51 protein-coding genes and 1 tRNA gene (1 of these 52 only partly in view) are annotated in these 55,040 nt (G+C 73.5%); 29 read left to right on the top strand and 23 right to left on the bottom strand.

Annotation, left to right across the window (positions count from 1 at the left end; genetic code table 11):
- Positions 1-147: 147 nt before the first annotated feature.
- Positions 148-426: a hypothetical protein gene (locus tag ET526_RS02630; RefSeq protein ID WP_135466112.1), complete on the top strand. Its 279-nt coding sequence runs from the start codon at positions 148-150 to the stop codon at positions 424-426.
- A gap of 6 nt (positions 427-432) precedes the next feature.
- Here the strand turns inward: ET526_RS02630 and ET526_RS02625 are convergent, their stop codons facing one another.
- From ET526_RS02625 to ET526_RS02610, 4 genes are all read right to left on the bottom strand, one after another.
- Positions 433-1,014, bottom strand: coding sequence for a YqaA family protein (locus ET526_RS02625; RefSeq protein ID WP_135466111.1), 582 nt, complete (start codon positions 1,012-1,014; stop codon positions 433-435).
- A 61-nt stretch (positions 1,015-1,075) separates the two neighbouring features.
- Positions 1,076-2,479 carry an NAD(P)(+) transhydrogenase (Re/Si-specific) subunit beta gene (locus ET526_RS02620; RefSeq protein WP_135466110.1) on the bottom strand — a complete coding sequence of 468 codons (1,404 nt, stop codon included), beginning with the start codon at positions 2,477-2,479 and terminating at the stop codon, positions 1,076-1,078.
- 4 nt (positions 2,480-2,483) lie between these two features.
- The gene (locus tag ET526_RS02615) at positions 2,484-2,891 is read right to left on the bottom strand and encodes an NAD(P) transhydrogenase subunit alpha (RefSeq protein ID WP_135466109.1); all 408 of its coding nucleotides are present in this window, start codon (positions 2,889-2,891) and stop codon (positions 2,484-2,486) included.
- Between the two features lie 13 nt (positions 2,892-2,904).
- On the bottom strand, positions 2,905-4,062 hold the full coding sequence (locus ET526_RS02610) for a Re/Si-specific NAD(P)(+) transhydrogenase subunit alpha (RefSeq protein ID WP_135466108.1): 1,158 nt from the start codon (positions 4,060-4,062) through the stop codon (positions 2,905-2,907).
- Positions 4,063-4,198: 136 nt separating this feature from the next.
- Here ET526_RS02610 and ET526_RS02605 point away from each other — a divergent pair, with 136 nt between their 5' ends.
- Positions 4,199-6,586 (top strand): bifunctional diguanylate cyclase/phosphodiesterase, encoded by a 2,388-nt coding sequence (locus ET526_RS02605; RefSeq protein ID WP_135466107.1) that lies wholly within the window; start codon positions 4,199-4,201, stop codon positions 6,584-6,586.
- Positions 6,587-6,673: 87 nt separating this feature from the next.
- On the opposite strand, the gene ET526_RS02600 is transcribed toward ET526_RS02605, so the two are convergent.
- Together ET526_RS02600 and ET526_RS02595 are read right to left on the bottom strand one after the other, a co-directional pair.
- The gene (locus ET526_RS02600) at positions 6,674-8,038 is read right to left on the bottom strand and encodes an ABC1 kinase family protein (protein WP_135466106.1); all 1,365 of its coding nucleotides are present in this window, start codon (positions 8,036-8,038) and stop codon (positions 6,674-6,676) included.
- Positions 8,035-9,951, bottom strand: coding sequence for a M3 family oligoendopeptidase (locus ET526_RS02595; protein WP_135466105.1), 1,917 nt, complete (start codon positions 9,949-9,951; stop codon positions 8,035-8,037). The genes ET526_RS02600 and ET526_RS02595 overlap by 4 nt, the downstream gene beginning before the upstream one ends.
- Before the next feature lie 100 nt (positions 9,952-10,051).
- On the opposite strand from ET526_RS02595, the gene ET526_RS02590 reads away from it, so the two are divergent.
- Complete coding sequence (locus tag ET526_RS02590) at positions 10,052-11,785, top strand: AMP-dependent synthetase/ligase (RefSeq protein ID WP_240048224.1); 1,734 nt, start codon at positions 10,052-10,054, stop codon at positions 11,783-11,785.
- 21 nt (positions 11,786-11,806) lie between these two features.
- Here the strand turns inward: ET526_RS02590 and ET526_RS02585 are convergent, their stop codons facing one another.
- The 3 genes from ET526_RS02585 to ET526_RS02575 all read right to left on the bottom strand — a co-directional run bounded on the left by ET526_RS02585 (position 11,807) and on the right by ET526_RS02575 (position 14,359).
- Positions 11,807-12,325 (bottom strand): GNAT family N-acetyltransferase, encoded by a 519-nt coding sequence (locus tag ET526_RS02585; protein ID WP_135466103.1) that lies wholly within the window; start codon positions 12,323-12,325, stop codon positions 11,807-11,809.
- 59 nt (positions 12,326-12,384) lie between these two features.
- A complete protein-coding gene (locus tag ET526_RS02580; RefSeq protein WP_135466102.1) occupies positions 12,385-13,590 on the bottom strand; it encodes an amidase in 1,206 nt (401 codons plus the stop codon).
- A 91-nt stretch (positions 13,591-13,681) separates the two neighbouring features.
- Positions 13,682-14,359, bottom strand: a complete 678-nt coding sequence (locus tag ET526_RS02575; protein WP_135466101.1) for a GNAT family N-acetyltransferase — start codon at positions 14,357-14,359, stop codon at positions 13,682-13,684.
- A 116-nt stretch (positions 14,360-14,475) separates the two neighbouring features.
- On the opposite strand from ET526_RS02575, the gene ET526_RS02570 reads away from it, so the two are divergent.
- The 5 genes from ET526_RS02570 to ET526_RS02550 all read left to right on the top strand — a co-directional run bounded on the left by ET526_RS02570 (position 14,476) and on the right by ET526_RS02550 (position 19,343).
- A complete protein-coding gene (locus tag ET526_RS02570) occupies positions 14,476-15,285 on the top strand; it encodes a ferredoxin--NADP reductase (protein WP_135466100.1) in 810 nt (269 codons plus the stop codon).
- A gap of 125 nt (positions 15,286-15,410) precedes the next feature.
- Positions 15,411-16,532 carry a TRAP transporter substrate-binding protein gene (locus ET526_RS02565; protein ID WP_135466099.1) on the top strand — a complete coding sequence of 374 codons (1,122 nt, stop codon included), beginning with the start codon at positions 15,411-15,413 and terminating at the stop codon, positions 16,530-16,532.
- Between the two features lie 88 nt (positions 16,533-16,620).
- Positions 16,621-17,217, top strand: coding sequence for a TRAP transporter small permease subunit (locus ET526_RS02560; RefSeq protein WP_240048223.1), 597 nt, complete (start codon positions 16,621-16,623; stop codon positions 17,215-17,217).
- The gene (locus ET526_RS02555) at positions 17,214-18,623 is read left to right on the top strand and encodes a TRAP transporter large permease (RefSeq protein WP_192898645.1); all 1,410 of its coding nucleotides are present in this window, start codon (positions 17,214-17,216) and stop codon (positions 18,621-18,623) included. The genes ET526_RS02560 and ET526_RS02555 overlap by 4 nt, the downstream gene beginning before the upstream one ends.
- A 12-nt stretch (positions 18,624-18,635) precedes the next feature.
- Entirely contained in the window at positions 18,636-19,343 is a 708-nt protein-coding gene (locus ET526_RS02550; RefSeq protein WP_135466098.1) for a hypothetical protein, read from the top strand.
- Between the two features lie 18 nt (positions 19,344-19,361).
- Here the strand turns inward: ET526_RS02550 and ET526_RS02545 are convergent, their stop codons facing one another.
- Positions 19,362-21,647 (bottom strand): NADP-dependent malic enzyme, encoded by a 2,286-nt coding sequence (locus tag ET526_RS02545; protein ID WP_135466097.1) that lies wholly within the window; start codon positions 21,645-21,647, stop codon positions 19,362-19,364.
- A gap of 119 nt (positions 21,648-21,766) precedes the next feature.
- Between ET526_RS02545 and ET526_RS02540 the strand changes: the two genes are divergently transcribed.
- Positions 21,767-22,192, top strand: coding sequence for a nuclear transport factor 2 family protein (locus tag ET526_RS02540; protein ID WP_135466096.1), 426 nt, complete (start codon positions 21,767-21,769; stop codon positions 22,190-22,192).
- Between the two features lie 22 nt (positions 22,193-22,214).
- On the opposite strand, the gene ET526_RS02535 is transcribed toward ET526_RS02540, so the two are convergent.
- A tRNA-Leu gene (locus ET526_RS02535) sits at positions 22,215-22,300 on the bottom strand.
- Positions 22,301-22,347: 47 nt separating this feature from the next.
- Here ET526_RS02535 and lipB point away from each other — a divergent pair.
- Positions 22,348-23,010, top strand: a complete 663-nt coding sequence (gene lipB, locus ET526_RS02530; protein WP_135466095.1) for a lipoyl(octanoyl) transferase LipB — start codon at positions 22,348-22,350, stop codon at positions 23,008-23,010.
- 572 nt (positions 23,011-23,582) lie between these two features.
- Complete coding sequence (locus ET526_RS02525) at positions 23,583-24,485, top strand: EboA domain-containing protein (RefSeq protein WP_135466094.1); 903 nt, start codon at positions 23,583-23,585, stop codon at positions 24,483-24,485.
- Positions 24,486-24,585: 100 nt separating this feature from the next.
- Here the strand turns inward: ET526_RS02525 and ET526_RS02520 are convergent, their stop codons facing one another.
- Positions 24,586-25,488, bottom strand: a complete 903-nt coding sequence (locus tag ET526_RS02520) for a branched-chain amino acid aminotransferase (RefSeq protein ID WP_135466093.1) — start codon at positions 25,486-25,488, stop codon at positions 24,586-24,588.
- Between the two features lie 122 nt (positions 25,489-25,610).
- Between ET526_RS02520 and ET526_RS02515 the strand changes: the two genes are divergently transcribed.
- From ET526_RS02515 to eboC, 6 genes are all read left to right on the top strand, one after another.
- Positions 25,611-26,195, top strand: coding sequence for a MarR family winged helix-turn-helix transcriptional regulator (locus ET526_RS02515; RefSeq protein ID WP_135466092.1), 585 nt, complete (start codon positions 25,611-25,613; stop codon positions 26,193-26,195).
- 14 nt (positions 26,196-26,209) lie between these two features.
- Positions 26,210-26,938 carry a response regulator gene (locus tag ET526_RS02510; RefSeq protein ID WP_135466091.1) on the top strand — a complete coding sequence of 243 codons (729 nt, stop codon included), beginning with the start codon at positions 26,210-26,212 and terminating at the stop codon, positions 26,936-26,938.
- Positions 26,938-28,299, top strand: coding sequence for an ATP-binding protein (locus tag ET526_RS02505; protein WP_135466090.1), 1,362 nt, complete (start codon positions 26,938-26,940; stop codon positions 28,297-28,299). Before ET526_RS02510 ends, ET526_RS02505 begins: the two co-directional genes overlap by 1 nt.
- Positions 28,300-28,827: 528 nt before the next feature.
- Complete coding sequence (locus ET526_RS02500) at positions 28,828-29,910, top strand: hypothetical protein (RefSeq protein WP_135466089.1); 1,083 nt, start codon at positions 28,828-28,830, stop codon at positions 29,908-29,910.
- 302 nt (positions 29,911-30,212) lie between these two features.
- A complete protein-coding gene (locus ET526_RS02495) occupies positions 30,213-30,905 on the top strand; it encodes a PEP-CTERM sorting domain-containing protein (protein ID WP_135466088.1) in 693 nt (230 codons plus the stop codon).
- Between the two features lie 298 nt (positions 30,906-31,203).
- The gene (gene eboC / locus ET526_RS02490; protein WP_135466087.1) at positions 31,204-32,106 is read left to right on the top strand and encodes a UbiA-like protein EboC; all 903 of its coding nucleotides are present in this window, start codon (positions 31,204-31,206) and stop codon (positions 32,104-32,106) included.
- Here eboC and ET526_RS02485 read toward each other — a convergent pair.
- From ET526_RS02485 to ET526_RS02460, 6 genes are read right to left on the bottom strand one after another with little or no spacing between them, the layout of a single operon-like run.
- Positions 32,037-33,491, bottom strand: coding sequence for a nucleotide pyrophosphatase/phosphodiesterase family protein (locus tag ET526_RS02485; RefSeq protein WP_135466086.1), 1,455 nt, complete (start codon positions 33,489-33,491; stop codon positions 32,037-32,039). The genes eboC and ET526_RS02485 overlap by 70 nt on opposite strands.
- The gene (gene eboE / locus ET526_RS02480) at positions 33,491-34,714 is read right to left on the bottom strand and encodes a metabolite traffic protein EboE (RefSeq protein ID WP_135466085.1); all 1,224 of its coding nucleotides are present in this window, start codon (positions 34,712-34,714) and stop codon (positions 33,491-33,493) included. Before eboE ends, ET526_RS02485 begins: the two co-directional genes overlap by 1 nt.
- 15 nt (positions 34,715-34,729) lie before the next feature.
- Entirely contained in the window at positions 34,730-35,935 is a 1,206-nt protein-coding gene (locus ET526_RS02475; protein WP_135466084.1) for a 3-dehydroquinate synthase, read from the bottom strand.
- Positions 35,922-36,836, bottom strand: a complete 915-nt coding sequence (locus tag ET526_RS02470) for a TatD family hydrolase (RefSeq protein ID WP_135466083.1) — start codon at positions 36,834-36,836, stop codon at positions 35,922-35,924. Before ET526_RS02470 ends, ET526_RS02475 begins: the two co-directional genes overlap by 14 nt.
- Before the next feature lie 13 nt (positions 36,837-36,849).
- Positions 36,850-37,341, bottom strand: coding sequence for a c-type cytochrome (locus tag ET526_RS02465; RefSeq protein WP_135466082.1), 492 nt, complete (start codon positions 37,339-37,341; stop codon positions 36,850-36,852).
- Entirely contained in the window at positions 37,341-38,696 is a 1,356-nt protein-coding gene (locus ET526_RS02460; protein ID WP_204623453.1) for a PQQ-dependent sugar dehydrogenase, read from the bottom strand. Before ET526_RS02460 ends, ET526_RS02465 begins: the two co-directional genes overlap by 1 nt.
- A 324-nt stretch (positions 38,697-39,020) precedes the next feature.
- Between ET526_RS02460 and ET526_RS02455 the strand changes: the two genes are divergently transcribed.
- From ET526_RS02455 to ET526_RS02430, 5 genes are all read left to right on the top strand, one after another.
- Positions 39,021-39,818, top strand: coding sequence for an enoyl-CoA hydratase/isomerase family protein (locus ET526_RS02455; protein ID WP_135466081.1), 798 nt, complete (start codon positions 39,021-39,023; stop codon positions 39,816-39,818).
- Between the two features lie 73 nt (positions 39,819-39,891).
- A complete protein-coding gene (locus ET526_RS02450; protein WP_158295464.1) occupies positions 39,892-40,230 on the top strand; it encodes a c-type cytochrome in 339 nt (112 codons plus the stop codon).
- Between the two features lie 246 nt (positions 40,231-40,476).
- Positions 40,477-41,199, top strand: coding sequence for an acetoacetyl-CoA reductase (gene phbB, locus ET526_RS02445; protein ID WP_135466079.1), 723 nt, complete (start codon positions 40,477-40,479; stop codon positions 41,197-41,199).
- Between the two features lie 637 nt (positions 41,200-41,836).
- Positions 41,837-42,490 (top strand): YciI family protein, encoded by a 654-nt coding sequence (locus tag ET526_RS21860; RefSeq protein WP_240048222.1) that lies wholly within the window; start codon positions 41,837-41,839, stop codon positions 42,488-42,490.
- Positions 42,490-42,876, top strand: coding sequence for a carboxymuconolactone decarboxylase family protein (locus tag ET526_RS02430; protein WP_192898644.1), 387 nt, complete (start codon positions 42,490-42,492; stop codon positions 42,874-42,876). The genes ET526_RS21860 and ET526_RS02430 overlap by 1 nt, the downstream gene beginning before the upstream one ends.
- A 22-nt stretch (positions 42,877-42,898) precedes the next feature.
- Here the strand turns inward: ET526_RS02430 and ET526_RS02425 are convergent, their stop codons facing one another.
- Positions 42,899-43,249 carry a phage holin family protein gene (locus ET526_RS02425; protein WP_135466078.1) on the bottom strand — a complete coding sequence of 117 codons (351 nt, stop codon included), beginning with the start codon at positions 43,247-43,249 and terminating at the stop codon, positions 42,899-42,901.
- A gap of 152 nt (positions 43,250-43,401) precedes the next feature.
- Between ET526_RS02425 and ET526_RS02420 the strand changes: the two genes are divergently transcribed.
- A complete protein-coding gene (locus tag ET526_RS02420; RefSeq protein WP_135466077.1) occupies positions 43,402-44,268 on the top strand; it encodes a DMT family transporter in 867 nt (288 codons plus the stop codon).
- An 84-nt stretch (positions 44,269-44,352) separates the two neighbouring features.
- Here the strand turns inward: ET526_RS02420 and ET526_RS21490 are convergent, their stop codons facing one another.
- Together ET526_RS21490 and ET526_RS02410 are read right to left on the bottom strand one after the other, a co-directional pair.
- The gene (locus ET526_RS21490) at positions 44,353-46,593 is read right to left on the bottom strand and encodes a glycosyltransferase family 4 protein (RefSeq protein ID WP_135466076.1); all 2,241 of its coding nucleotides are present in this window, start codon (positions 46,591-46,593) and stop codon (positions 44,353-44,355) included.
- 106 nt (positions 46,594-46,699) lie between these two features.
- Positions 46,700-46,897, bottom strand: a complete 198-nt coding sequence (locus ET526_RS02410) for a hypothetical protein (RefSeq protein ID WP_135466075.1) — start codon at positions 46,895-46,897, stop codon at positions 46,700-46,702.
- A gap of 127 nt (positions 46,898-47,024) precedes the next feature.
- Between ET526_RS02410 and ET526_RS02405 the strand changes: the two genes are divergently transcribed.
- From ET526_RS02405 to ET526_RS02385, 5 genes are all read left to right on the top strand, one after another.
- Positions 47,025-48,428, top strand: coding sequence for a glycosyltransferase family 4 protein (locus ET526_RS02405; RefSeq protein WP_135466074.1), 1,404 nt, complete (start codon positions 47,025-47,027; stop codon positions 48,426-48,428).
- On the top strand, positions 48,425-49,045 hold the full coding sequence (locus ET526_RS02400) for a DUF4214 domain-containing protein (RefSeq protein WP_135466073.1): 621 nt from the start codon (positions 48,425-48,427) through the stop codon (positions 49,043-49,045). The genes ET526_RS02405 and ET526_RS02400 overlap by 4 nt, the downstream gene beginning before the upstream one ends.
- Positions 49,042-50,262, top strand: coding sequence for a glycosyltransferase (locus ET526_RS02395; RefSeq protein WP_135466072.1), 1,221 nt, complete (start codon positions 49,042-49,044; stop codon positions 50,260-50,262). The genes ET526_RS02400 and ET526_RS02395 overlap by 4 nt, the downstream gene beginning before the upstream one ends.
- Positions 50,263-50,559: 297 nt before the next feature.
- Entirely contained in the window at positions 50,560-50,964 is a 405-nt protein-coding gene (locus ET526_RS02390; RefSeq protein WP_135466071.1) for a response regulator, read from the top strand.
- Between the two features lie 123 nt (positions 50,965-51,087).
- Positions 51,088-52,296 (top strand): S1C family serine protease, encoded by a 1,209-nt coding sequence (locus ET526_RS02385; RefSeq protein ID WP_240048221.1) that lies wholly within the window; start codon positions 51,088-51,090, stop codon positions 52,294-52,296.
- 21 nt (positions 52,297-52,317) lie between these two features.
- Here the strand turns inward: ET526_RS02385 and ET526_RS02380 are convergent, their stop codons facing one another.
- Complete coding sequence (locus tag ET526_RS02380; RefSeq protein ID WP_135466070.1) at positions 52,318-53,409, bottom strand: isocitrate/isopropylmalate dehydrogenase family protein; 1,092 nt, start codon at positions 53,407-53,409, stop codon at positions 52,318-52,320.
- 86 nt (positions 53,410-53,495) lie between these two features.
- Between ET526_RS02380 and ET526_RS02375 the strand changes: the two genes are divergently transcribed.
- Complete coding sequence (locus tag ET526_RS02375) at positions 53,496-54,470, top strand: Bug family tripartite tricarboxylate transporter substrate binding protein (protein ID WP_135466069.1); 975 nt, start codon at positions 53,496-53,498, stop codon at positions 54,468-54,470.
- Positions 54,471-54,706: 236 nt separating this feature from the next.
- On the opposite strand, the gene ET526_RS02370 is transcribed toward ET526_RS02375, so the two are convergent.
- Positions 54,707-55,040, bottom strand: partial view of a DUF697 domain-containing protein gene (locus ET526_RS02370; RefSeq protein WP_135466068.1) — the 3' portion only. It continues 551 nt past the right edge of the window; 334 of the gene's 885 nt are visible here — the last part of the coding sequence; its start codon lies beyond the right edge, outside the window — the gene reads right to left on this strand; its stop codon occupies positions 54,707-54,709.

The raw sequence follows: 55,040 nt of genomic DNA, 5'->3' as shown, positions 1-55,040 counted from the left end.
TGCGTCCGCCCAGCCTAACGGAAAGCGCGGGGCGGGTGGCAAGCCCCGCGATCACCAACGCTGGATCGCCGGCGGCTGCCCGGATGCCCGCGCGTATACTGGCCGGGCGCCCGGGCCGGGCGCCAACAGAACGAAAACGAGGCCGGGATGAACGACACCTATCTTGCCACCCTGATGCGCGCCAGGCTTGCCTCCTGGCTGCTGCCGGGCGCCATTGCGCTGCCGGCCGCGCTGCTGGTCGCCACCCTCCCCGGCGAGGTGCTGTTCCTGGGCGGGCTGACCCTCGCCCTCGGCTGCGGCCTCGTCCTGCGCCTGCTCTGGCGCGAGGCGGCCGCCGACATGCCCCCGCCGCTGGCCGAGCGCCCGTGGCGGCCGGTGATCGGCCCGCCGGCGCCGCCCCCCGTGGCGGCGTCCCGCCGGCGCTGAGGCCCCCTACCGCAGCAGGCGGACGGCGAGGAAGCCGCCGATCAGCAGGACGAAGCCGAGCGCGGTGACGAGGCCGAGCCGCCGCTCGATGAAGTCGCGGATCGGCGGGCCGAAGGCATAGAGCAGCGCGGCGACCAGGAAGAAGCGGGCGCCGCGCGCGACGAGACTCGCCAGCAGGAACACGGCGAGGTCAAGCCGCGTCATGCCCGAGGCGATGGTGATGACCTTGTAGGGGAAGGGCGTGATTCCCGCCATCAGCACGATCCAGGCGCCCCATTCGTTGTAGCGCCCGGCGAATTCCTCGAACTGCGCGGTGTAGCCGTAGAGTTCCAGGATCGGCCTGCCCACCGTATCGAACAGGAACAGCCCGATCAGGTAGCCCGCCAGCCCCCCGAGCACCGAGGTGAGGGTGCACAGCGCCGCGTAGAACCAGGCCTTCGCCCGCTCCGCCAGCACCATGGGGATCAGCAGCACGTCGGGCGGCACCGGGAAGACGGAGCTCTCGACGAAGGAGACGCCGCCGAGCGCCCAGGGTGCCCGCCGGTGGGCGGCCAGGCGCATCGTCCAGTCATAGAGGCCGCGCAGCATCACCCGCCCCCGCCGCGGCGCCGCGGGGCCCTCTTCGCCGGCATCGGCAGTCCGCCCGGCACTACTTCTGCAGCGCCTGGACGATCTCCTGCGTCACCTTCTTGGCGTCGCCGAAGAGCATCATGGTGTTGGGGCGGAAGAACAGCTCGTTCTCCACCCCGGCATAGCCCGAGGCCATGCCGCGCTTGACGAAGAACACCGTCTTCGCCCGCTCCACGTCCAGGATCGGCATGCCGTAGATGGGCGAGGCCGGGTCGGTCTTGGCCGCGGGGTTGGTCACGTCGTTGGCGCCGATCACGTAGGCGACGTCGGCATCGGCGAATTCGGGGTTGATCTCCTCCAGCTCGAACACCTCGTCATAGGGCACGTTGGCCTCGGCGAGCAGCACGTTCATGTGCCCCGGCATGCGCCCGGCCACGGGATGGATGGCGTACTTGACCTCCACCCCCTCCTTCTTGAGGAGGTCCGCCATCTCCCGCAGCACCTGCTGGGCCTGCGCCACCGCCATGCCGTAGCCCGGCACGACGATGATCTTGGAGGCGTTCTTCATGATGAAGGCGGCATCCTCCGGACTGCCGGCCTTCACCGGGCCGCGGTCGCCCGCGCCCGCCGCCGCGGCGGCGCCGCTGTCCGTGCCGAAGCCGCCCAGCAGCACGTTGATGATGCTGCGGTTCATGCCCTTGCACATGATGTAGGACAGGATCGCGCCCGCCGCGCCGACCAGGGCGCCGGTGATGATCAGCAGCAGGTTGCCGATGGTGAAGCCGATGCCCGCCGCCGCCCAGCCCGAATAGCTGTTCAGCATGGACACCACCACCGGCATGTCCGCCCCGCCGATCGGGATGATGAGCAGGAAGCCGAGCGCGAAGGCGAGGATGGCGATGATCCAGAACAGCGCCCCGTTGCCGGTGCCGACGAAGGCGATGATCAGCACCAGCAGCAGGATGCCGAGCCCGAGGTTCAGCCAGTGCTGCCCGCCGAAGAGGATCGGCGCGCCGGACATCCGTCCGTCGAGCTTGGCGAAGGCGATCACCGAGCCGGAGAAGGTGATGGCGCCGATGGCGAGCCCGAGGGACATCTCCACCAGCGAGCTCGCCTTGATGTTGCCGCGCACGCCGATGCCGAAGCTCTCCGGCGCGTAGAAGGCGGCCGCCGCCACGAACACCGCCGCCATGCCGACCAGGGAGTGGAAGGCGGCGACCAGCTGGGGCAGCGCCGTCATCTGGATGCGGGTGGCGATGTAGGTGCCGATCGAGCCGCCGATCGCCACCGCCAGCAGGATCAGCGCGATGCCGCCTGCCGACATGCCCGGCTTGAGCAGGGTCGCCACCACGGCGATCCCCATGCCGATCATGCCGTAGACATTGCCCTGCCGGCTGGTCTCGGGGTGGGAGAGGCCGCGCAGCGCGAGGATAAACAGGACCGAGGCGACGAGGTAGGCGAGGGTGGTGAGCGTGGTCGCCATTGGCTCAGCCCTTCTTGGAGCGGAACATGGCCAGCATCCGTCGCGTGACGATGAAGCCGCCGAAGATGTTCACCGAGGCGAGCAGCGCGGCGAGGAAGCCGAAGGCGGTGGCGACGCCGCTGTAGGCGAGGCCGGTCGCCATGATGGCGCCGACCACGATGACGGAGGAGATGGCGTTGGTCACGCCCATCAGCGGGGAGTGCAGCGCCGGGGTGACGTTCCACACCACGTAGTAGCCGACGAAGCAGGCGAGCAGGAAGATCGTCAGCAGGAACAGGAAGGGCTCGGCCGCGGCGGCCACCGGCGCGGCCTGCAGGGCGGCGGCCTCGGCGGCGAGGCGCGCCTGCTCGGCCAGTTCCAGCGCGCGGCGCGCGGTTGCCTCGGCCTGGGCGGCCAGTTCGCTCGGGTTCATGGAAGGCTCCCTTCTAGGCCGCCCGGGCCGGCGCGAAGCTCGGGTGGATCACGGCGCCGCCGCGGGTGAGCAGCACGCCCTTCACGATCTCGTCGCCTTCGGGCAGCTTCGGCGCGCGGGCCTCCTTGTCCCAGAAGGTACTGAGGAAGGTCAGCAGGTTGCGCGCGAACAGGCTGCTCGCCGCCGCCGGCACCCGGCCGGGCCAGTTCGAATGGCCGAGGATGCGCACGCCGTTCCCGGTGGTGATCGCCTCTCCCGGCCTGGTCAGCGCGCAATTCCCCCCCGCATCCGCGGCGATGTCCACGATGACGCTGCCGGGCTTCATGCTCGCCACCATCTCCTCGGTGACCAGCGTCGGCGCCTTGCGGCCCTGGACGAGGGCGGTGCAGACCACGATGTCCTGCTTGGCGATGTGCCCGGCCACCACCTCGGCCTGCCTGCGGAGGAATTCCGGGCTCATCGCCTTGGCGTAGCCGCCGGCGGTCTGCGCCGCGCGGCTCTCCTCGTCCTCGTAGCCGACGAAGGCGGCGCCGAGGGACTTGATCTCCTCCTTGGCCGCGGGGCGGACATCGGTGGCGGACACCCGCCCGCCGAGGCGGCGCGCGGTGGCGATCGCCTGCAGCCCGGCCACGCCCGCGCCCATGACGAAGACGTTGGCGGCCGGCACCGTGCCCGCCGCCGTCATCAGCATCGGGAAGACCTTGTCGTAGGCCGCCGCCGCCTCGATCACCGCGCGGTAGCCGGCGAGGTTGGCCTGGGAGGAGAGGATGTCCATGGACTGCGCGCGGGTGATGCGCGGCAGCAATTCCATGGCGCAGGCGTCGATGCCCCGCTCGGCATAGGCGCGCGCCGCCGCCTCGTCGGCACGGAGCTCGCCGATCAGCAGGGCGCCGCGCGGGATGGCGGCGAGCTCGTCCGCCTCCCCCTCCCCCGCGGCGAGCGGCGCGCGGATCTTCAGCACGATTCCGGCCCCGGCGAGGGCGGCGGCGAAATCCGGCGCGATCTCGGCCCCCGCCTCCCGGAAGGCCGCGTCGGGAATGCCGGCCCGCTCCCCGGCTCCGGCCTCGACCACGACGGACAGGCCGAGACCGGCGAGCTTCCTCACCGTCTCCGGCGTGGCCGCAACCCGGGTCTCGGCCGGTCGCCGCTCCTTCAGCACAGCAAGTCGCATGCGGGCTACCCCCCTCGGCCCCGCAACATGCGCGATGGCCGCTGCGGCCGCAAGGCGACAGCCGCGCCGCCCCGGCTTAAGGAAATGGCAACCGAAATGATATTACGGCGATCCGAGACCGATCGGAGCGTGCAGCATGTTGCGAGTCCTTGCCTGCCTCGGGGGGGACCATGACCTTGCCCTGGTCGCGCTGGCGGTCCTGATCCTGGCCGGCGCCGCCGGGGCCGCCGCCATGGCCGCCCAGCACGCGCGCGCCGGGCGGGAACGCCACCGGGCCTGGACCCTGCTCCTCGCCGCCGCCTGCCTCGGCGGCGGCGCCTGGTCCACGCATTTCGTCGCCATGCTGGCCTATGAGCCGGGGCTGCCCACCGCCTACGATCCCGCCATCACCCTGGGCTCGGCGGCGCTCGCGGTGGCCGGGGCGGCGGCGGGGCTGCTCCTCTGGCTGCGCGCCGAGGGTGCGGGGGGCCGCGCCCTGGGCGGGGCGGTGGCCGGCGCCTCCATCGTCGCCATGCACTATCTCGGCATGGCGGCGGTGCGGCTGCCGGGGCACCTCGAATGGTCCCCCGATCTCGTGCTCGGCTCGGGCGCCGTCGGCATCGCGCTGATGGCGGGCGGCCTCGCCCGGCTGCGGCCGGAGGGTTCCGCGCTTCCGGCGGCCTCCCTCCTCGTCGCCGCCGTCGCCGGGCTCCACTTCATCGGCATGGGGGCGGTCCTGGTGGTGCCGGACCCGGCGGTGCCCGTTCCCGCCACGGTGCTGCCCCGCCCCTGGCTGGCCGCGCTGGTCGCCGTGCTCACCCTGGCCTGGCTCGGCACGGGGGTGGCGGCCGCCCTGATCCAGACGTGGCTCGGCCGCAGGCGGCGGGCGGCCGAGGCCGAGCGGCTCCGCGGCTTGGCCGACGCCACCTTCGAGGCGCTCGCCCTCTGCGACGCCGAGGGCACGATCGTGGATGCCAACGCCCGTCTCGGCGAGCTGCTCGGCGAGGCGAGGCCGGCGCTGCTCGGCCGCCGGCTCGACGACCTGCTGGCCGCCGACGCCGCGGCGGGGCCGGCACCGGTCGCCGCCCTGGCCGCCCGCCAGGGCTCGCTGACGGCGACGCTCGGCGGCAGGACCCCGGTCGAGGTCCTCGCCCGTCCGATCGAAACCGGCGCCGGCCCGCGCCTGGTCATCGCCCTGCGCGACCTCAGGGAGCGGATCGCGGCCGAAGCCCGCATCCGCCACCTCGCCCATCACGACCCGCTGACCGGCCTGCCCAACCGCGCGCGCCTGGTCGAGCGAATGGAGGAGGCGCTGGCCGGCGCCCGCCGCGGCGGGCCGGGCTTCGCCGTGCTCTACCTCGACCTCGACCGGTTCAAGCCGGTGAACGACCTGTACGGCCACGGCGCCGGGGACCGGCTGCTGCGCGAGGCGGCGCAGCGCCTCCGCGCCGAGGTGCGGGAGAGCGACATGGTGGCCCGGCTCGGCGGCGACGAGTTCGCCATCCTCATGGCCCCGGCGGCCGGCCCGGGCGCTGCGGCGGCGCTGGCCGAGCGCCTGGTGCGGAGCCTCGCCCTTCCCTTCGACCTCGGCGAGGGCGCGATCGCCTCCGTCTCGGTCTCCATCGGCATCGCGCTCCATCCCGCCGACGCGCAGGACGCGGAGGCGCTGCTGCGGGCGGCGGATACCGCCCTCTACCGCGTGAAGAGCGCCGGGCGGGACGGGCACGCCTTCTTCCAGCCGGAGATGGACCAGGACCTGCGGCTGCGCCGCGCGCTGGAGCAGGACATCCGCCTGGCGCCGGCGCGGGGCGAGCTCGCGCTGCACTACCAGCCGGTCGCCGCCGCCGAGACCGGCGAGGTGATCGGCTTCGAGGCGCTGCTGCGCTGGCACCATCCGCGCCACGGCCAGGTGCCGCCCGACGTCTTCATCCCCATCGCCGAGGCCTCGGGCGGCATCCTCCGGCTCGGCGAATGGGCGCTGGCGGAAGCCTGCCGCGAGGCGGCGCGCTGGCCGAGGCCGCTGCGCGTCGCCGTCAACGTCTCCCCGATCCAGATCCAGCACGCCGATTTCTGCAGGCTGCTCGCCCGCACCCTGGGAGAGACCGGCCTCGCGCCGGAGCGGCTCGAGATCGAGGTGACGGAAAGCCTGTTCGTCAGCGAGGTCGAGCGGGCGCTCGAGACGCTGCGGGGGGTGAAGGCGCTCGGGGTGCGGGTGGCGCTCGACGATTTCGGCACCGGCTACTCCTCGCTCGGCACGCTGCGCACCTTCCCCTTCGACAAGATCAAGGTGGATCGCAGCTTCGTCCGCGGCCTCGGCGGCGACGAGCAGGCGCGCGCCATCGTGCGCGCCGTGCTCGGCCTTGGCCGGGGAATGCGGCTGCCGGTGGTGGCCGAGGGCGTGGAGACCCCGGCGCAGCTCAGGGAGCTGCGACAGGAGAATTGCGACGAGGTGCAGGGCTACCTGATCGGCCGCCCGCAGCCGATCGAGGCCTATGCGGCGATGACGGGCGCCAGGGCCGCCGACGCCAGCCCCGTGGCCGCGTGAGGCCGCCCCCGTCCGGCCGCGCCCGCGGCGGCGACCCGGCCTTCCGTGGAGCGGGGCCGCGCTTCCCGCGGGCGGGAGGCCCCGCCTTCAGCCGGGCGTCGGCACCCCTGCCTCGCGCAGCGCCGCCGCCTGCCGCTCCGCCAGGGCCTGCTCGGAGAAGTCCGCGATCAGCTCGGCGAACAGCCGGTGCCAGTTGAGCTGCGCCCGGAGCCTCAGGAAGACGCTGCCAAGCCCGATCGCGGCGCGGTCCATCAGCGGGAACTCCCGCGGCACCCGCACGCCCCCGGTGCGCTTCAGCCCCTCATGCACCCGCGCCGCCACCTTGCGGCCATAGGCGGGATCGTCCGATTCCTGGATCGGCCGCACCCGGTCCTGGATCAGCGGCTCGTAGAGGAAGCGCGCCCACTCCGACAGCACCGCGCGGGTCTCGCGCGAGAGGTTGCGGAAACCCCAGGCCTCGTAGGCCAGGCGCGCCTTCTCCTCGTCCCCGTCGCGCACCGCCTCGTAGAGCTGAATCACCGCGGCGACGAAGCGCGGCCCGAAGACGCGGATGGTGCCGAAGTCGAGCAGGTTGATGCCCCTCTGGTCCGGCTGCACCTGGTAGTTGCCGAGGTGCGGGTCGCCATGGATCACGCCGTAGCGGTAGAAGGGCACGTACCAGGCGCGGAACAGCGCCTCGGCGCAGGCGTTGCGCAGCTCCTGCGGCGGGTTCCCCTCCAGCCACCTCAGGATCGGCTGCCCGTCCAGCCAGGTCATGGTCAGCAGGCGGCGCGTGCAGTAGCCTTCGATCGGCCGCGGCACCTGCACGCCGGGCACGCCCCGCAGCATGATGCCGTAGAGGCGCATCTGCGCCGCCTCGCGCAGGTAGTCGAGCTCCTCCCGCAGCCGGTCGCGCAGCTCCTCGTACACCTCCTCGTTGTCGAGCGAGCTGTCCATGCGGCGGTAGAGCTGCATCGCCAGGCGGAGCTGGCGGAGATCGGCCTCCACCACGCTCGGCATGTCGGGATACTGCAGCTTGCACGCCACCTCCGTGCCGTCCGGCAGGGTGGCGCGGTGCACCTGACCGAGGCTCGCCGCCGCCGCCGCCTCGCGCCCGAAGGCGCGGAACTTCCGCTCCCAGTCGGGGCCGAGCTCGCTCATCATGCGCCGGCGGACGAAGGGCCAGCCCATGGGCGGGGCGTTCGACTGCAGCGTGGCGAGCTGGGCGGCGTATTCCTCGGGCAGCGCGTCCGGCACCGTGGCCAGGAACTGCGCCACCTTCATCAGCGGCCCCTTGAGGCCGCCCAGGATCTGCCGCAGGTCCTCGGCATGCGCCGCCTTGTCGGTCCTGAGGCCGAGGAAGCGCTGCCCGGCCACCCGCGCGGCGATGCCGCCGACCGCGCCCGAGGTGCGGACCATGCGCCGCACCTCGCCGAACAGCGTGCTCTCGTGGCCGTCGCCGCTGCCGCTCATGGCCCGGCCTCGGCGCCGCCGGGCAGGCGCGCGATCTCGTCGATGAATCCCTCGATCACGGAGAGGCCGCGCTTCCAGAAGGCGGGGTCGGAGGCGTCGAGCCCGAAGGGCGCCAGCAGTTCGCGGTGGCGCAGCGTGCCGCCCGCGCGCAGCAGCTCGACATATTTGCGCTCGAACTCGGGCACCGTGCCATCGCGGTAGACGCCGTAGAGGGCGTTCACCAGGCAGTCCCCGAAGGCATAGGCGTAGACGTAGAAGGGCGAGTGGACGAAGTGCGGGATGTAGGCCCAGTACACGCCGTAATCCGGCGTGAACTCGAAGGCCGGGCCCAAGCTCTCGGCCTGCACCTGCATCCACAGCTCGCCGATGCGCTCGTGGCTGAGCTCGCCCCCACGCCGCTCGTCGTGCAGCAGCGTCTCGAACCGGTAGAAGGCGATCTGCCGCACCACCGTGTTCAGCATGTCCTCGACCTTGGCGGCCAGCATGGCGCGGCGCCGGCGCGGATCGGCCTCGGCGTCGAGCAGGGCGCGGAAGGTCAGCATCTCCCCGAACACCGAGGCGGTCTCGGCCAGGGTCAGGGGCGTCGAGGAGAGCAGGTAGCCCTGCTCGCCCGCCAGCACCTGGTGCACGCCGTGGCCGAGCTCGTGCGCGAGCGTCATCACGTCCCGCGCCTTGCCGTGGTAGTTCAGCAGCAGGTAGGGGTGGACCGAGGGCACGGTCGGGTGCGCGAAGGCGCCGGAGGCCTTGCCCGGGCGCAACGCCGCGTCCACCCAGGGGCGATCGAAGAAGCGCCGGCCGATCTCGGCGAGCCTGGGGCTGAAGGCATGGTAGCTCTCCAGCACCCGCTCCACCGCCTCCTTCCACGGTATCGGGCGGTCCTCCTCCTCCGGCAGCGGGGCGTTGCGGTCCCAGTGCCGCAGCTTCGGCAGGCCGAGCCATTCCGCCTTCATGGCGTAGTAGCGGTGGGAGAGGCGCGGGTAGCTTTCCGTCACCGCCGCGACCAGCGCGTCCACCACCTCGTCCTCGACCATGTTGGCGCGGTTGCGCGCGCTGGTGGGGCGCGGGTAGCGCCGCCAGGTGTCGATGATCTCCTTGTCCTTGGCGAGGGTGTTGGTGATCAGCGCGAACAGCCGCACCCGGCTGCCGAAGGCCTCGGAAATGCCGCGCGCCGCCGCCTCCCGCATCGCGCGGTCGCGGTCGGAGAGCCGGTTCAGCGCCGCCGAGACGGTCAGCTCCTCCTCGCCCACCCGCACCGTCATCCCGGCGATGGTCTCGTCGAACAGGCGGTTCCAGGCGGCGCGGCCGGTCACCTCCTTCTCGTGCAGCAGCTTCTCCAGCTCATCCGAGAGCTGGTGCGGGCGGAACACGCGCAGGTCGCGCAGCCAGGGCCGCCAGCGCCCGAGCGCGGGGCTGGCGGCGAGCTTCGCCTCGAGCGCGGCCTCCTCCAGCCGGTTCAGCTCCAGGGTGAAGAACAGCAGGTGGGAGGAGATCGCCGTCACCCGCTCCTGCAGCGTCTGGTAGAAGCGCCCGTTCTCCGGGTCCTGGGCGTCGGCGGCGAAGACGAGCTGGGCGTAGCTCATCGCCCGGCCCAGCACCTCCTCGATCCGCTCATAGGCGGCGATCGCCTCGGCCAGCGCGTCCCCCGGCAGGCCGGCGAGCGTGCCGGCGTGGCGCGCGGCGAAGGCCTTGGCATCGGCCTCGGCGCGGTCGAGGTCGGCGGCGAGCGCCGGGTCGTCCGGGGCGCGGTAGAGGTCGGAGAGGTCCCAGACGGGAAGCTCCCCTCCCCGGCCGCCGCCGGCATCGAGAGGAGACGGGGCGGCCCTGCCGGCCGGCGGGTGATCCCCTGGCGCTGCGGAGATCGCGGCCGGCCGGGGCGGGAGCGGAATGGATTCGAATCGGGTCACCGTCTGCATATATGCGATCGGCGGACGCGGCCAAGCCGCCACGGGGTCTGGACGCGGGCCCCGTGATAAGGGAACCACGGGGGGAGGCATGTCGGAGACGGGACAGAGAGTGAGCACGCCCTGGAACAGCCTGCCCTGGATGCTGCTGGACCTGGCGCGGCAGCGCCCCGGCAGGCCGATGCTGCGGCACTGGCAGGATGGCGGCTGGCGCCACGTCACCTGGGCGGCGTTCGCCGCGCGGGTGGCGAATGTCGCCGCCGGCCTGCGCGCCCAGGGCGTCGCGCCCGGGGACCGGGTGCTGCTGGTCAGCGAGAGCCGACCCGAATTCAACGTCGCCGACTGCGCCATCATGGCGATCGGCGCCGTCACGGTGCCGACCTACGTCACCAACACCCCGGCCGACCATGCGCACATCCTGCGCGACTGCGGCGCACGGGCGGCCATCGTCTCGACCGCGGCGCTGGCGCAGCGCGTGCTGGCCGGGGCGGCGAAGGCCCAGGGGCTCGACCTCCTGGTCTGCATGGAGGCACCGCCCGAACCGCCCCCCGGCACCCGTGCCGAGCCCTGGCAGGCGCTCGAGGAGACGCCGGGCGACCTGCCGCTGCTGATGGCGGAGGCGGAGCAGATCCCCCCGGGGCGGCTCGCCTGCCTGATCTACACCTCCGGCACCGGCGGCAGCCCCAAAGGAGTGATGCTGCCGCACCGCAGCATGCTGGCCAACCGCGACGGCCTCGCCAAGGTGCTGCTGGAGCGGCTGAACCTCGACGGCACCTGCTACCTCTCCTTCCTGCCGCTCTCGCACAGCTACGAGCACACGGTGGGCTGCTTCCTCCTGCCCTCGCTCGGGGTGGAGGTGGTCTATTCCCGCGGCGCCGACCGGCTGGCACAGGAATTCCAGCAGGTGCGCCCCTCCATCGTCACCGCCGTGCCGCGGCTGTTCGAGGTGCTGCGCACCCGGATGCTGGCCCAGGTGGAGAAGGAGGGCGGCCTGAAGAAGCGCCTGTTCGAGCGGGCGCTGGCGCTCGGCCTGCGGAAGCTGGACGGCCCGCCGCTGTCGCTGTGGGAGCGGGCGCAGGACGCGGTGCTCGACCGGCTGGTGCGGGAGAAGGTGCGGGCGCGCTTCGGCGGCAACCTCGTCGCCATGGTCTCGGGCGGGGCGCGGCTCGACCCCGACCTCTCGGGCTTCTTCCTCGCCCTCGGCCTGCCGGTGATCCAGGGCTACGGGCAGAGCGAGGCGGGGCCCGTGGTCAGCGTCAACCTGCCCTGGGACAACCGCCGCCACACCGTCGGCCGGCCGCTGCCTGGCGTGGAGGCGCGCATCGCCGCGGACGGGGAGCTGCTGGTGCGCGGCGACCTGGTGATGGACGGCTACTGGAACAACCCGGAGGCGACGGCCGCGGCGCTCCGCACCCCCGAGGGCGACCCGCCCGGCGCGCCGCCCTGGCTGCACACCGGCGATGTCGGCCGCATCGAGGACGGCCGCATCATCATCACCGACCGCAAGCGCGACTTCATCAAGACGCTCGGCGGCGACATGGTCAGCCCGGCGAAGATCGAGGGGCTGCTGATGGCGGAGCCGGAGATCGCCCAGGCCGTCGCCGCCGGGGAGGGGCAGCCGGCCATCGTCGCCCTGCTGGTTCCGGCCGAGGGTATGGAAGGCAGGGTGGGCGAGGCGGTGGCGCGGGTGAATGCGCGGCTGTCCAGCGTCGAGCGGATCCGCCGCTGGGGGGTGGTGGGCACGCCCTTCTCGGTGGAGAACGGGCTGCTCACCCCCACGATGAAGGTGAAGCGCCGCGCCGTGCTGGAGCGCTACCGCTCCGAGGTGCAGGCGCTGTACCGGTAGGGCCGCCCGCCCGGCGCGCCCCTACCCCGGCAGGTCGGAATCGCCGCGGCCGATCGGGCGCTGCATGAACACCACATCCACCCAGCGCCCGAATTTCACCCCCGCCGAGCGCAGCACCCCGACCTGGCGGAAGCCGAGCGAGAGGTGCAGGCCAACCGAGCCGACATTCTCCACGTCGCCGATCACCGCGAACATCTGCCGGAACCCCGCCGCCTCGGCGCGCTGCAGCAGCGCCGCCACCAGCGCCTTGCCCACCCCCTGCCCGCGCACGTCGTCGCGCACATAGACCGAGTCCTCGCCGGAGAAGCGGTAGGCGGAGCGGGGACGGAACTGCTGGAAATAGGCGTAGCCGAGGATCTGCTCCCCCTCCTCGGCGACCAGCCAGGCCCAGCCCTGGCCCTGCACCTCGGCGACGCGCTGCCCCATCTCCGCCTCGGTGGGCGGCACCTCCTCGAAGGTGCCGGTGCCGTGCAGGACGTGATGGGCGTAGATGGCGGTGATCGCCGGGATGTCCGCCGGCGCGGCGTCGCGGATCAGCATGGTTCCGTGCCTATCCCCGCGCCCCGTGCGCGGGCAAGTCACCGCCGCGCTGGCGCCCCTCAGCCCGGCAGCCCGAGCGCCCGGGCGAGCCGCGCGGCCAGCGCGAGCAGCGCCCGGTCGCGCCCCGCCCCCGCGACCAGCGAAAGCCCGACCGGCGCGCCCTCCACCCGCCCCACCGGCAGCGTCACCTCGGGCAGGCCGGCGAAGCCGGCGATGGCGGTGACGCCGATCGTCCGCTCGCGGATGGCATTCTGCTCCCCGAGCGGGATGCCGAGGCGCGGCGCCGGGACCGGCGAGGTGGGATAGGCCAGCACGGCGCCGCCGGCGAGCAGCGCCTCCATGCGGGCGCGGAAGCGGCGGCGGAAGGCCCGCGCGGCGGCCGCGCGGGCCGGCTCCATCGCCTTCGCCGCCTCGAACCGCTCCCGCACCCCGGGGCCGAGGCGCGGCCGGGTCGCCTCGATCCAGCTGCCGAGCGTGGCCCAGACCTCCTGCGCCTGGGCGCAGCGGAAATGCTCGTAGAGCTGGTCCAGCCCCTCGGGGGCCAGCGTCACCTGCAGCGCCCGGCCGAGCAGTTCCTCCGCCGCTTCCATCCCGCGGCCGAGCGCGCGGGCGGTGCCCGGCTCGGCGTTGATCCAGGGCTCCTCCGCCTTCAGCAGCGGCCCGAGCGGGCCGGCGCAGGCCGGGGCGGGATCCGGCAGCAGCACCTCGCCCACCCGCGCGAGCACGGCGGCATCGGCGGCGAACCACCCGGCGGTGTCGAAGCTCGGGCCGAGGGCGCAGGCGCCGGCCAGGTTCACCGCCCCCCAGCTCGGCCGGATGCCGAACACGCCGCAGTAGCTCGCCGGGATGCGCACCGAGCCGGCGGTGTCGGAGCCGAGGGCGAACGCGACGAGCCCCGCCGCCACCGCCGCCGCCGACCCGCAGGAGGAGCCGCCCGGGAAGCGGTCCGGGGCGGCCGGGTTCAGCGGCGTGCCATGCCACACATTCTCGCCCGTGAGCCCGTAGGCCAGCTCCACCGTCCGGGTCTTGCCGCGCAGCGACGCCCCCGCCTCCAGCAGGGCGGCGACGCAGGGCGCCGTCGCCGCCGCCACCGGATGCGTCCGCTCCCAGTCGGGATTGCCGTAGGTGGTCGGCCAGCCGGCGACGTCGTAGAGGTCCTTGACCGCGAAGCCGAGGCCGGCGAGCGGGCCGTCCGGCGCGCCGGCGATCTCGGCGCGGGGCCCGGGGACGAAGGCGCCGACGGGGTCGGGAGGGCTATCAGGCATCGCGGGCCTCGGCTTCTGGACCATGACGGGCCGGCGGCGCGGGGCCGCGCCGGAGACGATGCGGGGCGCCGCCCGGAAAGGCAACGGGTGCTCAGCCCGCCCCGGCGCGCAGGGGGCGGCGCGCCGTGCCGTCGGGGGCGAAGTTGGCATCGTCGAGCCAAGCCTCGATGGCGGCGCGGCGCGCCGGCCATTCCTCGGCCAGGATCGAGAACATGGCGGTGTCGCGCCGCCGCCCCTTCACCACCATGTGGGCGCGCAGCGTGCCCTCATGGACGAAGCCGAGACGCTCCGCGGCGCGCCGGGAGGGGGCGTTGAGCGCGTTGCATTTCCACAGCAGGCGCCGGTAGCCGAGGTCATCCATGGCATGGCGCATCAGCAGGAACATCGCCTCGGTGGCCGCGCGGGTGCGCTGCAGCCGCGGCGAGAACCAGATGTTGCCGAGTTCGATCGCGGCATGGGCGGGCTGGATGTCCATCAGCGTCAGCCAACCATCCGCGGTGCCGCTGCGATGCGGGCGCACCGCCCAGGCCATGGGGTCGTGCTGGCTGGCGAAGGCACCCACATGGGCGCGCAGCGCCGCCTCCGAGGCGAAGGGTCCGTAGCCCATATAGGCCCAGGACTCCTCGGCGCCCTGCGCCGCCTGCCACAGCTCCGGTACGTGGCGCACATGCAGCGGCTCGAGGTCCACCACGCGCCCGCGGTGGGGAATCCGCGCCGGAAGCGGCCGCGGGGTGGGGTCCACGGCGGGGCCGAGGGGAAGGTCGGGCATCGGGCCATGTCCTTCTGGAGCCGCCGCCATCCTGCCCCGCCCCGGCCGAGGCGCAAGGCCGGGTTGCGCACGGGCGTGTTGCACTTTCCGCCGCAGCGCAGCATGTAGCGATCCCCATGGATGCCCTCACGCCCGCCGCCAGGCCCGCCGTCCCGCCCGCCTTCTTCGGCGAGGCAGTGACCTGGGTGCACCACTGGACCGACCGGCTGTTCTCCTTCCGCTGCACGCGGGACGCGGCCTTCCGCTTCACCGCCGGGCAGTTCGCGATGATCGGCCTGATGGTCGGGGGCAAGCCGCTGGTGCGCGCCTACTCGATGGTCAGCGCGCCCTGGGAGGAGGAGCTGGAGTTCCTCTCCATCAAGGTGCAGGACGGCCCCCTCACCTCGCGCCTGCAGCACATCCGGCCCGGCGACGTGGTGCTGATCGGCCGCAAGCCCACAGGCACGCTGCTGCTCGAGAACCTGCTGCCCGGGCGCACCCTGTGGCTGTTCGCCACCGGCACCGGCCTCGCCCCCTTCATGTCCCTGATCCGCGAGCCCGAGACCTACGAGCGCTACGAGCGGGTGGTGCTGGCGCACACCGTCCGCGAGGTGCCCGAACTCGCCTACCGCGAGCTGATCGGCGGCCTGCCCGACCACGAATTCCTCGGCGAGATGGTGCGCGGCCGCCTGCTCTACTACCCCTCGGTGACCCGGCAGGCCTTCCCGGTGCAGGGTCGGATCACGGCGCTGATCGAGAGCGGGCGGATCTTCGCCGATCTCGGCCTGCCCCCCCTCTCGCCCGCCTCGGGGGACCGGGCGATGCTCTGCGGCTCGGAGGCGATGAACGCCGACCTGCGGGCGATGCTGGAGGCCCGGGGCTTCGTCGAGGGCTCCAACAGCAGCCCCGGCACCTACGTGCTGGAGAAGGCCTTCGTCACGAAATAGGCAGGTCGCCTCGGCAAAATCCGTCGCGGCCTCGTTGCGGACTTGACCTTTCTGACACATCTTGCCAACCAACGGGAACGCTGCCGGCGGCGCGGAGCGCCGCCGCGGCATTCAGGGAGGCACCGATGCCGGTTACGAACTCAACCGCTGGCCGCCGCGGGCTGATGAAGGCCGCTGCCGCCGGCGCGGTCGGCGCTGCGGCGCTCGCCACGCCGAATGTGAGCCGGGCCCAGACCAACGTCCTGCGCTTCCAGTCCACCTGGCCGCAGCGGGACATCTTCCACGAATTCGCCCAGGACTACGTGAACCGCGTCAACCGCATGGGCGGAGGCCGGCTGCGGCTGGAGCTGCTGCCCGCCGGCGCGGTGGTGGGCGCCTTCCAGCTCCTCGACGCCGTGCATGCCGGCACGCTGGACGGCGGCCACGGCGTCTCCGCCTACTGGTTCGGCAAGAACAAGGCGTTCAGCCTGTTCGGCACGCCGCCCGCCTGGTTCTACGACGCGAACTCCTATCTCGCCTGGTTCTACTACGGCGGCGGAGAGCAGCTCTACAACGAGCTGATCAGCGATATCCTGCGGGTGAACGTGGTCGGCTTCCAGACCGGCCCGATGCCGACCCAGCCGCTCGGCTGGTTCCGCAACCGGGTGGAGAATGTCGAGCAGCTTCGCGGCCTCAAGTACCGCACCGTCGGCCTCGCCACCGACCTGTTCAACGTGCTCGGCGCCGCGGTCACCGCCCTGCCCGGCGGCGAGATCGTGCCCGCCCTGGAACGCGGCGTCATCGACGGCGCGGAGTTCAACAACCCGTCCTCGGACCGCGTGCTCGGCTTCCCGGACGTGGCCAAGAACTACATGATCCAGAGCTACCACCAGAACACCGAGACCTTCGAGATCCTGTTCAACAAGCCGAAATTCGAAAGCCTGCCGGAGGAGCTGCGCGCCATCATGCGCCATGCCGCCGAGGCCGCCTCGGCGGACATGTCCTGGAAGCAGCAGGAGCGCTACCCGAAGGACCTGCAGGAGATGGTGCAGCGCCAGGGCGTGCAGGTGCACATCACCCCGCGCCCGATCCTGGAGGCCCAGCTCCGCGCCTGGGACCAGGTGGTGCGCAACCTGGAGAGCGACCCCTTCTTCAAGAAGGTCTGCGACAGCCAGCGCGAGTGGTGCCGGCGCGTCAACGCCTTCTACCTCCGCTTCCAGGCGAGCCCGGCGCTGGCCTTCAACCACTTCTTCGCGCGCCAGGGCTGAGCGCGCCCATACCGCAGATTTCCGTCCGCCCCGGCCGCAAGACCGGGGCGGGCCACCTCATCCGCCTCATGGCCGAGGAAGCCGCCGCATGCGCCTGCAGCCCCTGCTGCTGACGGTGGACCGGATCAGCGCCGCGGTCGGCAAGCTGTTCGCCTGGCTGATCGTCGTGCTCACCGGCGCGATCTGCTACGAGGTGTTCGCCCGCTACCTGTTCCGCGCCCCGACCACCTGGGCTTTCGACGTCTCCTACATGCTGTACGGCACGCTGTTCATGTGCGCGGGCGCCTACACCCTCTCCCGCAACGGCCATGTGCGGGCGGACTTCATGTATCGCCTGCTGCCGCCGCGGCGGCAGGCGGCGCTCGACCTCGCGCTTTACATCCTGTTCTTCTTCCCCGCCATGCTGGCCCTGGTCTGGTTCGGCTGGCAGTTCTTCGAGATCTCCTTCCACCAGAACGAGCGCTCCGCCTTCAGCCCCGAGGGACCGCTGATCTGGCCGTTTAAATTCGTGATCCCGGCGGTCGGCGTGCTGATGCTGCTGCAGGGCGCGGCGGAGACGGCGCGCTGCGTCATCTGCCTGCGGCAGGGCCACTGGCCGCCCAAGCTCTCCGACGTCGAGGAGATGGAGGTCCTCACCATCAAGCGCGCCGCCATGCTGCGCGCCGAGGGAGACGCGCACCCGTGAGCGACCCCGTCCTCGGCATGGTGATGCTGGGCAGCTTCATCTTCGTCATCCTGCTCGGCTTTCCCGTGGCCTTCACGCTGATGGCCATGGGCCTCGGCTTCGGCTACCTCAGCCTGCAGGAGCGCGTCTTCGACCTGTTCGTGCAGCGCACCTACGCGGTGATGGCGAACGACGTGCTCATCTCCGTGCCGCTGTTCATCTTCATGGGCTACGTGATCGAGCGGGCGAACATCCTCGACCGGCTGTTCCGCTCGCTGCAGCTCGCCTCGGGCGGGCTGCCCGGCTCGCTCGCGATCGCGACCCTCGCCACCTGCGCCCTGTTCGCCACCGCCACCGGCATCGTCGGCGCGGTGGTGACGCTGATGGGGCTGCTCGCCTTCCCGGCCATGCTGCGCGCGGGCTACGACCCGAAGCTCGCCGCGGGCGTCACCTGCGCGGGCGGCTGCCTCGGCATCCTGATCCCGCCCTCGATCATGCTGATCCTCTACGGCGCGACGGCGGGCGAATCCGTGGTCCGGCTCTACGCCGCGGCCTTCGTGCCGGGGGTGGGGCTGGCCATGCTCTACATGCTCTACGTGCTCGGCCTCTCCGTGCTGCGCCCCTCGATGGCGCCGCGCCTGCCGCCCGAGGAGCGCAACGTCCCCTTCCTCACCGTGCTGGGCGCGCTGTTCACCTCCTTCGTCCCGCTCGCGGCGCTGATCATGGCGGTGCTGGGGGCGATCCTGTTCGGCCTCGCCACGCCCTCCGAGGCGGCGGCGATGGGCGCGCTCGGCGCCATCCTCCTCGCCCTGCTCTACCGCGCCCTCACCCTCGACAAGCTCAAGGAAAGCGTCTTTCTCACCGCCCGCACCACGGCGATGGTGTGCTGGCTGTTCGTCGGCGCCTACATCTTCACCTCGGTGTTCGGCTACCTCGGCGGGCACCACGTGGTCGAGCAGCTCTTCGTCGAGCAGCTCAACCTCTCGCCGGTGATGTTCCTGATCCTCACCCAGTTCATCATCTTCCTGCTGGGCTGGCCGCTCGAGTGGTCGGAGATCGTGCTGATCTTCGTGCCGATCTTCCTGCCGCTGCTGCCGGCCTTCGACGTGGACCCCGTGTTCTTCGGCGTGCTGGTGGCGCTCAACCTACAGACCAGCTTTCTCACCCCGCCCGTGGCGATGGCCGCCTACTACCTGAAGGGCGTGGCGCCGCCCCAGGTGCGGCTGAGCCAGGTCTTCGCCGGCTGCCTGCCCTTCGTCGGCATCGTCATCCTGGCCATGGCGCTGCTCTACATCTTCCCCGAACTTGCGACCTGGCTGCCCTCCTACCTCTACGACCACCGGCCGACCGGCCCGGCGGAGGATTTCCTGCGGGTGCCGGAGGGCGGCTTCCAGGTGGAGGACATGCCGATCCTCCCCTCCTTCTGAGGCGGGCCGGGAATGCGCGAGGAGATGGTGCGCGCGGCCGCGGGGTGGCTGGCCGAGGCGCTGGAGACCGGCAACCCCCTGGCGCCTCTGCCGGAAGGGGCGGTGCCGCGCAGCCGCGAGGAAGGCGAGGCGGTGGCAGAGGCGCTGCTCGACCTCACCGGCCTCGCCCCCTGCGGGCTCCGCCTGGCGCCGGGCCCCGAAGGCGGACCGGTGGCCGGCCCGGTACTGGAGGCGCGGCTGCTGGGCGACGGGGCACGCCTGCCCCTGGCGGCGCTGCGCCATGCGCGGGCGAGCGCCGCCATCGTCGGCGTGCTGGGGGAGCCGCTCGAGGAGGGGCGGGAGGCGCCCCCCATCCTCGCCGCGCTGCATCCGGCGCTCGACATAACCTGCTGGCGCTTCCGCGACCCGCCGGAAACCGCGGCGCTGGCGGCGGCGGATCTCGCCGGGCTCGGCCATCTCGTGCTCGGCCGGCGGAGGACGCCGCCGGAAGCGCCGGTGCCGGTGGCGCTCGCCCCCGCCGGCCGGCGGCCACGGGGCGAGCCCCGCGACCTCCGGGCCGCATTCGCCGCGGCCGCGGCGGAGGCACGGCGCCTCGGCGGGCTGCCGGCCGGCGCGCTGCTGGTGGTGGCCGGCCTCAGCCCCGCCCTGGCGCCCGAGGCGGAGACGCCGCTCGCCGCCTCCTTCGGGCCGCTCGGGCGGGTCAGGGTGGATTTCGTCTGAGCCGCCCGCCCCGCCGCGTCAGCCCGCGGCGGCGCGCTCCGCATTCGCCTGCTGCACCGCGAGCGCGGTCAGGTTGACGATGCCGCGGGCGGTCACGCTCGGCACCAGCACGTGGATCGGCCGGTTCATGCCGAGCAGCAGCGGCCCGATCTGCAGCCCGTCGGCGGCCGCCTTCACCAGGTTGAAGGCGATGTTGGCGGCATCGAGGTTCGGGAAGACCAGCAGGTTGGCGGTGTCCGAGAGGCGCGAATCCGGCACCGCGCGGGCGCGGATGGCCGGCACCAGGGCGGCGTCGGCGTGCATCTCCCCATCCACCTCGAGCTCCGGCTCCCGCGCCCGGATCAGCGCCAGCGCCTGGCGCATCTTGCGTGCCGAGGGGGCGTTCGAGGCGCCGAAGGAGGAGTGGGAGACCAGCGCCACCTTCGGCGCCAGGCCGAAGCCGCGCACCTGCTCGGCGGCCAGGCAGGTCATCTCCGCGACCTGCTCGGCCGAGGGGTCCACCAGCAGGTGCGTGTCCACGAAGAACAGGGTGACGCCGCGGATGATGACGCCGGAGAGCGCGTAGACCCGCCCCGTCTCCGGCCGCTTGCCGATGACGTCGAAGGCATGGTGCCAGTGGCGCATCCAGTCTCCGGTGCCGCCGCACAGGCAGGCATCGGCGAGCCCCGCCTCCAGCAGCAGCGCGGCGGCGACCGTCGGCCGGTTGCCGACGCGCCGCGCCGCCGCGTCGGGCGGGATGCCGCGGCGCCCGACCTTGTGCTGGTACAGCGGCACCAGGGGCTCGAACACCGCCTCGTCCTGCGCCGGGTCGAGCACCCGCACCGATTCGGAGAGGTCCATGCGCAGCCCCATCGCGCGCACCTTCTCCTCGATCACGGCGCGGCGGCCGATCAGCAGCGGCTCGGCGATGCCCTCATCCAGCACGGTCTGCACCGCGCGCAGCACGCGCTCATCCTCGCCCTCGGCATAGGCGACGCGCCGGGGCGCCTTGCGCGCCGCCTCGAACATCGGCCGCATCAGGTAGCCGGAGCGGAAGACGAAGCGCTCAAGCTCCGCCCGGTAGGCGGCGAGGTCCGCGATCGGGCGGCGGGCGATGCCGCTCTCCATGGCGGCGCGCGCCACCGCCGGGGCGATCTCGAGGATCAGCCGCGGGTCGAAGGGCTTGGGGATGATGTAGTCCGGCCCGAAGACCGGCGCCTGCCCGCCATAGGCGGCGGCCACCACCTCGCTCGCCTCCATGCGGGCGAGCGCGGCGATGGCGTTGGCGGCGGCGACCTTCATCGCCTCGTCGATCGCGGTGGCGCCCACGTCCAGCGCGCCGCGAAAGATGAAGGGAAAGCAGAGGACGTTGTTGACCTGGTTCGGATAGTCGCTCCGCCCCGTCGCCACGATCGCGTCGGGGCGGACGGCGCGCACCGCCTCGGGCAGGATCTCCGGCTCGGGGTTGGCGAGCGCCAGCACCAGCGGCCGTTCGGCGAGCAGCGGCAGCCACTCCGGCTTCAGCACGCGCGGCGCGGAAAGGCCGAGGAAGATGTCGGCGCCGGGCAGCACCTCCTCGAGCGTCCGCTTCTCCGTCGGCTGCGCGTAGCGCGCCTTGTAGGGGTCCATCCCCTGCGCCCGGCCTTCATGCACCACGCCGTGGATGTCGCAGACCCAGACGTTCTCGCGCCTGAGGCCCATGGCGCAGAGCAGGTCGAGGCAGGCGAGCGCCGCCGCGCCGCCGCCGGTGTTGACGAGCTTCACCTCCTCCAGCCGCTTGCCCTGCAGCAGCAGGCCGTTGCGGATGGCGGCGGCGACGATGATGGCGGTGCCGTGCTGGTCGTCGTGGAAGACGGGGATGCGCATGCGCTCGCGCAGCCGGCGCTCCACCTCGAAGCATTCGGGGGCCTTGATGTCCTCGAGGTTGATGGCGCCGAAGGAGGGTTCGAGCGCCGCCACCACCTCCACCAGCCGCTCCGGGTCGCGCTCCTCCACCTCGATGTCGATGGAATCGATGCCGGCGAACTTCTTGAACAGGACCGCCTTGCCCTCCATCACCGGCTTGGCGGCCAGCGCCCCGATGGCACCGAGGCCGAGGACGGCGGTGCCGTTCGAGACCACCGCCACCATGTTGCCGCGCGCCGTGTAGTCCCAGGCGGCGTCCGGATCGGCGGCGATCGCCTCGCAGGCCGCAGCGACGCCCGGGGAGTAGGCGAGCGCCAGGTCCCGCTGCGTCGCCATGCGCTTCGTCGGCTCGATCGCGAGCTTCCCCGGCCGGGGCAGGCGGTGATAGTCGAGCGCGGCCTTGCGGAAATCCTCGTCCATCCGGGTCCCTCCGCCGAGCAGTCTAGGCCAGCCGCCGCCCGCGCGCATCCCGCCCGGAAACGCACCCGCTCCGCCCGGGAATGCTCTAGGCTTGCCGCCCCTGCGAGGGAGGAGACGTCATGGACACGACGGAGGCGGGCAGGCCGGTGACGATGGAGCTGCTGAAGGCGATCTCGGTGGCCTTCAACAGCCGCGACGTGGACCGGATCATGGCGCATTTCGCCGAGGATGCGGTCTTCCTGATGGCCAGCGGCCCGGAGCCCGCCGGCCGCACGGTGCGCGGCAAGGCGGCGATCCGCCAGGTGCTGGCCGAGCGCTTCCGCGTGGTGCCGGACATGCGCTGGGAGCGGGAGGCGGAGTGGCTCTGCGGCAGCCGCGCCGTCACGGTCTGGCGCGTCACCGGCCGGGCCGCGGACGGCACGGCCCTCGATTACCGGGGCTGCGACCTCTACGAGTTCGCCGACGGGCTGATCACCCGGAAGGACACCTACTGGAAGATCGTGCGCCCGGACCCCGCCGGGGGGCGCTCCCCCCTGCTGCCCTGAGGGCGCCCGGGGCGGGAGAGAATGGTGCGGTCGAGAAGATTCGAACTTCCACGGGGTTGCCCCCACCAGCACCTCAAGCTGGCGCGTCTACCATTCCGCCACGACCGCAGACCGGGTAGAGGCGGCGCGTATAGCCGATGACGCCGCCGCCATCAATGCGCCCCGCGCCTGCTTCCGGCCCGGAATGGGCCGTCGCCGACCGCCCCGTCCCCTATGCCGAGGCGCTGGCCGCCATGGAGGCGCGGGTGGCGGCCATCCGGAATGGCCGGGCGGGGGAGTTGGTATGGCTGGTCGAGCACCCGCCCACCTACACCGCCGGCACCTCCGCCACGGCCGAGGGTCTGCGGGAGGCGCGCTTCCCCGTCTTCCGGGCCGGGCGGGGGGGGCAGTGGACCTATCACGGGCCGGGGCAGCGGACCGGCTACGTGATGCTGGACCTGACCCGCCCGCACGGGCCGATCCGCCCCCGCGACGTGCGCGCCTATGTGCACGGGCTGGAGGAGTGGCTGATCCGCGCCCTCGACCGCCTCGGCGTGCGCGGCGAGCGGCGGGAGGGGCGGATCGGCATCTGGGTGGTGGACCGCGCCCGGGGCACCGAGGACAAGATCGCCGCCCTCGGGGTGCGGGTGACGCGCTGGGTCACCTGGCATGGGGTGGCGCTGAACGTGGACCCCGATCTGTCGCATTTCGAGGGCATCGTGCCCTGCGGCATCCGCACGCATGGCGTGACCAGCCTGCACCGCCTCGGCATTCCCGCGACCATGGAGGAGGCGGACAGCGCCCTGATGGCGGCCTGGCCGGAGGTGTTCGGCAGCTGATCCGCCGCTCCGGCGATCCCGCCGCCGCGGATCAGGCGCCAGGGCGGATGCGGGCGGCCGGAAGCGTGCCCCTGCCCCACGAACGGAAGTCCAGGGCCGTCTTCCCGTGGGTGCGAACAGCCGCCATTGCGGATGAGGCTGCGGCGTTCGCCAGGGCTGCGATCATCGGGCGCGGAGCCGGTGGCGGCGCAGAGGCCGCCGGGGTGCGGCGGAGCGGAGCCGTGCCCTCGGCCTGGCGAGGGCCTGCCCGGTCGGGCCGGGATCCGGGCGGCCCTGCCCGGCGGCGGCGCCGATGCTCTTTCGGCGCCAGACCCTGCAATTCTCCAGGGATCCTATCCCGCTGCCTCGCCACCCGATCGCACGGCCGCTGACATGCCGCCGCCAGCTTTGATGGTCGGCCCGGGCCACCTCGCGCACGCTCGCCGCGCCGCCGCAGCCTGCCACCCTCGCCCCGCGGCTCAGGCCCACGGGCCGGCGCCACCCCGTCAGCACCTCCGTGGGCATCCGGCCATGTCCCGGCTATCCGATCCCGACTGCCGCCCCACCTTGGCGGCAGAGGAGGAGGCCATGCCATGCCCGATCCCGCCTGTCCCGACCCCGGACACATCGCCGCCCTGCTCCGCCGCTGGCTCGGCCGCCGGGTGGCGGGGGAGGGGCTCGCCTGGCTCGACGCCGCGACGGCGCACCTCGCCGCGGCGCAGGGGGCGGAAGCGGAGCGCGCTCTGTTTCTCGGCTTCGCCGCCGCCCCGCGGCGGATCGGCAAGGCGGAGCTGACGCCGGGGTCGGAGGAGCTGGCCGAGGCGGCTATGGCGCGGCCGGAATGGCAGCCGCGGGGCTGGAGCTGCGACCAGGCGGCGCGCACGCTGCTGCTGCTCTCCCACCGGCAGGCCGGCCCGGTCGCCTTCGGCCGGGCGCTCGACCGGCTGGCCGCAGCCGCGGAGCTGCGCGAACTCGTCTGCCTCTACCAGGCGCTGCCGCTGCTGCCCTGGCCGGCGCGGCACCGGGCGCGCGCCGCCGAGGGGCTGCGTAGCAGCATCACCCCGGTGTTCGAGGCGGTGGCGCTGCACAACCCCTACCCCGCCGAGGCGCTGGAGGAGGGGGCGTGGAACCAGCTCGTGCTGAAGGCGGTGTTCCTCGGCAGCCCCCTCTCGGCCATCGTCGGCCTCGATCGCCGGGCGAATCCGGCGCTCGCCGCCATGCTGGTGGATTACGCGCGGGAGCGCCGCGCCGCGGGCCGGCCCGTGCCGCACGAGCTGTGGCGCCTGGTCGGCCCCTTCGCCGATGCGCGCGCGGTGGCGGCGCTGCGCCACGCCCTGGCCGATCCCGACCCCCGGCAGCAGCGCGCGGCGGCGCTCGCCCTCGCCGCCGCGCCGGGGGAGGAGGCGCGGGCGGCGCTGGCGGCGCGGCCCGATCTCGCCGCCGAGGTGGCGGCGGGGCGGCCCGGCCGGGAGGATCCTGCCGGGCCGGCGGGGTGACGCCGCGGCGTGATCCGCTCGGGCAGGTCACGCCGCCCTTCGCGGGGCGACCGATGCGCCGCTCCCGCGCTGCCGCCGCCGCGATCCGTCCCGAACGGGGTCAGGCGGCGCGGCGCGCCACCTCCTCGGGCGGAAGGCGCACCAGGGCCTCGTAGTCGCGCATCAGCGTCTCGGTCAGCCTGCCCGGGGTGAAGCTGTGGCCCGCGATCTCGCGCACCGGCGTCACCTCGGCCGCGGTGCCGGCGAGGAACACCTCGCTCGCCTGGCCGATCTCGGCCTCGGTGATGGTGCGCTCCACCACCTTGACCTGGTGCTGGCGGGCGAGGCCCATCACCGTGCGGCGGGTGATGCCGTCGAGGAAGCAGATCGGGGTCGGGGTGTGCAGCTCGCCGCCGAAATTGAAGAAGATGTTGGCCCCGGTGGCCTCGGCGACGTCACCCTTCCAGTCCAGCATCAGCGCGTCGTCATAGCCCTGGTCCATGGCGGCGTGCTTGGAGAGGGTGCCGATCATGTAGAGGCCGGCGGCCTTGCTCGCGGTCGGCGCGGTGCGCGGGTCGGGGCGGCGCCAGGGCGCCATGGCGAGGCGCACGCCCTTCATGCGCTGCTCCACGCCGAAATAGGCGCCCCACTCCCACACCGCGATCGCCATGTGCACCTTGGTGTTCTGCGCGGCGACGCCCATCTCCTCGGCGCCGCGCCAGGCGATCGGGCGCACATAGGCGTCGGTCAGGCCGTTCCGCGCCAGCGTCTCCTGGCAGGCGGCGTCGATCTGCTCGGCGCTCCAGGGGATCTCGAAGCCGAGGATGCGGCCCGAGGCGATCAGGCGCTCGGTGTGCTCGCGCAGCTTGAAGATGTTGCCGGAATAGGCGCGCTCCCCCTCGAACACCGCGGAGGCGTAGTGCAGGCCGTGGGAGAGGACGTGCAGCCGCGCCTCGCGCCAGGGGACGAAGCCGCCGTTCCACCAGATCCAGCCGTCGCGGTCGTCGTAGGGGACCAATGCCATGGCGCAACACCTCCATCCTGAGCCCGGTTCGCGGGCAACATCATTGCCGGTGACCGGGCCATGCTAGTATCTCCGGAGAAAATGTGTCAATATTGCTGACCAAACCGGGAGTCGTGCGCGCCATGCCGGAGGGGTCGGAGAGCAAGCCAGCCGCGCCGGGGCCGGAGGGGCGGCCGCCCCCGGCGCCCGCCGGGCGCAACCTGCTCTTCCTGCGCGAGGAGGAGCTGCGCCTGGCGCAGGACCTGCTGTTCTTCGGCTACCGCGACTTCACCGCCGGCGCCGACGCCATCCTGGCCGAGCTCGGCATGGGCCGGGCGCACCACCGCGTGCTGCACTTCGTCGGCCGCCGCCCCGGCATCACGGTGGGAGAGCTGCTCGGCATCCTCGGCATCACCAAGCAGTCGCTCGGGCGGGTGCTGACCCCGCTGGTCGAGCAGGGCTATGTCGCGCAGTCCACCGGCCGCGCCGACCGCCGCCAGCGCCTGCTCAGCCTGACCCCGAAGGGCGAGGCGCTGGAGCGGCGGCTGTTCGAGCGGCAGCGCGAATGGGTGATGCGCGCCTACCGCGAGGCCGGGCCGGCGGCGGTGGAGGGGTTCCGCCGCGTCATGCGCGGCCTGATGGGGCCGGAGGCGCGGGCGCAGCTCGAACGGCTCGAGAGGGCCTCCCCCCGTGGCGCGGACACCACACATCTGGCACGGACCGGTTGAGGGGTGGGACAGTCATGCCAGCCGAGTTTGCGCCGAGGGAGCAGGGCCGTGGGGAGGCCCCGCACCTGCTGGTGGTGGACGACGACGCAAGGCTCAGGGCGCTGCTGCAGCGCTACCTCTCCGAACAGGGCTTCCGGGTGACCACCGCGCCCGACGCCGCCGCCGCGCGTGAGACGCTGGCCGCGGTCGCCTTCGACCTCGTGGTGCTGGACGTGATGATGCCGGGTGAATCCGGGCTCGATCTGGTGGAGGCGCTGCGCCGCCAGGGCAACGACGTGCCCGTGCTGATGCTGACCGCGCGTGGCGGGCCGGACGACCGCGTCGCCGGCTTCGAGCACGGCGCCGACGACTACCTCGCCAAGCCCTTCGACCCGCGCGAGCTGGCGCTGCGCATCCGCACCATCCTGCGCCGCGCCGCGCCGGCGTCGCAGCCCCTGCCGCAGGCTCCGGTGCAGCTCGGCAACCGCTGGTTCGACCCCGAGCGGAGCGAGCTGCGTGGGCCCGAGGGCACGGTGCGCCTGACCGGGGGCGAGGCGGCGCTGCTGATCGCGCTCGCCCGCCGCGCCGGAGAGGTGCTCTCGCGCGAGGAGATCGCCGCCGCCCTCGGCACGCCCGAGGCCGGGGAGCGGGCGGTGGACGTGCAGGTGACGCGGCTGCGCCGCAAGATCGAGCCCGACCCGCGCGAGCCGCGCTTCCTGCACACCGTCCGCCACCGCGGCTACGTGCTGCGGCCGGGCCCCTGATGCCGCGCCGCGCCATCGAGCGCGGCCTGCGCGGGCTGCTGCCGCGGGGGCTGCTCGGCCGCTCCGTCCTCATCATCCTGCTGCCGATGATCGTGCTGCAGGCGGTGGCGCTGCAGCTCTTCTACGGCGGGCATCTCGACGTGATCTCGCGCCGCCTGGCGGGCGGGGTGGCCGGCGAGGTGGCGCTGATCGCCGAGCTTGCCCAGCGCGCGCCCGAGGACCGGCCGGAACTGTTCCGCGAGGCCGCCTGGCGCCTCGCCCTGGCGCTGGCCTTCGAGGAGGGGGCGCGGCTGCAGCCGGTGGAGCGGCCGGCCTGGATGCCCTTCCTGCCGCTGGAGGAGGACCTCGACCACGCGCTGCGCGAGCGCGTGCGCCGCCCCTTCGACACCGATTGGCAGTCCGACCCGCGCAGCGTGATCATCCGCATCCAGCTTCCGGACGGCGTGCTGCACGTGGAGGCGCCGCGCAAGCGGCTGTTCACCGCCACGCTCTACCTGTTCGTCATCTGGCTGGTCGGCTCGGCGCTGCTGCTCTCAGGCGTCGCGGTGCTGTTCATGAAGAACCAGGTGCGCGCCATCCGCCGCCTCGCCGCTGCGGCGGAGGCCTTCGGCACCGGCCGCGACGCCGGCCCGATCAAGCCCGAGGGCGCGACCGAGGTGCGCCAGGCGGCGCACGCCTTCAACCACATGCGCGAGCGCATCCGCCGCTTCGTGACGCAGCGCACCGAGATGCTGGCCGGCATCAGCCACGACCTGCGCACGCCCCTGACCCGGCTGCGGCTCGGCCTCGCCATGCTGCCGCGCAGCCCGGAGGCGGAGGAGGATTTGGCGGCGCTGGCCCAGGACCTCGACGAGATGGAGCGGATGATCGCCGCCTACCTCGCCTTCGCCCGCGGCGACGGGATGGAGCAGCCGCGCCCGGCCGACCTCGTCGCCCTGGTGCGCGACGAGGCGGCGAAGGCGCGCCGCGCCGGGGGCGAGGTGGCGATGACGGGGCCGGAGCGGCTGGTGCTGCCGCTGCGCGCCGATGCGCTGCGCCGCTGCCTCGGCAACCTGCTCGACAATGCGCGGCGCCACGCGCGGCACGTGGCGGTGGCGGTGCAAGCGGTGCCGCGCGCCGGCCGCGGCGCGGCGGAGGGCGTCTCCGCCTTCTGGGCGGAGGTCACGGTGGACGATGACGGCCCCGGCATTCCGGAGGCGGAGCGGGAGAGCGCCTTCCGCCCCTTCATGAGCGGCGCCCCGGGCGGGACGGGCCTCGGCCTCGCCATCGCGCGCGACATCGTGCGCGCGCATGGGGGCGAGATCCTGCTGGAGCAGAGCCCGCTCGGGGGGCTCAGGGCGCGGCTCAGGCTGCCGGGGTAGCGCATCGGCAAGGCGGTGGACGCGCGGGGATCGCGACCTGGAGCGGGGCGCCGGGCTCGCGCGCGGTGGAGGCCGCCCCAGGGAGGCCGGGCGGAAGGCGCAGGTGGACCGGCTGTAACAGGATTGTCAGATTAGATTGTATGCAATTAGCCGATTTCCCGTAGCGGCTGTCGGGAGCAGGCTAGGCACAGCCGTCAGGAAAGACGCCGCGCGGCTTACGGGCCGTTAACGACGCAGCGATTCCCCGCCCACTACCGCCACAAGTAATCCATGTAGAATTACAATCATATTCAAAGTCAACTCTTTACTTCGCGAGTATTTTATAAACGTCTTCTACGCGGTTTCTGAAAGCATGGTCATGCCCGTCCAGACGCGCGGGCACCCATCCGTCCCGGACGTCACAAGGCCAGAACATCCGCCGCGTCAGGGCGCAGAGGAGGGCAGCCGGATCCGCGCGGGAAGACCACCGGCCGCAACCGGGACCCAGCACCGATCGCAACACAAGGTCCAAGAAAAGGAACAACGGTCATGCCATTGGATGCCGCGAATTCCCTTTCCCTCGATGCCCATGAATGCCCGCCGGAGGGAGGTGGCCATGCCTGCGTCATCCATCTCGACCAGTCCACGGATGACACGGAAGCCTTCCCGGTCCTGGTGAAGGCCTATGAGGGCGACTTCACCGGCGACGGCTTCACCGACGTCGCCTTCACCGTCACCACCTTCCCGCAGGCGGCGGACCTGCAGGGGCTGTTCCTGCAGCTCCCGGAAGGCTTCACCTTCTCCTACTCCTTCGAGGTCAGCTACATCAGCACCACGACGGGCGGCGGGCCGCCGGTCGTCACCACCATTATCTGCGAGCCGCATGTGGTCGGCGACGGGTTGGTGGAATCGCCGCCCGATCCCAACGTCAACATGCAGGGCTCGCAGGTGGACTTCGATGTCGGCTTCGGCTTCGGCGATCCGGGGCTAGGGCAGGACGTCTATGCGATCCAGATCGTCATCTCCTCGGACACCGATCTCACCCTCGCCGACTTCGAGGGGCTGATCCTCGGCGTCAGGGCGCAGAGCGTCGGCGACGACCGCGAGGGCAGCGCCAAGATCTGGGGCGAGATCAGGTGCGAGGTGGAGGAGGAGTGCCTCGAGGGGCTGACCCCCGGCTTCTGGCGCCAGGTGCACAACCTGGCGAAGGTCACGCTCAGCGAGGAGTGCCAGGATTATTTCGGCGTCTCGAGCTGGGGCGAGCTGCTGAACCTGAATTTCAAGACCGTCTTCGGCGTCAGCGGCACCTACACGGTCGGGCGCACCACGGTCAGCCCAGACCTGAAGCTGTCCCAGGCCATCGCCTATGAGGGCGGCGGGGATGCCGGCGCCCTGCTGCGTCACGCCACGGCTGCGCTGCTCAACGACTGCGCCGAGGAGGTGAACTACGCCATCCCGCATGACGAGCTGATCACGCTGGTGCAGACCGCCTGGAACTCCGGGCAGATCAGCCAGGTCGCCGCCCTCAAGAACACCCTCGAATTCCTCAACGAGCTCGGCCTCGAGGAGGATGAGGGCTTCGTCTGCTATCACCGCAGCGACCTCGGCCCCGACTACACCCTCATCGGCTAGGATGGATCCTGTCCGGGCGGCTCACTCGGACGGGTGAGGAGGCCCGCACACCAGGGGGCAGGGCATTCGCCGCGAGCCAAGGCGAGCGGAAGATGCCCTGGCGCCCGATCCCGGAACGGAAGCGCCGGGGCGGCTCCCCCGCCCCGGCCTGTCGGCGGATTTGACAGGAACGGATTTTTGGACGGATCCTGATTTTCAATCCATTGATTCCGTGATATTTCCATATCCGGCATGATGCTTGCTTCCTCCCGACTCGGTTGTGGCGGCCATACCGGCCGCCCGCATCTCGGGAGCAAGACATCATGCGCAGGATCCTCCTCGCGGCCTTCGCCCTGCTGGGCCTGGCCGCGCTCGGGGCGCCCGCCCAGGCGGCGCCTTTCCTCGGCTACCGCGTGTACGAGGATGGCGTGCTCAAGCACTCCGGCGGGTCTTCGGGAGGCTTCCTCAGCGCCACCGGCCATACCGGCCTGTTCCAGTGGAGCCTGACCGCCCTCGGCGCCCCGTTCGTGCAGGCCCCGGCCATGGGAGCCCAGACCACCGAGGTGTCCGTCCCGAACCTCTCCAGCACGCACAGCATCCGCATCGAGGTGAGCCAGACCGGCCTGCCGAGCGCGAGCGCCACCGGAGGCGGCCTTCTCGCCCAGCTCGCCAACAGCTTCACCGCGAACTTCCTCATCAACGGCGGCGCCATCGGCGCGGTGACGATCGCCAACTACGTGGACGCGGACAACACCGCCTTCGGCCTGTCGCAGCTCATGGCCTCCGCCAGCTTCACCAGCAGCGGCCCGAACGCCGCCGGCACCTTCCTCGCCGATGTCAGCCTGCCCAACGCGCTGTTCTCGGAGACGATGGTGTTCGAGGCGGTGTTCCTGGGCGGCGCGGCGGCTCTCTTCGCCAGCTCGCAGATCACCGTGCCGGAGCCGGCCTCCCTCGCCCTGTTCGGTGCGGGGCTGCTCGGCCTCGGCGCGGTCTGGCGCCGCCGGGGGCGGGGCTGAGGCGCTGCGCCCGGCTCGCCGCATCGGCGGCGGGCCGCATGCCGCCCCCATCGAGGAGGCGAGGCCTCTTGCGATGCGGCCCCGCAGGCCGCGACCCATGGGATGTGGTATGAGGCCGGCGCGGCGGGCGCCGGGCCTTTCGCGGCGCTCTCCTGCACGCAAAGGTCTGGAGCCGTTTCCGCCCACCGGGCGCGGCGACGGTTCCGGCCCGTTGGCCGTGGGACGGAGGCGCGCTCCCGGTCCGCTCCGATCCGCAACCCGCATGGCGCCGCCGCGGCGGCGACCGGAGGCTCCCTGGATGGACCTGCCCGCCGCCCCCCTCCCCCGCCGTGTGCGTGCCCGAGCCTATCTGGCGCTGACCCGGCCCGCCAACGTGGTCACCGCGCTGGCCGACATCCTCGCGGGCTTCGCCGCGGCGGGCGCGGCGGCGCCCTGGGGAGCGCTGCCCTGGCTGCTGCTCGCCACCGCCTGCCTCTACGCCGGCGGCGTGGTGCTGAACGATGTCTTCGATGCCGCGCTGGACGCGCGCGAGCGGCCGGAACGGCCGATCCCCTCCGGTCGCGCCTCCCGCCGCGGCGCCGCCCTGCTCGGCGCCGGGCTGCTGGCGGGCGGGACGCTGGCGGCCTTCCAGGCCTCGGCGGCAAGCGGCGCCCTCGCCCTCGGCATCGTGCTCGCCGTGCTGCTCTACGACGGCTGGGCCAAGCACCGCCCGCTCCTCGGCCCGGCGACGATGGGGCTGTGCCGGGGCCTGAACCTCCTGCTCGGCGTGAGCGCGGCGCCGGCGGCGCTCGGCGGGCTGTGGCTCCTCGCCCTGCTGCCGCTCGCCTACATCGCCGCCATCACCGCCGTCAGCCGTGGAGAGGTGCATGGCGGCCGGCGCGGCACGGGCTGGCTGGCGATGGCGCTGCTCGGCCTGGTGCTGGCGGCGCTGCTCGGCCTCGGCCTTCGCCCGGACTACGTGGCGCTGGCGGCGCTGCCCTTCGCGGCGCTGCTCGCCTGGCGGGTGCTGCCGCCCTTCCTGGCCGCCGCGCGCGAGCCGGCGCCGGCGCGCATCGGCGCCGCGGTGAAGGCCGGCGTGCTGTCGCTGATCGTGCTGGACGCGGCGCTGGCGGCGGGCTTCGCGGGCCCGCTCTACGGAATCGCGGTGCTGGCGCTGCTGCCCGTCTCGCTCGTTCTGGCGCGCGCCTTCGCCGTCACCTGATCCGCCTCCTCCGCCCCGAAGAGGTGGGCGAGGATCAGGTCGTGCACCTCGGTCGCGGCGATCTCCCCTTCCGGCAGGAGGTGGCGCGCGCGGGTGGCGAGCAGCGGCGCGTCGGCGGGCCCCGCCGGCGGCAGGCCGTGGGAGCCCCGCACCAGCGCGGGGTCGAGCGGGGTCACGTCCATCAGCGCGCGGAAGCCGAGCGCCCGGCGGGCGAGCACGCCCGCGACCTTCAGCCCCGGCAGGCGGATCGCCGGATCGAGGAACAGCTCGACCGGGTCGTAGCCAGGCTTGCGGTGGATATCCACGGTGCGGGCGAAGTCCGGCGCGCGCCGGTCGTCCAGCCAGTAGTAGTAGGTGAACCAGGCGTCCGGTTCGGCCAGCGCCACGAGGTCGCCGGCGCGGGGGTGGTGCAGGCCGTGCGCGAGCTTCCCCGCATCGTCGAGCAGCGCGGCGACGCCCGGCACGCCCTCGAGCAGCGCGCGCACCTCACCGAGGCGGGCGGGATCGCGCACATAGACATGCGCCACCTGGTGGTCGGCCACGGCGAAGGCGGCGGAGGCGCCGGCATCCAGCAGCTCCCGCCCCAGCTCCTCCCGCACCGTCACCAGGCCGCGCTCGCGCAGCACGCGATTGAGCGCGACGGGGCGAGAGACGGGGGTGATGCCGTATTCCGAAAGCAGGATCACCTGCACGCCCCGCTCCTCGTAGTGGCGCACGAGATCGGCGCAGACCGCGTCGATCTCGCCGAGATCCGGGCCGATGCCGGGGTCGTGCGGCCCGAGCCGCTGCAGCGCGTAGTCGAGATGCGGCAGATAGACCAGCGTCAGCGTCGGTGCGCGCGCGGCCTCCACGAGCTTCGCCGCCTCCGCGATCCAGCGGCTGGAGCGGATGGAGGTGCGCGGCCCCCAGAACTCGAACAGCGGGAAGCGGCCGAGCCGCTCCTGCAGCGCGCCGCGCAGTTCCGGCGGATCGGTCCAGATGTCGGGGATCTTGCGCCCGTCCGCGGGATACATCGGCCGCGGCGTCACCGCCACGTCGGTCTCGGCGTACATGGCGAACCACCAGAACAGGTTGGCGCAGGTGAAGGCGGGGTCGCGCCGCCGCGCCGCCTCCCACACCTTCGGCGCCTGCACCAGCCGGTTGGACTGGCGCCAGAAGCGGATCTCGCAGCTCTCGCGGTCGTACCAGCCATTGCCGACGATGCCGTGCCGCGCCGGCTCGGCGCCGGTGAGCATGCTCGCCTGCACCCCGCAGGTGACCGCGGGCAGGGTGGGGCGCAGCGAGGCCATCGCCCCCGAGGCGATCCAGGCCGTGAGGAAGGGCGCCTGCGGCCCGAGCAGCCGGGGCGTCAGCCCGACCACGTTGAGCACCGCGGTCCGCCGCATCACGCCGCGGCCCCGGGGCGGCCGAGCACGCCCAGCACCCAGTCGAATTCGCGGCGGATGGACTGCGCCAGGTCGAGCCGCTGCGCGGGCGGCAGCACCTCCCAGGTGTAGGTCTCGATCTCGAGATGGGAGCAGAAGGGGCGCCGCCGCAGCAGCGCCAGCGTCTCCTCCAGCTCCGCGCGGGTGGTGTCGAGGCCGCCGCAATCGGCGGCGAAGACGGGAACGTGGAAGTGCACGCGCCACTCCCGCGCCTCCGGGTCGGCGATGCGGCCGAGGGCGATGTCGAGGTCGGGATGGCGCCGCAGCCCGCCATCGCCGCGCCGCTCGACCACCTGGTGGAGATAGGTGGATTCGGCGAAGGGGCGCAGGCGCTCGGCCAGCGCCCGCCGCGCCGCCGCATCGCCCAGCGTCGCCTTCAGCGCAGCGCTGACCTGCAGCTTGCCGACGCCGATGCCCGCCGCCTCGAAGCGGCGCAGCACCGCCTCGGGCGCTTCGTATTCGACCGCCGCATGGCAGGCATCCCAGCAGACGCGGAGATGCACGCGCAGCCGCTCCTCCGCCGTCCCGCGCGGCAGGCCCAGGGCGGGCGCGCCATGGCGCAGCAGCGGGCCGCCGAAGAAGGCGACCGTCTCCTCCGCATCCTCGATCAGGCAGTCGGGCTCCGGCTCGATGTCGAGATGGATCAGGCGCCCCGTCTCCTCCGCGAGGCGCGACAGGGCGGCGGCGGCGGTGGCGAGGCGCAGGCTCGCCGCGCGGCGCACCTCCTCGCGCGCCGCCTCGGAAGGGTGCCATCGCTTGTAGGAGAGGGGGACGGTGGAGATGCCGCCCTCCATCCCCGCGGGCAGGAGCCGCGCCAGGATGCGCGCGAGGCGGAGCGTGTAGTCGAGACGCTCCGCGCGCGTCCAGTCGGGCGCGTAGACCTGGTCCTTCACCACCGTCCGGTGGAAGCCGCCATGAGGGAAGCCGTTGATGGTGAAGACGTAGAGCCCCTCCGCCTCCAGCCAGGCGGCGAGGCGGTCGAGCGCCCCCGCCTCCGCCTCCAGCTCTGCCGCCGCGCGCGCCGAAAGCCGCAGCCCGACGCCGAAGGGGGCGCGCGGCGAGAGCTGCGCCTTCAGCGGCGGCAGGTGGCGTTCCAGGCTGGCCCGCACCTCGTCCCAGCTCTCGCCGGGGTGGATGTTGGTGCAGTAGGTGAGGTGGAACTCGCCCCCCGGCCCGGCGCGCATCGTCCGCCCCCCGCCTCAGGCGACCAGGGCGCGCGGCCCGCCGCGGTCGCGCAGCAGGCCGAGCGCCTGGCGGTAGAGGCCGAGCTCCACCTCGTGCACCTCCTCCCCGCGCCCGATGCCGGCCAGCAGCATGATCGTCAGCTCCCCGCCGAGATGCTCGCGGAACTCCGCGAGGCCGCGGAACAGGCTGCGCGGATGCTCCGGGTCCTGCACCTGCTCGTGCAGCTCCGGCGCATCGAGCGCGAAGCCGAGCCGCCCGAGCAGGGCGAGGACGCGCTCCCATTCCGGCCGCGGCAGCAGGCCGCGCAGCCACGAATAGGTGGCGTCGAGCGCGACCCCGATCGCCACCGCCTCGCCGTGGCGCAGCCGGTAGCCGGAGAGGTGCTCCAGCCGGTGCGCGGCCCAGTGCCCGAAGTCGAGCGGGCGGGACGAGCCCATTTCAAAGGGGTCGCCGCAGGTCGCGATATGCTCGGCGTGCAGCGCGGCGGAGCGGTGCACGGCGTGCTCCATCGCCGCCATGTCCCGCGCCGCCAGCCGGTCCGCGTCGCGCTCCAGGGCGGCGAAGAAGGCGGCGTCCCTGATCAGCGCCACCTTCACCGCCTCGGCGAGGCCGGAGCGCCAGTCGCGCTCGTCCAGCAGCGCGAGGAAGGAAAGGTCGTTGATCACGGCGAAGGGCGGCGCGAAGGCGCCGAGGAAGTTCTTCTTGCCGAACGCGTTGACGCCGCACTTCACGCCGACGCCGGAATCGTCCTGCGCCAGCGCGGTGCTCGGCAGGCGGACCAGGCGCACGCCCCGGTGCGCGGTCGCCGCCGCGAAGCCCGCCATGTCGAGCACCGCGCCGCCGCCGAAGGCGAGCAGGTAGGAATGGCGGCAGATGCCCCCCGCATCCATCGCCGCCTGTACCCGCTGCCACAGGGCAGGATCGTTCTTCGCCGCCTCGCCCCCCGGCACCACGAGGGGCGGCGCGCGCAGCTCCATCGCCGCCGCGTGGCGGCGTGCATAGGCGACGAGGCGCGCCGGCAGGTCGGGCAGGCGCGCGACCAGCCCCGCATCGAGCACGGCGACGGCGCGCGCAGGCCCCGCCGCGCCGCGCAGCACCGAGGCGAGCAGCGGGTTCTCCGGGTCGAGCACGCCGCGGGTGAAGTGGATGGCGTACTCGAAGGCGACGGGAATGCGCTGGCGGATCGGCCCCGGCGGCGCCGCGGCCTCACTCGATGACAAGGGCGTCGCGCGCCGCGGCGCGCTCCTCCACCACCGGCTGCTGGCCGCGCAGCACCGAATTGCCGTGGAAGAGCTGGCGCTGGTCCACCGGCGGCGGGGCGAGCCAGTCCTCCTCCCGCATCGCGCCGCTCTGCCCGTAGGCGGCGAGCGCGTTGGCGTAGCAGACCGCGCGCACCGCCTCGGGCGCGATGCCGCGCTCGCGCATCAGCCGCGCCGTCTTCGGCACGGCCAGCGGGTCGGAGGCGCCCCAATCGGCGGAACTGTCCACGATGATGCGCTCCGCGCCGTGGCGGCGCACCACCTCGACCATCCGCTCGTTGCCCATCTTGGTGCGGGGATAGATGGTGAAGGCGGCCCAGTAGCCGCGCTCCAGCACCTCGCGCACCGTCTCCTCGGTGTTGTGGTCGATGACCACGCGGCCGGGATCGAGGCCGTGCTCCTCGCAGAGATCCATGCTGCGGCGCGTGCCTTCCAGCTTGTTGCGGTGCGGCGTGTGCACCAGCACCAGCATGTCGAGCTCCCGCGCCAGTTCGAGCTGGGCGCGGAAGCACCGTTCCTCGGCCGCTGTCATGTCGTCGAAGCCGATCTCGCCCAGCGCGACCACGCCCTCCTTGCCGAGGTAGAGAGGCAGCAGCGCCAGCACCTCCTCGGCCAGCGCCTCGTTGTTCGCCTCCTTGGCGTTGAGGCCGATGGCGCAGTAGTGGCGAATGCCGAACTGACCGGCGCGGAAGCGCTCCCACCCGACGAGCGTCGAGAAGTAGTCCTGGAAGGAGCCGACGGAGGTGCGCGGCTGGCCGAGCCAGAAGGCGGGCTCGATCACCGCGACGATGCCGGCTGCGCGCATCGCCTCGTAGTCGTCGGTGGTGCGCGAGACCATGTGGATGTGGGGGTCTATCAGCATGCCGGCTCCTTCCTCATCGGCCGTCGCCGCGCGCCGCCAGGCAGCCGACGCAGTCCTGCAACGTACGGACGAAGGCGATGATGCGCAGCATCTCGTCCTGGTGCATGCCGCGGCGGGCGAAGGAATCCATTCCACCGTAGGCGCCGCCGTGGATGATCGAGAACATCCCGGCATCGGTGGCGGAGATGGCGTAGGTCCAGTCCGTGCCGTCGAGCGGCGGGCCGAGCGCGCCCTCTCCGGCGCGTCCGTGGCAGAAGGCGCAATGCGCGAGGTAGAGCTTCCGCCCCTCCTCCCTGGCTTCGGCGTCGTTGTGGTAGGGGTTGCGTCCGGTGTGGTGGAACTCCAGCACCGCCTCGGAAAGCTCCTCCCCGGGCAGGGGTGAGAGGTTCAGCGGCTGGCCGTCGAGCACGTCGAAGAACAGGGGCGGCTCCTCGGCGGCGACCGTGCCGAGCAGCGGCAGCATCAGCAGCAGGTGCCACCCGCGAAGGCCGCCCCGCCGCCCCATCAGCGCGCCTCGCGCATGTCGGCCAGCACGGCGTCCGGCGGCACCGCGTCGGCCGGCACGAAGCGCCACAGCGCGCCAGGACGGTTCTCGGTGCCGGCGTTGTCGCCGTAGCCGCAATGGCAGTTCACCGCCAGCACCATGCCGTCCGCGTCCAGGTTGCCGCCGGTGAATTGCAGGCGCGTGCGCAGCAGCTCCTCCATCTGCCACCGGTCCGACGCGCTGTCCCAGGCAACGCCCCAGACGCGGCCCGAACACCAATCGCCAACCAGATAGGTGGAGCGCATGCCGGCGTAGTTGGCGACGCCGAGCCCGATCACGGAGCAGCCCCAATCCTCGCGCCGCGGCTCGGCGCCTGGCCAGGCATGGATGTGCGGCACCTGCGCCACCGGCAGCGTGCCGACCACCGGACAGCCCGGCTCCGGCCCGGTCGAGGGGCGGCAATGCGCCCCCTCGTTGTGGGGCCAGCCGTAATTCTCGCCACCCGGCGAGGACGCCGGCTGCCAGTTGATCTCCTCCCAATGCGCCTCGCCGACATCGGCGATGAACAGGTCTCCGGTGCGCGGATCGAAATGAAAGCTGTAGGGGTTGCGCAAGCCGATTGCCCAGCTTCGCTGCTGTGCCCTCGCTCGATCGGCCAGCGAATAGGATCCGGACAGGCCAAGCCCCGAGAGCACCCGGGAGCCGAGGTGCTGCGTCCGCTCGGAGAAGCCGAGGAAGGGATTGTCCGGCGGGATGCGGTAGGGCGCCTCCCCCGCATCCACGTCTATGCGCAGCAGCCGGCCGTGGTTGCGGTCCGGCATCTGCGCCGCCAGCGGCCAGCCGCCGTCGCCGCGGCCGATGTAGAGGTAGCCGTCGGGGCCGAAGGCGATCATGCCGCCATTGTGCTGCGGGGTGGGCTGCGGAAGCTGCAGGATGACGCGCCGCGTCCGCTCGGCCTGCTCGGGCGTGATCACGTTCGGGCTCTGCGGATCCACCGTGTAGCGCACCACCAGCCCGGCACCGTTCTGCATCAGGGCGGAGTAGTGGACGAAGACGTGGCCGTTCTCGCGGAAGCGGGGATGCGGCGCGATGGACCACAGCCCCTGCTCGATGAAGCCGGCGGCGACCTCGGGAAAGGGCACGCCAGGGCGCAGGCGCGTGAGGTCGAGGAAGGGCCGGTCCTGCACCGTACCGTCCGGCAGCACGAGGCGGACGCGCCCCGCGCGCTCGGTCACGAACAGCCGGCCGCTGCCGTCATTCGCGGCCGCCACGCCGGTCGGGTCGAGGAAGCCCTCCGCCACGCGCATCAGTGCGAGCGGCTGCACGCCCGGAATGCGCCCGCCGGGCTCCGCCACCTCCGCGCGCGAGGATGGCACGCGCTGCGCTGCCGCGTCCGCGCATGCGCCGGCGACGCAGGCGAGCAGCAGAAGCATGCCAAGGATCGGACGCCGGCAGTCGGTCATGCGTGGGAGACACCAGGAGGCGATCGGGCGGGCGGCGCACTCTCTGGCCTCCGCTGCGGTGGCGGAAGCAAACAGGTCGTGAGATCGCCGCCTCGCGCGCGCCGGGCGCGACCGTTGCCGCGCGGCACCACCATGTGTCATTCCTGTCGCATCCGCTCGCCTCGTCATCCGCCCTGGCGTCGCCTTTCGCGCGGACCCTATGCTGCATCCGCACGCGGGAGGGAAGGTGGGGAGTCGATGGCCGTCGTCGAGACCGAGCGCCACGGGCAGGTGCTGGTGGTGCGGATGAATCGCCCCGAGCGCCTGAATGCGCTGAACCGCGAATTGCGCACGCGGCTGGCGGAGACATGGTCCGCCTTCCGGCGCGACGAGGGGCTGGAGGTGGCGGTGCTCACCGGTGCCGGCCGGGCCTTCTGCGCCGGCGAGGACATGAAGGAATCGCTCGCGGAGGGCGCGCCGGGCGGGCACCCTCCGGAGATCGAGGATCCCTTCCTCTCCGGGGCGCTGGAGAAGCCGGTGATCGCCGCCGTCAACGGCTACGCCATGGGCGGCGGCTTCATGCTGGTGGAGCGCACCGACCTCCGCGTCGCCGTGCGCGACGCCGTGTTCGAGGTGTCGGAGGCGAAGCGCTGGCTGCTCGGCGGCTACGACCACGGCCACCTCGCCAACCTGCCCTACCCCATCGCCATGGAGATGGCGCTCGGCTTCCGCTTCACCGCCGAGCGCTTCCACGAGCTCGGCTTCCTCAACCGCCTGACGGCGCCGGAGGCGCTGGTTCCGGCCGCGCTGGAGATGGCGGAGCACTTGCTCACCCTGCCGCCGGCCTCGCGCGTCAACACCGTGCACATGATGCGCCGGATGCGGCCCCGGGTGGCGCCGGGGCTCGAGCGCCTCGCCGCCGCGCTGCACGGGCATGGCGCGAAAAGCGACCTGATGGAATCCCGTGCCGCCTTCGCCGAGAAGCGGCCGCCGCGCTTCAGGGGCTGGGACGATCCCGAGGATCGCTACCGCCTGCCGATGCCGGAGGAGGGCTGAGCGCGCCACGGGCAGACGGCGCGCCGGTTTCCTGCGATGCTCGCCGCGCCGCAACCGCCGGAGGATGCCCCCCATGCGCCGGATCCGCGCCGCCCTCGCCGCGCTGACGCTCGCCGCCCCGCTCCATAACGCGGCCGCGCAGGGCGCGGCGCAGGCGGAGCGCATCGCCTACGGGCGCGCGGTGGCGGAGGCCTGGTGCGCCAACTGCCACATCACCGGGCCGGGCCGGACCTCCGCCCCCGTCACCGACGCGGCGCCGCCCTTCCAGGCGATCGCCGATGCGCCCGCCGCCACGGCGGCCTCCCTGCGCGCCTTTCTGCTCGCGCCCCACGCCCCGATGCCCGACTACCAGCTCAGCGAGGCGGAGCTCGACGGCGTGATCGCCTATATCCTCAGCCTGCGCCGGCGCTGAGCGCCGGCCGCGGGGAAGTTTGCCCGGCCCAACGAAATCGCCCGGCGGAGGGCTCTCCGCCGGGCAGTTCGAGGGGGGTAGATGCCGGCCCGCCTGGGGGGCGCAGCGCCGGCCCCCGCAGCCTGCCGCGCCCCGCGCCCGACGCATTGATCCCGCGCAAGGCCTGCTCGACCGCTTTCGCACTTGATCCGGCCCCGCCTTCCGCCCGACCCTGGCACGGGGGAGCGAACAGCAGGGAGCGCTGCCATGGCAAAAGTCGCATTGGTCACAGGCGGTCAGCGGGGCATCGGCGCCGCGATCAGCGAGGCGCTGCAGCAGGCGGGCCGCAAGGTGGTGGCCAGCTATGCCGGCAACGACGCCGCGGCGGAGGCCTTCACCAAGCGCACCGGCATCCCCTGCTACAAATTCGACGTCGCCGATTTCGACCAGTGCATGCAGGCCGTGGCGCGCATCGAGCAGGAGGTCGGCCCGGTGGAGATCCTGGTGAACAACGCCGGCATCACCCGCGACGCCACCATGAAGCGGCTGACGCGCGAGATGTGGGACGCCGTGATCGACACCAACCTCGGCTCCTGCTTCAACATGTGCAAGGCGGTCTGGGACGGGATGACCGCCCGCAAATTCGGGCGCATCGTCAACATCGGCTCGATCAACGGCCAGGCCGGCCAGTACGGGCAGGTGAACTACGCCGCGGCCAAATCCGGCATCCACGGCTTCACCAAGGCGCTGGCGCAGGAGGGGGCGCGCTTCCAGATCACGGTGAACGCGGTCGCGCCCGGCTACGTGGACACCGAAATGGTGCGCGCGGTGCCGCAGGACGTGCTGGAGAAGATCGTCGCCCGCATCCCCATGGGCCGGCTCGGCCGCGCCGAGGACATCGCGCGCGGCGTCGTCTTCCTCACCGCCGACGAGGCCGACTTCATCACCGGCTCGACGCTGTCCATCAACGGCGGGCAGCACATGTACTGACGCGGAACGGTCATGGCGGCGCCGGGAACATCCGGCGCCGCCTCGCCGTTCAGCCTCCCGCAAGGAGAGGCCGCACGGCCAGCAGCAAGCATCCGAAGGGATCCGAGGACCGGCGGCAGGGGCTCGGCGCCGACACGCCCCGGCCGCCGGACGACCTGCGGCGCGACCCCGGAATCGGCGTCTCGAAGGGCGGTTTCTCGCGCACCGGAGCGGGGCCGGAGGCGATCGAGGGCGCGAACACCTCCGAGGGCGACGTGATGCACGACCCGAACCCGCAGGGCAGGGTGGAGCCCGACCATCAGGGCCGGACCAACCGCTAGCGCAGAGCCCATTCAGGCGGACCCGCCTCCACGGGCGAAGATGCTCGCGCAATCGGTGCGCTTGGGCGTTTGCCGGCAAGCCAGGGCGAACGGGCGATGCCCCGGTGCCTGATCCGCGGAGGCGGGAGCGCCGGAGCGGTGCCCCGATCCGCCGAAGCGGCCCACGCCGCAGAGGGATCGCGGAGCGCCGGAAACGGCCGGGAGCGCGGATCGCCGGCCGCGCGGCCGGGCCGCCACCTCCTCTCGGCGCGGCGCCCACCCCATAGCCAGCCGCCCGCCCGCCGGGCATTCTCCTCGTGGAAGAGGGAGGACGGGCCATGGGCTACGCGGTGCTGGCGTTCGACGGCGAGGACGAGGCGGCGCCGGCGCGGCGCATGGCCGCGCGCGAGCGCCACCTCGAGGTCATCACCGGCTGGGCGGCGGATGGCCGCCTCGCGCTCGGCGTGCCGCTGTTCGGCGAGGGCGGGCGCATCCTGGGCTCGCTGATGGTGCTCGAGGTGCCGGACCGCGCGGGGGTGGAGGCCTATCTCGCCGCCGAGCCCTTCAACGACGGCTCGGTATGGCGGCGCGTCACGGTGCACCCCTTCCGCATCGCCCCCCTGCCCTACCGCCCGCTGCCCCAGCCCGGCGCGCCGACGCCCTCCGCGCGCACCCATACTGTGATCGTGGCGATGGACGGGCGCGACCCGGAGGCGCCGGCGCGTCGCCTGGCGGTGCGGGAGGCGCATCTCGCGCGGGTGCGGCCGATGGCCGCCGACGGCACCCTCGCCATGGGCGGCGCCATCCTGGACGAGGCGGGGGAGCGCATGATCGGCTCCATCGCCGTCACCGCCCATGCCACCGACGCGGCGGCGCGGGAGTGGATGGCCGGGGACCCCTACGTGACGGGCGGCGTGTGGCGGGAGATCACCCTCTACGGCACCCGCTTCGCTCCCCTGCCCTACCGCCCGCTGCCGGGGGCCGCGGGCTGATGCCGCGCCTTGTCGAGTACGCCGAGGCGCCGCCCGAGGTCCGCGCGGTGTTCGACGAGATCAAGTCCGCGCGCGGCGTGCCCGACGTGAACAATTTCTGGAAGGCGCTGGCGGTGGATCCGCCCACGCTGCGCCGCACCTGGGACAGCCTGCGCCAGGTGATGGCGCCCGGCGCACTCGACCCGCTGACCAAGGAGATGCTCTACCTCGCCGCCTCCATGGCGGCAGGCTGCGCCTACTGCACCGCAAGCCACGGCGCCGCGGCGCGCGCCAGGGGCATGACCGAGGCGCAGTTCGGCGAGCTGCTCGCCGTGGTCGGCATGGCCGCGGAGACCAACCGGCTGGCCGAGGCGCTGCGCGTGCCGGTGGACCCCGCCTTCGATTGACGCGCGGGCGGGGGGGGGCGCCTCAGGCCCTCGCCCCGTCGCCGAACAGGCGGCGGGCGAGCCAGCTCACCACCGCGACCACGATCGCGCCGAACACCGCGGGCCAGAAGCCGGCCACGGTGAAGCCGGGCAGCACCAGGGCGGTCAGCCACAGCATCAGCCCGTTCAGGACGAACAGGAACAGGCCGAAGGTCAGCAGCGTCAGCGGCAGGGTCAGCAGGAAGACTGGCGGCCGGACCAGGGCGTTCACCAGGCCGAAGACCAGCGCCGCCAGCAGCAGCCAGCCGAGCCCCCGCGCCTCGATGCCCGGCACGACCTCCGTGGCGATCCACAGCGCGAAGGCGGTGATGAAGACGCGCGCCAGCAAGCCCATGCCCTGTGCCCCCTCTCCGCGCGGCACGCCCGCGCCGCCGCCGCTCCCGCTTGCCCGCGCCGGCGGCAACGGCTTCATCGTCCCGCTTGTAGGGCAGAGTCGCGCCTGCGGCTGGTCAGCCATCCGCGATCTGCCGCAGCGGAGCCTCTCACGTGTCACCGAACGCCGCCACCCTCGCCGGCTGCGCCGCCCTGGCGCTCTGGGCCTTCCTCGCCCCGCTCGCGCGCCTCGCCCAGCCCCTGCCGCCCTTCGGGCTGACGGCGCTCGGCTTTGCTGCGGGCGGGCTGCTCGGCCTGCTCGTGGTGGCGGCGCGCGGGCGGCTCGGGGCGCTGCGCCAGCCGGGCATCGCCTGGGCGCATGGGGTGGGGGGGCTCGCCGGCTACCACGCGCTCTATTTCGCCGCCCTGACGCTGGCGCCGCCGGTGGAGGCGAACCTGCTGAACTACGCTTGGCCGCTGCTGATCGTCCTGCTTGCCGGGCTGCTGCGCGGCCTCCCGCTCGGGCCGCTGCGCCTCGCCGGGGTGGCGCTGGGGGCGGCGGGGGTGGTGGTGCTGCTCGGCGGTGCCGAGGCCGGCAGCGGCGCGGCGGCGCCGAACGCCCCGCTCGGCTTCGCCTGCGCGCTCGGCGCGGCGCTGGTCTGGGCGTTCTATTCGGTCTCCGCCGCCTGGCTGCGGCGCGTGCCGACCGAGGCGGTGGCCGGATTCTGCCTCGTCTCCGGGGCGCTCGCCTTCCTCGCCCATCTCGCCTTCGAGCCGGCGATGACGCCGGGGGCGCGGCAATGGCTGGCGGTGGCGCTGATGGGCCTCGGGCCGATGGGGGCAGCGTTCTTCCTGTGGGACGCGGGCATGAAGCGGGGCGATCCACGGCTGCTCGGCACCCTTGCCTATGCGACGCCGGTCGCCTCCACCCTGCTGCTCATCGCCCTCGGCGAGGGCGCGCTGAGCGGGCAGGTGGTGGCGGCGGCGGCGCTGGTGACGGGGGGCGGGCTGCTCGCGGCGCTGGCCGGGCGGGGGCGGTAGGCGCTTCCCCCCTCCGATCCTGGCCGGCTGCCGGTTCCGGCGCGGCAGGACTGCGGCGGCATCCGGCGCCGCCGGTGCGGGCCTTCAGGCGGGCATCAGCCGCTCGAGCCGCGGCAGGGCCGCGCGCTCCAGCCAGTCGAGCCGGGCCAGGACGTCGTCGGGGCGGCAGGCCATGACGCCGCGCAGCCCGACCCCCTGTGGGGCGCCGGCGGGGCAGGTGATCTCGACCGCCGCCTCCCCCCCGCCCGCCTCCGGCAGGTCGAGGGTGCAGAGGAGCCGCTCCCCCGGCCCGATCTCGATCTCCCTCGGCGCCGCCGGCGGGCGGCCGGGCAGATCCGGGCGCAGCCCGAAGCGCAGCCCCTGCGGCGGCCCCAGCAGGTCGAGATGCACCCGGAGCGGCCCCTCGGTGCCCGGCGGCACCGGCAGGCGCAGCCGCGCCGCGCCCGGCAGGGTCCACACGCCCCAGGGCTCCAGCGCCGACCAGGCCGGCCCCTCGCGCAGGGCATCGGCGACCGCCATGGCGAGGGAGGGCTCGGGCCCCGGCAGCAGCCGCATCTCGTGCACCGCGCCGAGCCGCAGCCCGGCCCGCGCCAGGGGGGCGGGCAGCGCCGGCAGGCGCTCCGGCGCGACGAGGCCGAGCATCTCCGCCGCCACCTCTCCCCAGCTCCGCAGCCGCACGGCGGAGGCGATGCGCGCCTCCCGCGCCGCGCGGAAGGGGGCGTCCCACATCAGGCGCTCGAGCTTCGCCACCAGGTCGGGCTCGCTCTGCGGTTCGAAATAGACCGCGCCCTCGCCGCCGGATTCGCGCAGCGCCGAATGCGCCGGCACGAGCGGCACCTTGCCATGCGCCAGGCTCTCGGTGACCGGCAGCCCCCAGCCCTCGTAGTAGCTGTTGTAGACGGTGAAGAGGCAGCCGCGGTACAGCGCCGCCAGCGCCTGGTCGGAGACGCCGTGCAGCAGGTGCACCCGCTCGCGCAGCGCGGCGGAGTTGGCGTGCAGCGCCTGCGCCTCCTCGGCCAGCCAGCCCCGCTTGCCGACGCAGACGAGGTCGGGCACCGCCGCGGCGCCGTGCCGGCGCAGCAGGGTAAGCCAGGCGTTGAACACCAGCAGGTGGTTCTTGCGCGCCTCCAGCGTGCCGACGAACAGCACGTAGGGCCGGCCGCCGCGCAGCGGCGGCGGCACCGCCTCCGCGGGCAGGGGCGCGGTAGCGGCGGGCGGCGTCGCGGCATCGAGGCGCAACACCGCGGTCGGGATCGCGCAGCCGGGCAGCAGGCGGCCGAGATGGCGGCGGAAATCCTCCTCGGTGCAGGCGGAGTTGCAGAGCACCGCATCCGCCGCCAGGCAGACGCCGGAGAACCAGCGGGCGAACTCGTCCACCAGCGGAGCGGCGCAGCGCTCCGGCACCACCAGCGGGATGCAGTCGTGCAGGAAAGGGATGTAGCGCAGCCCCTGCCGCGCCTTCGCCTCCCGCACCCGGCGCAGATAGTCGGGCAGCCACCAGGAGGTGCCGAGATTGACCAGCCTGCTGCCGGGAGGAAAGGCGAGCGGAGGGGATTGCAGCATCCGCGCCACCGCCGTGGCGACGGCGCCGGCCCAGTCCGGATCCTCCACCGCCGCGCCGCTGGCCGAAAGGGCGACGAGCCGGTGGAACAGCTCGGCCGGCAGGAGCTTCCAGCCGGCGCCGGAGGGGTCGAACCCGACCACCGCCGCCTCCGGCGCCCGTTCGAGCGCCGCGGCGATCAGGTTGATCTGGACGCGCTGGATTCCGGTCGGGGCACGGTTGTGGCGGAAATAGTCGAGCAGGTCGGAGGCGTCGAAGAACAGTGTTCCCGCAACGGCCTCCGCCGCGTCCGCGCCGCCTGCCGCCGGCGTGCGCCCCGGCGGCGGCGGGGCCGCCAGCCTGGCGGGGGGCGGCGGCGCGGCGGGCGGCGGCGGCACGGGGCTGGGCGGCGGGGCGAGCAGCTCGGCGCGGGCGGCGGCGCAGTCCGGGTCCAGGGTCAGGGCGCGGGCGTATGCCTGGAAGGCCTCCTCCAGCCGCCCGAGCAGCTTCAGCGCGTGCCCGATCTGCACATGCAGGTCGGCGTCCCCGGGCTGCCGTCGCTCGGCTTCCCGGTAGAGCAGCAGCGCCCCCGCCGCGTCGCCATCCTCCTTCACGCAGTGGCCGTACTGCACCCAGATCGGCCAGTCCTCGGGGCGGAGCCGCAGATAGGCCGCATAGGCCGCCGCCGCCTCGCCCCATTCGCGCGCGTCGCGCAGGCGGTCGGCGAGGGCCAGCAGCTCGGCGGGGCCGGCGGCGGCCGGTCCGCTGGGCGAGACGATGTCCATCGGCGGCGCTCTCCGATCCTCCGCGCCTTCCCGGCCACGGCGCACGAAAGCGTGAACGGGATGGTGATACAGGATCACCGCCCGGGAACAAGCCTCTCGCGACAGCTCAGAGGAGCAGCAGCAGAAGCAGCAGGAACGGCGCCAGCAGGATGAGCACCGCGGCGGCGCGGAGCCAGAGCAGCGCCGCCTCGGCCAGGCCGAGGGCGATTCCGCCGCGCAGCCTGCCCGCCTGCTCGGCGCCGCGGGCCTCCACCGGGCCGCGCACCGGCTCCGAAGGATGCATCGCCGCTGGCTTGTCACTCATAGCGCAATGAAAAGCCTCCACAACCGGGGGTGGCAAGAAGAATCGCCATCCAACCACGGCTCTTGCATCCTCACGAAATGGTGTATCACACCTTCGCGTGCAAGCACGGCGAAAAGGGGGCCAGCGCATGGCGCAATCCGCAGAGCGCGCCGGTGACGGGGGCCGGCGCGCCCGCGTCTTCCTGGACGGCTACAACCTGGCGCTGGATCAGGGCACGGGCGTTGCGACCTATGCCCGGAACCTCAGCTTCGCCCTCCAGCGACTCGGCTGCGAGGTGGGCGTGCTCTACGGCACCCGCTCCCGCCCCTCGCCCAACCCGCTGATCCAGGAGATCGCCTTCTTCGACGAGCGGATGCGCGAGCCGCCGCCCTGGCTGACCGTGCTCCGCCGCGCCCGGCGGATGCTGCGCGCCCCGATCGGGGAGAGGGCGGCGCGGGTGCCGGTCTCGGGGCAGGTGATCACCGCCACCTTCCGCGACCGTCTGCCGCATTTCGACGAGATCTGGAACGTCCACGACCTGTTCCAGCAGGCGCACGCCCAGTTCCGCGTCGCCGGCCAGCGGCTGCGGGTGCGGCTGGAGCCGCGCCCCGGCCTCATGCACTGGACCTATCCCCTGCCGCTCCTCGTCCCGGGGGCGCGCAACCTCTACACCCTGCACGACCTGGTGCCGCTGCGGCTGCCCTACACCACGCTCGACAACAAGCGCCGCTACTTCCGGCTGAACCGGCTGCTCGGGCGCGTGGCCGACCACATCGTCACCGTCTCCGAGGCGTCGCGCCGCGACATCGTCAGCCTGCTCGGCGTGCCGGAGGAGCGGGTCACCAACACCTACCAGGCGGTCGAGATTCCGCGGAAGTTCATGGACGCGCCGATGCCCGCGGTGCGCGCCGAGGTGCAGGGCAGCTTCGGCCTGGAGCCCGGGCGCTACTGGCTGTTCTTCGGCGCCATCGAGCCGAAGAAGAACGTGGGCCGGCTGATCCAAGCCTTCCTCGCCAGCGGGGTGGAGGGGCCGCTCGTCATCGTCGGCAAGAAGGCGTGGAAGTCGGAGCAGGAGCTGCGCCTGCTGTTCGACGACCACATCCGCTACCTGGTGCAGGAGGGGGACTCGCTGCGCACCCGGCACCGGATCATGCTGCTGGACTACGCCCCCTTCCGGCTGCTGGTGGGGCTGATCCGCGGCGCCCGCGCCGTGCTCTTCCCCTCCCTCTACGAGGGCTTCGGCCTGCCGGCGCTGGAGGCGATGCTGCTCGGCACGCCGGTCGTCACCTCCAACACCGCCTCGATGCCGGAGGTGGTGGGAGAGGCGGCGCTGACCGTGGACCCCTACGACATCTCGGCCCTGGTACAGGCGATCCAGGCGCTGGACGGCGATGCGGAGCTGCGCGCCCGCCTCGCCCATGCCGGGCCGCGCCGGGCGGCGCTGTTCAGCCCGGAACGCTACGCCGCGCGGCTCGCCGCCCTCTACGCGCGCCTCGGTGTGCCGCTCGACGCGCCCCAGGCCGCGCCGCCGCTGGCCCTCGCCGCCGAATGACCGGGCGGCGGATCGAGGCCGGCGACCTGCTCCCCGGCGAGGACCACGACTTCGTGGTCAACGCCTACATCGCCCTGCTCGGCCGCTGGCCGGACGAGGAGGGCTACCGCCACTACCTCGGCATCATCCGCAACCGGCCGGAGCGGCGCGCCGAGGTGCTGCGCAGCCTCGCCGCCTCGGAGGAGGCGCGGCACGCCGCCGCGGCCGTCGCGCTGCCGGAAGGCCCGATCCTGCCCTCCGATCCCCGCCGGGCGATGGCCGCGACGCTGGCGCTGCGCACCGAGTTCCTGCAGGGCGAGATCGCGCGGCTGCGCGAGGCGCTGGCGCTGCTCGCCGGCCCCGGCGGGCCGGAGCTGGCCGGGCTCGGCGCCGAGCTGATCGAGGCGCGGGACGCCGAGCTGCGCGCCGAGATCGCGGCGCTGCGGCGCGAGCTGCGCGCGCGGCCCGAAGCCCCCGCCGCCGGCGCGGAGCCCCCCGGGGAGCACGCCGTCGCGGCGGCCCTCGCCGAATATGTGGGGGAGATGCTGGCCCTGGCCGAGGCGCGCCTCGAACCCCGGCTGCGCGCGATCGAGGCGCGGCTGCTCGCCCTCGGCGCCGCCCCGCCCCGGGCATCATGAGCGCCGGCCCGCAGCTCGTCGTCTTCGCCCCGCTGCCGCCGAGCCGCTCCGGCGTCGCCGCCTACACGGCGGAGCTGCTGCCCCCGCTGGCCCGCGCGCTGCGCCTCGTCGTCGTGGTGGCGCGGGAGGAGGAGGCGGCACCGCGGGACGGCGCCGAGGTGATCACCGAGCGCGAATACCGCCGCCGCCCCGGGCTGCGCGCCCTGCCGCACCTGCACCAGCTCGGCAACAGCCTGGATCACGAGCACGTCTATCGCGCGGCGCTGCGCCGGCCCGGCATCCTGGTGCTGCATGAGGTGGTGCTGCACCACTTGGTCGAGGCGCTGACCCTCGCCCGCGGCGCGCCCCATGCCTACGAGGCGGTGCTCGCCTACAACCACGGCCCGGCTGGCCGGCGCCTGGCGCGGCTGCGGCAATGCGGCCTGTTCTCGCCCTGGCAGCGCTTCCTGATGCCGCTGCACCGGCAGGTGCTGGACCCCGCCGCCGGCGTCATCGTGCACAGCCGCTTCGCCGCCGCCCGCCTGGATGCGCCGCCCGGCCTGCCGGTGCGGGTGGTGCCGCACCACCGCTCGCCCCAGGTGGAGGCCTATGAGGGGGTGACGCGGCAGGAGGCCCGTGCCCGGCTCGGCCTGCCGCTGGAGGGGCCGCTGCTGCTCGCGCTCGGCCACGTCACCCCGGCGAAGCAGGTGACGGTGGCGCTGGAGGCGCTGGCGCTGCTGCGCGCCGGCGGGGTGGAGGCGCGCTGCGTCGTCGCCGGCCCGGCCGGGCCGGAGGCGGGGCTGGAGGCGACGGTGGCCCGGCTCGGGCTTGGCGCGCAGGTACGCTTGGCGGGCTGGGTATCGGAGGAGGCGTTCTTCCTGCACCTGCGCGCGGCCGACCTGCTGCTCGCGCTCCGCTTCCCAAGCGGGGGGGAGAGTTCGGGCAGCCTGGCGCGGGCGCTGGCGATGGGCACCCCGGCCATCGCCTACGATTTCGGCCCCGCGGCCGAATACCCGGACACTGCGGTGGCGAAGCTGCCCTTCGGGTCCGATCCCGCCCCCGCCCTGGCGCGGGCGCTGGCGGCGCTGCTGGCGGACCCGGCGGCGCTCGCGGCGCGGGGCGCGGCGGCGCGCGCGCACATGCGCGAGGCGTGCGGGCTGGAGGCCTCCGCCGCCGCCTATCTCCGCGCCCTCCGCGACTGGACCGGGCTGGAGGTGCCGGAAGCCGGGACGGGCTAGAGCAGATCCCGTTCAGATGGCCTCACCTGAACGGGTGAAGAGGCCCGCACACGCGACGCGCTGGAGTATTTTCCGCGAGCCGGGGGGTGAACGGACAATGCCCTAGCGCCGGATCCGCGAAGACGGGCGCGCTGGAGCGGTGAAGCAGCACCCGATGAAGGGCGACTGGGGCTGGCGCCACACTCGCGAACGCGTCTCTTTCTTCTCACGCTGTTGAACGGCGCGGAGGGGGGTCATCGGCTAGGGCTGCGGGCTCGCGGCCGGAGGCAACAGCCGGCGCGGAGGGGGGATGCGCGCATGGCCATCGCGGAGGAGGCTGGTCATCCATTGCGGATCCTTGTCGCCGAGGACGAGGCCCTCGCGGCCATGGTGGTCGAGGATGCCCTCACCGATCTCGGCCACGAGGTGCTCCTGGCGAGCGACGGGGCCGTGGCGCTCGAACTGGCGGACCGCGCCCCTTTCGACGTGCTCGTCACCGACCTCGCGATGCCCCGGCTTCCGGGCTGGGAGCTGATCCCGCGCCTCAGGGCGCGCCATCCCGGCCTGCCGGTGGTGGTGATGACCGGCTACCTGCCCCCCGGCATGGACCGCTGCCTGTGCGCCGATGAGGCCGGGCCGCTGACGGTGCTGATGAAGCCCTTCGACGTCTCGGCCCTGGCGCGGGCGCTGGCCAGCGTCGCCCCCTGCCGCGCCGCGGCCTGACGCGCCCCCAGGCGCGGGCGCCCTCCTCCGCCCGGACGGCGGCGGGCCACTTCCAGCCTGCTCGGGCGTTGCGGTCCCATGCCCTTGAGGCACCATGGGGCGAGAGGAGAAAGCCACCAACCCATGCCGCTCCGCCATCTCCCGCGCGCCCTGGCCGGCGTGCTGGCCATTCCGCTGCTGCTGGCCGGCTGCGACGATCCCGCGCCCACGCCGCCGCCTCCCGCCCCGCCCACGCCCAGGGCCGAGGCGCCCCGCCTGCCCGCTCCCACCCCGGCACAGCCGGTGGCGCCGGACGGGCCCGTGGTACGCATGGCGCCGGATTTCGAACGGCTGGCGGCGCAGGTCATGCCGGCGGTGGTCAGCATCGCCATCACCCGCGAGGCGCGCCCCACCCTGCCGCCGGAACTGCGCGGCACGCCCTATGAGCGCTTCTTCCGCGACCGCTTTCGCGGCCGCATGCAGCCCGAGGTGCAGGGGGCGGGGTCCGGCTTCATCATCCACCCCGACGGGCTGGTGGTCACCAACAACCACGTGGTCGGCCAGGCGAACCGCGTCGTGGTCTCGCTGCTCGACGGCACCGAGCTGCCGGCGCGCATCCTCGGCACCGACGAGCTGACCGACCTCGCGGTGCTGCGCATCGAGGCGGGGCGGCCGCTGCCCTACGTCGCCTTCGGCGCCTCCTCGGCGCTGAACATCGGCCAGTGGGTGATGGCCGCGGGCAACCCCTTCGGCCTCGGCGGCAGCGTCACCAAGGGGATCGTCTCGGCGCTCGGGCGCACTATCGGCGTCAGCATCTTCGACGACTTCATCCAGACCGACGCGCCGATCAATCCCGGCAATTCCGGCGGGCCGCTGTTCGCGCTGTCGGGCGAGGTGATCGGGATCAACACCGCCATCTACTCCCCGACCGGGGCCTATGCGGGAATCGGCTTCGCCGTGCCTTCCGACCTCGCGGCGCCGATCGTCGAGCAGCTCGCCGCCGGGCGGCAGGTGCGGCGCGGCTGGCTCGGCGTCTCCCTCGGCGGGGTCGCCGCGCAGCAGGAGGGCCGGCGCGGCGTGCTCTCCGGCCTGCTCGGCGGCGAGGGCGCGGAGCCGGAGCAGGGGGTGGTCATCGCCGGCGTCGTTCCCCGCGGCCCCGCCGACCGGGCCGGGATCCGCGAGGGCGACGTGATCGTGGCGGTGGATGGCGAGCGGGTGCAGGGCACGCGCGAGCTGGTGCGGCGGGTGGCGGGCAAGGCACCGGGCGAGCGGGCGAGCATCACCATCCTGCGCGACGGCAGGCGCCAGGACGTGACGGTGCAGGTCGGCGAGCGGCCGGCGAACGGGGGCTGAGCCGCCGCGCCGGGCATCGCGTCAGCCGCCGATCCGGTCGAGCACGGCGCGCGTGGCCGCCGCCGTGCCGTCGCGCCCGCCGATGTCGGCGGTGCGCAGCCCGCCGGCGAAGGCCGCGTCCACCGCCGCCTCCAGCTCCGCCGCCGCCTCGGCGAAGCCCTCCCCGGCGCCACGCCCGGCCAGCCAGTCCAGCATCATGGCGGCGGAGAGGAGCATGGCGGTGGGGTTGGCGACGCCCTTGCCCGCGATGTCGGGGGCCGTGCCGTGCGCCGGCTGGAACACGGCATGGGCGTCGCCGACATCGGCGCTCGGCGCGAAGCCCATGCCGCCGATCAGCCCCGCCGCGAGGTCGGAGAGGATGTCGCCGAACATGTTCTCCATCGGCAGCACGTCGAACGCCCAGGGGCGCCGCACCAGGTCGAGCGCCATCGCGTCCACGTAGTGGTGCGCGGCCGACACGCCCGGGAATTCCCGCGCCACCTCGTCGAACACGGCGCGCATGAAGGCGAAGGCGCGGAACACGTTGGCCTTGTCCACCAGCGTCACCCGCCCCGGCCGGCCCCTGCGCGCCGCGCGCCGCTCCGCCAGGCGGAAGGCGAAGCGCGACAGGCGCTCGGTGACGGGGCGGGTGATGCGCAGCGTCTCCTCCGCCATCTCCTCCGTCACCACGCCGCGGCCGCGGGAGAAGAACAGCCCCTCCGTGCTCTCGCGCAGGATCACGAGGTCCATCTCCCGCGCGCGCGGATCGGCCAGGGCGAGCGGCACGCCCGGCAGCGCGCGGAAGGGGCGGACCCCGGCGTAGAGGTTCAGGCGGAAGCGCAGGTCGAGCTGCGGCGCGATCTCGGTCCCGTCCGAGTAGCGGATGTCCGGCCAGCCCATGGCACCGAGCAGGATGGCGTCTGCCGCCTCGGCGCGGCGGAAGGTGGCCTCGTCCATCGCGGTGCCGGTCTCCCGGTAGTGGAAGGCGCCGGCGGCGAGCGTCTCGGTGGCGATGCCGAGCCCGTGCCGCTGCGCCAGCCGCTCCAGCACGGCGAGCGCCGCTTCGGTCACCTCGGTGCCGATGCCGTCCCCCGGCATGACGGCGATGCGCACGCTGTTGCTGCCGAGCGGCATGATGCCCCCCTCTTCCCGGCGGCGCCCCGTTTGGCGGAACCGGCCTGCTCGCTTATACCTAGCCCAAACCGAGGGGAGGACCGCCAATGCCACGCCGCCGCGCCATCCTTGCCGCCGCCGCGGCCGCGCTCGCCGCGCCCGCGATCGCCCGTGCCCAGGAAGGCTGGCCGGAGCGGCCGGTGCGCATCATCGTGCCCTTCCCGCCCGGCCAGGCCGCCGACATCATCACCCGCCACGTCGCCGACCAGCTCTCCCGCCGCTGGCCGCAGCGCGTGGTGGTGGAGAACCGCGCCGGCGGTGCCGGCGCTCCGGCGATGCAGGCCGGCGCCACGGCGCCGCCCGACGGCTACACGCTGACCGCCGGCACCTCCGGCACGCTCGGCATCAACCCTTCCGTGCTGGTCCGCCCGCCCTACGACGCGGAGAGGGATTTCGCGGCGATCACCAACATCGCCATGGTGCCGCTGCTGATCATCGCCCACCCCTCCTTTCCCGGGAACACGGTGCAGGATTTGGTGCGCCTGGCGAGGGAGCGGCCGGGGGCGCTCGACATGGCCTCGGCCGGGCCGGCGACCAGCCAGCACCTCTCGGCCGAGCTGTTCCAGCACCTGCTCGGCATCCGGCTGAACATCGTGCATTACCGCGGCAGCGGGCCGGCGATCACCGACCTGGTCGCGGGCAACGTGCCGCTGATGTTCGACAGCGTCACCTCCGCCCTCGGCCATCTGCGCGAGGGGCGGGCGAAGGCGCTGGCGGTGGGCACGCCGCAGCGCATCCCCTGGCTGCCCGAGGTTCCGACCATCGCCGAGACGGTCCTGCCGGGCTACGAGGCCTTCGGCTGGACCGGCCTGGTCGCGCCCGCGGCGACGCCGAAGGAGATCATCCGCCGGATCAACGCCGACGTCACCGCCATCCTGCGCGAGCCGGAGATGATCCAGCGCATCCAGCAGCTCGGCGCGCTGCCCGATCCGCGCACGCCGGAGGAGTTCGCCGCCTTCATCCGCGCCGAGATCGCCAAGTGGGGCGAGGTGGTGCGCCGGGCGAACGTGACGCTGAACTGAGACCAGAGGCGTTTCCACCCGGCTGCGGGTGCGGAGACGGCTCCGGCGCCTTGTTCGTGGAGCGGAGGCACGCTCCCGGCTGCTTCCAGCCATCCCCGATCCGCCTCCCCGGCGCTGCGCCTGGCCCGCCGCACCGGCGGCGGGGCGCCTTCCGGGACCCCATCGAAGAGGCCGTGCCTCCTCGATGCGTCCGGGAAGGCGCGCCATGCCGCGGCGGTCGCCCGAGGCCCGGCGGCTCAGCCCGGTGGCACCGGCCGGCAGGCCTCGGCGGCGGCGCGGGAAAGGCGCAGCATCCGCCGTGCCGCCACCGCGCCGGCCGCCGCCTCGCCGGCGAATTTCTGCATCAGGGGGTTGGTCAGCAGCGCCCGTGCCGCGGCGTCCACCGCGATGTCGGTAGCCGCGACCGTCGCCGCGTCGAACAGGGTGCGGCGCATCAGCGCCAGCGTCGCGGCGATGCCCGGCCGCACCCCGTGCAGCGCCGCCACCTGGCGCAGCAGCCGCACCCCGCGCCAGGCGAAGATCAGCGCATCGAGCGCCGGCGAGGGGCTGATGGCGGTGACGGCGAAGGAC

The organism is Crenalkalicoccus roseus, assembly GCF_004761865.1.
Lineage (GTDB): Bacteria > Pseudomonadota > Alphaproteobacteria > Acetobacterales > Acetobacteraceae > Crenalkalicoccus > Crenalkalicoccus roseus.
Note: the sequence above shows the minus strand (reverse complement) of the source record. Positions and strands in the feature narration are given on the sequence as shown.

Excerpts from the sequence above, each read along its gene's own strand:
- phbB (WP_135466079.1), top strand. The coding sequence starts at position 40,477 with ATGGCAAAAGTCGCATTGGTCACAGGCGGTCAGCGGGGCATCGGCGCC.
- ET526_RS02620 (WP_135466110.1), bottom strand. The coding sequence starts at position 2,479 with ATGGCGACCACGCTCACCACCCTCGCCTACCTCGTCGCCTCGGTCCTG.
- ET526_RS02615 (WP_135466109.1), bottom strand. The coding sequence starts at position 2,891 with ATGAACCCGAGCGAACTGGCCGCCCAGGCCGAGGCAACCGCGCGCCGC.
- ET526_RS02395 (WP_135466072.1), top strand. The coding sequence starts at position 49,042 with ATGAGCGCCGGCCCGCAGCTCGTCGTCTTCGCCCCGCTGCCGCCGAGC.
- ET526_RS02580 (WP_135466102.1), bottom strand. The coding sequence starts at position 13,590 with ATGCCTGATAGCCCTCCCGACCCCGTCGGCGCCTTCGTCCCCGGGCCC.
- ET526_RS02400 (WP_135466073.1), top strand. The coding sequence starts at position 48,425 with ATGACCGGGCGGCGGATCGAGGCCGGCGACCTGCTCCCCGGCGAGGAC.
- ET526_RS02495 (WP_135466088.1), top strand. The coding sequence starts at position 30,213 with ATGCGCAGGATCCTCCTCGCGGCCTTCGCCCTGCTGGGCCTGGCCGCG.
- eboE (WP_135466085.1), bottom strand. The coding sequence starts at position 34,714 with ATGCGCGCCGGGCCGGGGGGCGAGTTCCACCTCACCTACTGCACCAAC.
- ET526_RS02625 (WP_135466111.1), bottom strand. The coding sequence starts at position 1,014 with ATGCTGCGCGGCCTCTATGACTGGACGATGCGCCTGGCCGCCCACCGG.
- ET526_RS02600 (WP_135466106.1), bottom strand. The coding sequence starts at position 8,038 with ATGAGCGGCAGCGGCGACGGCCACGAGAGCACGCTGTTCGGCGAGGTG.
- ET526_RS02595 (WP_135466105.1), bottom strand. The coding sequence starts at position 9,951 with ATGCAGACGGTGACCCGATTCGAATCCATTCCGCTCCCGCCCCGGCCG.
- ET526_RS02405 (WP_135466074.1), top strand. The coding sequence starts at position 47,025 with ATGGCGCAATCCGCAGAGCGCGCCGGTGACGGGGGCCGGCGCGCCCGC.
- ET526_RS02520 (WP_135466093.1), bottom strand. The coding sequence starts at position 25,488 with ATGGCATTGGTCCCCTACGACGACCGCGACGGCTGGATCTGGTGGAAC.
- ET526_RS02560 (WP_240048223.1), top strand. The coding sequence starts at position 16,621 with ATGCGCCTGCAGCCCCTGCTGCTGACGGTGGACCGGATCAGCGCCGCG.
- ET526_RS02470 (WP_135466083.1), bottom strand. The coding sequence starts at position 36,836 with ATGCTGATAGACCCCCACATCCACATGGTCTCGCGCACCACCGACGAC.
- ET526_RS02510 (WP_135466091.1), top strand. The coding sequence starts at position 26,210 with ATGCCAGCCGAGTTTGCGCCGAGGGAGCAGGGCCGTGGGGAGGCCCCG.
- ET526_RS02430 (WP_192898644.1), top strand. The coding sequence starts at position 42,490 with ATGCCGCGCCTTGTCGAGTACGCCGAGGCGCCGCCCGAGGTCCGCGCG.
- ET526_RS02570 (WP_135466100.1), top strand. The coding sequence starts at position 14,476 with ATGGATGCCCTCACGCCCGCCGCCAGGCCCGCCGTCCCGCCCGCCTTC.
- ET526_RS02630 (WP_135466112.1), top strand. The coding sequence starts at position 148 with ATGAACGACACCTATCTTGCCACCCTGATGCGCGCCAGGCTTGCCTCC.
- ET526_RS02485 (WP_135466086.1), bottom strand. The coding sequence starts at position 33,491 with ATGCGGCGGACCGCGGTGCTCAACGTGGTCGGGCTGACGCCCCGGCTG.
- ET526_RS02500 (WP_135466089.1), top strand. The coding sequence starts at position 28,828 with ATGCCATTGGATGCCGCGAATTCCCTTTCCCTCGATGCCCATGAATGC.
- ET526_RS02525 (WP_135466094.1), top strand. The coding sequence starts at position 23,583 with ATGCCCGATCCCGCCTGTCCCGACCCCGGACACATCGCCGCCCTGCTC.
- ET526_RS02390 (WP_135466071.1), top strand. The coding sequence starts at position 50,560 with ATGGCCATCGCGGAGGAGGCTGGTCATCCATTGCGGATCCTTGTCGCC.
- lipB (WP_135466095.1), top strand. The coding sequence starts at position 22,348 with ATGCGCCCCGCGCCTGCTTCCGGCCCGGAATGGGCCGTCGCCGACCGC.
- ET526_RS02540 (WP_135466096.1), top strand. The coding sequence starts at position 21,767 with ATGGACACGACGGAGGCGGGCAGGCCGGTGACGATGGAGCTGCTGAAG.
- ET526_RS02550 (WP_135466098.1), top strand. The coding sequence starts at position 18,636 with ATGCGCGAGGAGATGGTGCGCGCGGCCGCGGGGTGGCTGGCCGAGGCG.
- ET526_RS02465 (WP_135466082.1), bottom strand. The coding sequence starts at position 37,341 with ATGGGGCGGCGGGGCGGCCTTCGCGGGTGGCACCTGCTGCTGATGCTG.
- ET526_RS02505 (WP_135466090.1), top strand. The coding sequence starts at position 26,938 with ATGCCGCGCCGCGCCATCGAGCGCGGCCTGCGCGGGCTGCTGCCGCGG.
- ET526_RS02425 (WP_135466078.1), bottom strand. The coding sequence starts at position 43,249 with ATGGGCTTGCTGGCGCGCGTCTTCATCACCGCCTTCGCGCTGTGGATC.
- ET526_RS02515 (WP_135466092.1), top strand. The coding sequence starts at position 25,611 with ATGCCGGAGGGGTCGGAGAGCAAGCCAGCCGCGCCGGGGCCGGAGGGG.
- ET526_RS02455 (WP_135466081.1), top strand. The coding sequence starts at position 39,021 with ATGGCCGTCGTCGAGACCGAGCGCCACGGGCAGGTGCTGGTGGTGCGG.
- ET526_RS02605 (WP_135466107.1), top strand. The coding sequence starts at position 4,199 with ATGTTGCGAGTCCTTGCCTGCCTCGGGGGGGACCATGACCTTGCCCTG.
- ET526_RS02545 (WP_135466097.1), bottom strand. The coding sequence starts at position 21,647 with ATGGACGAGGATTTCCGCAAGGCCGCGCTCGACTATCACCGCCTGCCC.
- ET526_RS02375 (WP_135466069.1), top strand. The coding sequence starts at position 53,496 with ATGCCACGCCGCCGCGCCATCCTTGCCGCCGCCGCGGCCGCGCTCGCC.
- eboC (WP_135466087.1), top strand. The coding sequence starts at position 31,204 with ATGGACCTGCCCGCCGCCCCCCTCCCCCGCCGTGTGCGTGCCCGAGCC.
- ET526_RS02380 (WP_135466070.1), bottom strand. The coding sequence starts at position 53,409 with ATGCCGCTCGGCAGCAACAGCGTGCGCATCGCCGTCATGCCGGGGGAC.
- ET526_RS02610 (WP_135466108.1), bottom strand. The coding sequence starts at position 4,062 with ATGCGACTTGCTGTGCTGAAGGAGCGGCGACCGGCCGAGACCCGGGTT.
- ET526_RS02585 (WP_135466103.1), bottom strand. The coding sequence starts at position 12,325 with ATGCTGATCCGCGACGCCGCGCCGGCGGACATCCCGGCGATCACCGCC.
- ET526_RS02450 (WP_158295464.1), top strand. The coding sequence starts at position 39,892 with ATGCGCCGGATCCGCGCCGCCCTCGCCGCGCTGACGCTCGCCGCCCCG.
- ET526_RS21490 (WP_135466076.1), bottom strand. The coding sequence starts at position 46,593 with ATGGACATCGTCTCGCCCAGCGGACCGGCCGCCGCCGGCCCCGCCGAG.
- ET526_RS02385 (WP_240048221.1), top strand. The coding sequence starts at position 51,088 with ATGCCGCTCCGCCATCTCCCGCGCGCCCTGGCCGGCGTGCTGGCCATT.
- ET526_RS02575 (WP_135466101.1), bottom strand. The coding sequence starts at position 14,359 with ATGCCCGACCTTCCCCTCGGCCCCGCCGTGGACCCCACCCCGCGGCCG.
- ET526_RS02410 (WP_135466075.1), bottom strand. The coding sequence starts at position 46,897 with ATGAGTGACAAGCCAGCGGCGATGCATCCTTCGGAGCCGGTGCGCGGC.
- ET526_RS21860 (WP_240048222.1), top strand. The coding sequence starts at position 41,837 with ATGGGCTACGCGGTGCTGGCGTTCGACGGCGAGGACGAGGCGGCGCCG.
- ET526_RS02565 (WP_135466099.1), top strand. The coding sequence starts at position 15,411 with ATGCCGGTTACGAACTCAACCGCTGGCCGCCGCGGGCTGATGAAGGCC.